This window comes from Nannocystis bainbridge (assembly GCF_028368995.1).
GTDB lineage: Bacteria > Myxococcota_A > Polyangia > Nannocystales > Nannocystaceae > Nannocystis > Nannocystis bainbridge.
Map to the genome: position 1 here is coordinate 1383092 of NZ_JAQNDL010000002.1, position 57671 is coordinate 1440762.

The 57671-nt window shown below is 71.0% G+C and carries 47 protein-coding genes and 2 tRNA genes (2 of these 49 running past the window's edge); 31 read left to right on the plus strand and 18 right to left on the minus strand.

Features of this window, described 5'->3' with window-relative positions; genetic code table 11:
* Positions 1-1174, minus strand: partial view of a DUF4175 family protein gene (locus POL25_RS23060; protein ID WP_272088299.1) — the 5' end (the start) only. It extends 1841 nt beyond the left edge of the window; 1174 of the gene's 3015 nt are visible here — the first part of the coding sequence; the start codon lies at positions 1172-1174; the stop codon falls past the left edge of the window.
* A 203-nt stretch (positions 1175-1377) separates the two neighbouring features.
* Here POL25_RS23060 and POL25_RS23065 point away from each other — a divergent pair, with 203 nt between their 5' ends.
* From POL25_RS23065 to POL25_RS23105, 9 genes are all read left to right on the plus strand, one after another.
* Positions 1378-2043, plus strand: coding sequence for an RNA polymerase sigma factor (locus POL25_RS23065; protein WP_272088300.1), 666 nt, complete (start codon positions 1378-1380; stop codon positions 2041-2043).
* On the plus strand, positions 2040-2684 hold the full coding sequence (locus POL25_RS23070) for an anti-sigma factor family protein (RefSeq protein ID WP_272088301.1): 645 nt from the start codon (positions 2040-2042) through the stop codon (positions 2682-2684). The genes POL25_RS23065 and POL25_RS23070 overlap by 4 nt, the downstream gene beginning before the upstream one ends.
* Positions 2684-3190 (plus strand): hypothetical protein, encoded by a 507-nt coding sequence (locus POL25_RS23075; protein ID WP_272088302.1) that lies wholly within the window; start codon positions 2684-2686, stop codon positions 3188-3190. Before POL25_RS23070 ends, POL25_RS23075 begins: the two co-directional genes overlap by 1 nt.
* Positions 3191-3329: 139 nt before the next feature.
* Positions 3330-5726, plus strand: coding sequence for a biosynthetic peptidoglycan transglycosylase (locus tag POL25_RS23080; RefSeq protein ID WP_272088303.1), 2397 nt, complete (start codon positions 3330-3332; stop codon positions 5724-5726).
* Positions 5727-5761: 35 nt separating this feature from the next.
* Positions 5762-7204 (plus strand): hypothetical protein, encoded by a 1443-nt coding sequence (locus tag POL25_RS23085; protein ID WP_272088304.1) that lies wholly within the window; start codon positions 5762-5764, stop codon positions 7202-7204.
* A 238-nt stretch (positions 7205-7442) separates the two neighbouring features.
* Complete coding sequence (locus POL25_RS23090) at positions 7443-9866, plus strand: penicillin-binding protein 1A (protein ID WP_272088306.1); 2424 nt, start codon at positions 7443-7445, stop codon at positions 9864-9866.
* A 24-nt stretch (positions 9867-9890) separates the two neighbouring features.
* Complete coding sequence (locus POL25_RS23095) at positions 9891-10517, plus strand: hypothetical protein (protein WP_272088307.1); 627 nt, start codon at positions 9891-9893, stop codon at positions 10515-10517.
* On the plus strand, positions 10514-11071 hold the full coding sequence (locus POL25_RS23100; RefSeq protein WP_272088308.1) for an NINE protein: 558 nt from the start codon (positions 10514-10516) through the stop codon (positions 11069-11071). Before POL25_RS23095 ends, POL25_RS23100 begins: the two co-directional genes overlap by 4 nt.
* A gap of 7 nt (positions 11072-11078) precedes the next feature.
* Positions 11079-11684 (plus strand): hypothetical protein, encoded by a 606-nt coding sequence (locus POL25_RS23105; protein ID WP_272088309.1) that lies wholly within the window; start codon positions 11079-11081, stop codon positions 11682-11684.
* Between the two features lie 16 nt (positions 11685-11700).
* On the opposite strand, the gene POL25_RS23110 is transcribed toward POL25_RS23105, so the two are convergent.
* Entirely contained in the window at positions 11701-12501 is an 801-nt protein-coding gene (locus POL25_RS23110; RefSeq protein WP_272088311.1) for a hypothetical protein, read from the minus strand.
* Positions 12502-12844: 343 nt separating this feature from the next.
* Between POL25_RS23110 and POL25_RS23115 the strand changes: the two genes are divergently transcribed.
* From POL25_RS23115 to POL25_RS23125, 3 genes are all read left to right on the plus strand, one after another.
* Complete coding sequence (locus POL25_RS23115) at positions 12845-13537, plus strand: OmpA family protein (RefSeq protein WP_272088312.1); 693 nt, start codon at positions 12845-12847, stop codon at positions 13535-13537.
* 36 nt (positions 13538-13573) lie between these two features.
* The gene (locus tag POL25_RS23120) at positions 13574-13993 is read left to right on the plus strand and encodes a hypothetical protein (protein ID WP_272088313.1); all 420 of its coding nucleotides are present in this window, start codon (positions 13574-13576) and stop codon (positions 13991-13993) included.
* Positions 13994-14281: 288 nt separating this feature from the next.
* On the plus strand, positions 14282-14794 hold the full coding sequence (locus tag POL25_RS23125) for a DUF2505 domain-containing protein (protein WP_272088314.1): 513 nt from the start codon (positions 14282-14284) through the stop codon (positions 14792-14794).
* Positions 14795-14896: 102 nt separating this feature from the next.
* Here POL25_RS23125 and POL25_RS23130 read toward each other — a convergent pair whose 3' ends face one another.
* From POL25_RS23130 to POL25_RS44480, 5 genes are all read right to left on the minus strand, one after another.
* Positions 14897-16081 (minus strand): cystathionine gamma-synthase, encoded by a 1185-nt coding sequence (locus POL25_RS23130; protein ID WP_272088315.1) that lies wholly within the window; start codon positions 16079-16081, stop codon positions 14897-14899.
* 19 nt (positions 16082-16100) lie between these two features.
* Positions 16101-17507 (minus strand): pyridoxal-phosphate dependent enzyme, encoded by a 1407-nt coding sequence (locus POL25_RS23135; protein WP_272088316.1) that lies wholly within the window; start codon positions 17505-17507, stop codon positions 16101-16103.
* A gap of 93 nt (positions 17508-17600) precedes the next feature.
* Positions 17601-18278, minus strand: coding sequence for a hypothetical protein (locus tag POL25_RS23140; protein ID WP_272088317.1), 678 nt, complete (start codon positions 18276-18278; stop codon positions 17601-17603).
* Between the two features lie 179 nt (positions 18279-18457).
* Entirely contained in the window at positions 18458-20593 is a 2136-nt protein-coding gene (locus POL25_RS23145; protein WP_272088318.1) for an NAD(P)-binding protein, read from the minus strand.
* Between the two features lie 58 nt (positions 20594-20651).
* Positions 20652-21023, minus strand: coding sequence for a hypothetical protein (locus tag POL25_RS44480; RefSeq protein WP_272088319.1), 372 nt, complete (start codon positions 21021-21023; stop codon positions 20652-20654).
* A 51-nt stretch (positions 21024-21074) separates the two neighbouring features.
* Here POL25_RS44480 and POL25_RS44485 point away from each other — a divergent pair, with 51 nt between their 5' ends.
* The 6 genes from POL25_RS44485 (at position 21075) to POL25_RS23180 (ending at position 25459) form a co-directional block, all read left to right on the plus strand.
* Complete coding sequence (locus tag POL25_RS44485; RefSeq protein WP_272088320.1) at positions 21075-21716, plus strand: RNA methyltransferase; 642 nt, start codon at positions 21075-21077, stop codon at positions 21714-21716.
* A gap of 321 nt (positions 21717-22037) precedes the next feature.
* Positions 22038-22790: a hypothetical protein gene (locus POL25_RS23160; protein ID WP_272088321.1), complete on the plus strand. Its 753-nt coding sequence runs from the start codon at positions 22038-22040 to the stop codon at positions 22788-22790.
* Between the two features lie 408 nt (positions 22791-23198).
* Entirely contained in the window at positions 23199-23999 is an 801-nt protein-coding gene (locus POL25_RS23165; protein WP_272088322.1) for a hypothetical protein, read from the plus strand.
* A gap of 99 nt (positions 24000-24098) precedes the next feature.
* A tRNA-Glu gene (locus POL25_RS23170) sits at positions 24099-24171 on the plus strand.
* Positions 24172-24214: 43 nt separating this feature from the next.
* Positions 24215-24287 (plus strand) — tRNA-Lys (locus POL25_RS23175).
* Positions 24288-24463: 176 nt separating this feature from the next.
* The gene (locus POL25_RS23180; protein ID WP_272088323.1) at positions 24464-25459 is read left to right on the plus strand and encodes a hypothetical protein; all 996 of its coding nucleotides are present in this window, start codon (positions 24464-24466) and stop codon (positions 25457-25459) included.
* 22 nt (positions 25460-25481) lie between these two features.
* On the opposite strand, the gene POL25_RS23185 is transcribed toward POL25_RS23180, so the two are convergent.
* Positions 25482-26465, minus strand: coding sequence for a M28 family peptidase (locus tag POL25_RS23185; protein WP_272088324.1), 984 nt, complete (start codon positions 26463-26465; stop codon positions 25482-25484).
* A gap of 308 nt (positions 26466-26773) precedes the next feature.
* On the minus strand, positions 26774-27907 hold the full coding sequence (locus POL25_RS23190; RefSeq protein WP_272088325.1) for a hypothetical protein: 1134 nt from the start codon (positions 27905-27907) through the stop codon (positions 26774-26776).
* A gap of 83 nt (positions 27908-27990) precedes the next feature.
* Here POL25_RS23190 and POL25_RS23195 point away from each other — a divergent pair, with 83 nt between their 5' ends.
* On the plus strand, positions 27991-28449 hold the full coding sequence (locus POL25_RS23195; protein ID WP_272088326.1) for a QcrA and Rieske domain-containing protein: 459 nt from the start codon (positions 27991-27993) through the stop codon (positions 28447-28449).
* A 252-nt stretch (positions 28450-28701) separates the two neighbouring features.
* Here POL25_RS23195 and POL25_RS23200 read toward each other — a convergent pair whose 3' ends face one another.
* The 3 genes from POL25_RS23200 to POL25_RS23210 all read right to left on the minus strand — a co-directional run bounded on the left by POL25_RS23200 (position 28702) and on the right by POL25_RS23210 (position 33908).
* The gene (locus POL25_RS23200; protein ID WP_272088327.1) at positions 28702-30813 is read right to left on the minus strand and encodes a M13 family metallopeptidase; all 2112 of its coding nucleotides are present in this window, start codon (positions 30811-30813) and stop codon (positions 28702-28704) included.
* Between the two features lie 368 nt (positions 30814-31181).
* The gene (locus POL25_RS23205) at positions 31182-32483 is read right to left on the minus strand and encodes a Glu/Leu/Phe/Val dehydrogenase dimerization domain-containing protein (RefSeq protein ID WP_272088328.1); all 1302 of its coding nucleotides are present in this window, start codon (positions 32481-32483) and stop codon (positions 31182-31184) included.
* Between the two features lie 216 nt (positions 32484-32699).
* Positions 32700-33908, minus strand: a complete 1209-nt coding sequence (locus tag POL25_RS23210; protein ID WP_272088329.1) for an LIC_10091 family protein — start codon at positions 33906-33908, stop codon at positions 32700-32702.
* Positions 33909-34152: 244 nt separating this feature from the next.
* On the opposite strand from POL25_RS23210, the gene POL25_RS23215 reads away from it, so the two are divergent.
* From POL25_RS23215 to POL25_RS23235, 5 genes are all read left to right on the plus strand, one after another.
* Positions 34153-34914, plus strand: a complete 762-nt coding sequence (locus tag POL25_RS23215) for an ABC transporter ATP-binding protein (RefSeq protein ID WP_272088330.1) — start codon at positions 34153-34155, stop codon at positions 34912-34914.
* A 2-nt stretch (positions 34915-34916) separates the two neighbouring features.
* A complete protein-coding gene (locus POL25_RS23220; protein WP_272088331.1) occupies positions 34917-35783 on the plus strand; it encodes an ABC transporter permease in 867 nt (288 codons plus the stop codon).
* A complete protein-coding gene (locus POL25_RS23225) occupies positions 35783-37735 on the plus strand; it encodes a GldG family protein (protein ID WP_272088786.1) in 1953 nt (650 codons plus the stop codon). Before POL25_RS23220 ends, POL25_RS23225 begins: the two co-directional genes overlap by 1 nt.
* A complete protein-coding gene (locus tag POL25_RS23230; RefSeq protein ID WP_272088332.1) occupies positions 37732-39057 on the plus strand; it encodes a DUF4340 domain-containing protein in 1326 nt (441 codons plus the stop codon). The genes POL25_RS23225 and POL25_RS23230 overlap by 4 nt, the downstream gene beginning before the upstream one ends.
* A 188-nt stretch (positions 39058-39245) precedes the next feature.
* Positions 39246-41393: an APC family permease gene (locus POL25_RS23235; protein WP_272088333.1), complete on the plus strand. Its 2148-nt coding sequence runs from the start codon at positions 39246-39248 to the stop codon at positions 41391-41393.
* Positions 41394-41475: 82 nt separating this feature from the next.
* On the opposite strand, the gene POL25_RS23240 is transcribed toward POL25_RS23235, so the two are convergent.
* Positions 41476-42585 (minus strand): succinylglutamate desuccinylase/aspartoacylase family protein, encoded by a 1110-nt coding sequence (locus POL25_RS23240; RefSeq protein WP_272088334.1) that lies wholly within the window; start codon positions 42583-42585, stop codon positions 41476-41478.
* A gap of 17 nt (positions 42586-42602) precedes the next feature.
* Positions 42603-45128 carry a VIT domain-containing protein gene (locus tag POL25_RS23245; RefSeq protein WP_272088335.1) on the minus strand — a complete coding sequence of 842 codons (2526 nt, stop codon included), beginning with the start codon at positions 45126-45128 and terminating at the stop codon, positions 42603-42605.
* Between the two features lie 109 nt (positions 45129-45237).
* Here POL25_RS23245 and POL25_RS23250 point away from each other — a divergent pair, with 109 nt between their 5' ends.
* Together POL25_RS23250 and POL25_RS23255 are read left to right on the plus strand one after the other, a co-directional pair.
* Entirely contained in the window at positions 45238-46131 is an 894-nt protein-coding gene (locus POL25_RS23250; RefSeq protein ID WP_272088336.1) for a hypothetical protein, read from the plus strand.
* 50 nt (positions 46132-46181) lie between these two features.
* On the plus strand, positions 46182-47513 hold the full coding sequence (locus POL25_RS23255; RefSeq protein ID WP_272088337.1) for an AgmX/PglI C-terminal domain-containing protein: 1332 nt from the start codon (positions 46182-46184) through the stop codon (positions 47511-47513).
* Positions 47514-47522: 9 nt separating this feature from the next.
* Here the strand turns inward: POL25_RS23255 and POL25_RS23260 are convergent, their stop codons facing one another.
* The 4 genes from POL25_RS23260 to POL25_RS23275 form a co-directional block, all read right to left on the minus strand.
* Positions 47523-47741: a hypothetical protein gene (locus POL25_RS23260; RefSeq protein WP_272088338.1), complete on the minus strand. Its 219-nt coding sequence runs from the start codon at positions 47739-47741 to the stop codon at positions 47523-47525.
* 46 nt (positions 47742-47787) lie between these two features.
* Complete coding sequence (locus POL25_RS23265) at positions 47788-49473, minus strand: hypothetical protein (protein WP_272088339.1); 1686 nt, start codon at positions 49471-49473, stop codon at positions 47788-47790.
* 62 nt (positions 49474-49535) lie between these two features.
* Complete coding sequence (locus POL25_RS23270) at positions 49536-50384, minus strand: HTTM domain-containing protein (protein WP_272088340.1); 849 nt, start codon at positions 50382-50384, stop codon at positions 49536-49538.
* On the minus strand, positions 50381-50917 hold the full coding sequence (locus POL25_RS23275) for a hypothetical protein (protein ID WP_272088341.1): 537 nt from the start codon (positions 50915-50917) through the stop codon (positions 50381-50383). Before POL25_RS23275 ends, POL25_RS23270 begins: the two co-directional genes overlap by 4 nt.
* Before the next feature lie 857 nt (positions 50918-51774).
* Here POL25_RS23275 and POL25_RS23280 point away from each other — a divergent pair.
* The 5 genes from POL25_RS23280 to POL25_RS23300 form a co-directional block, all read left to right on the plus strand.
* On the plus strand, positions 51775-53202 hold the full coding sequence (locus POL25_RS23280) for a choice-of-anchor L domain-containing protein (protein WP_272088342.1): 1428 nt from the start codon (positions 51775-51777) through the stop codon (positions 53200-53202).
* A 251-nt stretch (positions 53203-53453) separates the two neighbouring features.
* A complete protein-coding gene (locus POL25_RS23285) occupies positions 53454-54602 on the plus strand; it encodes a hypothetical protein (RefSeq protein ID WP_272088343.1) in 1149 nt (382 codons plus the stop codon).
* Positions 54603-54775: 173 nt separating this feature from the next.
* Positions 54776-56557, plus strand: coding sequence for a serine/threonine-protein kinase (locus tag POL25_RS23290; RefSeq protein ID WP_272088344.1), 1782 nt, complete (start codon positions 54776-54778; stop codon positions 56555-56557).
* Positions 56558-56670: 113 nt separating this feature from the next.
* Complete coding sequence (locus tag POL25_RS23295) at positions 56671-57405, plus strand: tetratricopeptide repeat protein (protein WP_272088345.1); 735 nt, start codon at positions 56671-56673, stop codon at positions 57403-57405.
* A 61-nt stretch (positions 57406-57466) separates the two neighbouring features.
* Positions 57467-57671, plus strand: partial view of an ABC transporter substrate-binding protein gene (locus tag POL25_RS23300; RefSeq protein ID WP_272088346.1) — the 5' end (the start) only. Its footprint extends 1586 nt past the window's final position; 205 of the gene's 1791 nt are visible here — the first part of the coding sequence; it begins with the start codon at positions 57467-57469; the stop codon falls past the right edge of the window.

Consider the following 57671-nt stretch of genomic DNA (forward strand, 5'->3'; position numbering starts at 1 on the left):
GTCGCCCGCGATCCTCGACCGGCAGCGAGGACAGGTCCCAGGCGTAGCGGTGCTGCCAGGTGCGGGCGCGGGCCGGCGGAGCGCCGGCATCGAGGCGCACGGGCTGTTTGTCGCCGCCCTCGAACACGAGCACCGCGCTGGCGATGCCGAAGTCGTCGCGGGCCTTGAAGCGCAGCTCGACGCTGTCGAGCTCGCTCGGGGCGCTCTGCGAGCGGGGCAGGGGCAAGAGCTCGATCTCCGGCGGCTCGTCGGCCTCGAGCTCGAGCGGAGCCGGGGCGGACCGGGCCGGCCCGTCGCCGTCCTCGGGCGTGACGACGATGTGCCAGCTGCCGGCGCCGCGCACGACGAAGCGGCCGCGCCACTTGCCGTCTGTCTCTCGGGACAGGTCGATGCGCTCGGGCGCGGGCGGCTCGGACAGCGGCCCCTGGTCGTAGCTGAGGATTACGTGCACGGCGCTGGCGGGCCGCCGCGTCTCGAGCTCGACCTCGGTCTCGGTGCCGGCGAGGGCCCGCACGGCGCCGCTGGGGTTGATGAGCTGACGCGGCACCCGGCCGCTGTACTCGGGGTAGCGCAGGGTGAGGCTGAGGGCGGACCAGACCGGCGCGGGCGGGGCCGGCGGGCGCCCGTCCTCGGCGGCTCGGATCAGCTCGAGCCCGCGCGCGAACTCGGGGTAACCCGCGAGCACGGCCGCGAGCAGGGCCAGCAGCGCGGTGGTGAGCGCAGGGACGCGGAGGTTGGCGGGCGGCGCCGCGAGGTCCGGCCGGGCTTCGCTGAGCGACCACTCGACCTGCCGCACGTAGGCCGTGGCGAGGTCCTGAGACCCGAGGTGACCGCCCGGCCCGGCGAGCAGGAGTTCGGTGGCCCCGAGGATCTCGCGGCGCAGCGAGCTGTCGGAGCGCAGAAAAGGTGACGCCTCGCGGGGTCGGCGCGTGAGCGCCCCGCGGAATTGGGCTATGGTAAGCGCCGTCCGATGGGGAGTCCCAGTCAGTGCGAGGATCCGACGCCACGCGCGTCCGAACAGGGCCAGCAGCGTGACGACGGCGCCGGCGAGCCAGCCGGCCGCGGCGAGATCGCCACGCAAGGTCCAGCCCGCGAGCCCGGCCGCGACCACGGCCAGAGCCAGCAAGAGGGCGACGCAGTGGAGCGCCGCCGCCGCGAGCTCCCGCCGTCGCACGACCCGGCGAACGGCTGCCAGAAACTCGAGCAGAGGCGGGGGACGGACGTTCATGAGGGCCGGCGGGGGCGTCGGTCGCTCTTCGGTATATCTCCCTTAAACCACTTCGTCACGGTCCGGATCCGCCAGGCGCTCCGGCAACTCCCCCGCGCGCAGGCCGCACTCTGAATAGTGCGGCCGCGCGCCCGTAGAAGGACGCTCACGTGGTTCCTCCAGAAGCCGACGACCAAGCCCTGGTCGAAGCGTGTCGCCACGGCGACCGGCAAGCCTTCCGCCTGCTGACGCAGCGCTACCAGCGCAAGGTCTACTCGATCGCCTACGGGTTCTTGCGCAACCCGGAAGACGCGCTCGACGTCGTGCAGGAGAGCTTCATCAAGGTCCACCGGTACCTCCACAACTTCGAGGGCAACTCGAGCTTTTATACGTGGCTGTACCGGATCGTGACCAACCTCTGCATCGATCACATCCGCAAGAACCGGCGCCACAAGGAGCTCGAGTTCGACGACGGGCTGCGCCACGACGACGACGGCGACACGGCGTTCGTGCCGCCGTCACCGCTCGGCGACCCCGCCAGCCTGGTGCAGCGGCGAGAGATCCTGGAGGCGGTGCAGGACGGGCTCCAGCACCTCAGTGACAAGCATCGCGCCGTGATCGTGATGCGCGAGCTCCAGGGCATGTCGTACGAAGAGATGGCGCGCACGATGGGCTGCTCGAAGGGCACGATCATGAGCCGGCTCTTCCACGCCCGGCGCAACATGCAGCGCCTCCTCACCGAACGGCTGGGCTACGTGCCGAGCGGACCGACCGGCGGGGCCGATGAAGATTCCGACGCTGAGCGCGTCCCAGCACCACAACCCATGCTGCCATGACCGAGCCGCATTTCGACCCGCAGCAACTCAACGCCTACCTCGACGGCGAGCTTTCAGCGCCGGAGCGCGCCGATGTCGAGCGGCTGCTCTCGGCCAACCCGCAGGCCAGCGCCTACCTCGCCGGGCTGCGCGCGCTCCAGGGGGCCGTGGTCGCCGGATTCGAGGCCGAGGCCGCCAAGGTGCCCGAGGCGCGGTTCGAACAGATCTGGGACGAGATCGAGCGCACCCTCGACCGGGATCTTCGTTTGCAGAAGGCGCCGGAGCCGCCGCCCTCGCTGTGGGCGCGACTGCGCGGCGCGTTGCGCCCGGTGTTCGTGCCGGTGGCGTCGGTCGCGGCGGTGGCCGCGGTGGTGGTGGTGTTGTGGAGCGGGCGCGGCGCCGTCGAGGCTCCGGCGGACACGGCGCCGATGGTCGCGTCGAAGCCGGTCGCCGAGCAACCTGTTCTTGCGGACAGCTCGAAGCCGGCGCCCGAGGAGAGCGCCGTCGTGTTGCCCGAGCCGAACGGCGGACCGGCGCACATTCAGCGGATCGATTGGGGCGTCAAGTCGGGACGCATCAGCGAGATCGAGGGCAAGCGCAACACGACCACGGTGATCTGGATCTCCGACGACGACCCTAGCAGCAGTGAGCGTTCCTTATGATGTACAAGTCGATCACGAAGCGGCTGTTGGCCACGACCGTCGTTGCCGTCCTGCTCCCCGGCGTCGCCGGGACCACGTACCTCCTGCCGGACGTGGCGCACGCCGAGGTCAAGACGGTCGCCTGCAAGATCACCGCGTTCCTGGCCCAGAAGGACGGCGACGGCACCATCCCCGCGGACCTCAAGTTCCTCGAGGAGCAGCTGCACGACGACTCGTTCGCGGCCTTCAAGGGCTTCCGCTTGCTCGAGACCAAGGCGCTGCGCCTTGGCGTCGACAAGCCCGGCCTCGCGGCGCTCAAGTCGGGCTTTCAGCTCAAGCTCAGCCTGCTCGGCGAGGTCAACAACAAGCTCAAGCTGCACGCCAACCTGCTGGCGCCCGGCCGCGACGCGCCGCTCGTCGACACCGACTACGCGATCGACGACAACGGCCTGCTGCTGGTCGGCGGCGTGCGCCACCTCGAGGGCAAGATCTTCTTCGCCCTCCAGTGTGGCAAGCAGCCGAGCTGACGCGACCGACGCCGCGTGACCGCGCGAGTCCGCCTCCATCGCGGGGCGTCACCGCGCTCCGCGGCGTCCGCTCGTTTGCTCGGAGCGCGGGCGGGCGGTACTCTGAGCCGCCTTTTCGCCGCCCCCGGCGCGTTCGGCCATGACCACCCCTGAGCCCACGAAGAGCCCGAGGCCCCGCTGGCGCCGCGTCGCCCTGATCGGCGGCTCGCTCGGCGTGTTGCTCCTCGGCGGGCTCGCGGTCGCGGTCGCCACGTTCCCGCGATGGGGCGACGAGTGGGTGCAGGAGCAGGCGCACGCACGCCTGCAGAGGATCGCCGGGGTCCCGGTCACGATCGCCAGGCTCGACCTCGTCGATTTCGACAGCGTGGTCGTCGAGGGCGTGGAGCTGAAGTTCGGGCCCGAGGCGTCGCTAGTGATCGACCGCATCGAAGTCGGCCTCGAGCGCGACAAGCTGTGGTCCGGGCAGATCGTCGTCGACCGCGTGAAGGCCTTCGGCGGGCGCCTCACGGGCGACGGCGGCACGCTCCGCGAGTACGCCCGGGACCTGCGCGCGCGCCTGTCGCAGCGCCGCGAGGACGGCGAGGGTCGGGTCAAGCTGGTGCCGCCGAAGGCCAGCCTGGAGCGGCTGCAGATCGATCTGCAGGACGAGTTCGGCGGCCGCTCGCTGACGCTGCGCGGGGTGGCGGCGATCGAGGCGCGGCTGGCCGAGCGGACAGCTTCGCTGGAGCTCGCCGGGGTCGAGGCCGCGGTCGACGAGCGGACGCTGCGAGCGGTCGCGCTGACGACCAGGCTCGATCTGTCGCAAGGGACAGCCGGTGCGTTCCCGCTGACCTTGACGGTCGATCGCGCGGCCACGGCGATCACCCCGCAGATCGCGGTGGCGGAGATCCGCGGCACTGTGACGCTGGCCGACGCGTCGGTCAGCCGGGTGGCGCTCGACCTCGCGGGCGGCTTCTCCGACGAGGTGACGGGGGACGAGGAGCACGACGCCGCGGCCCCGCTGTGGGCGCTCGAGGGCGACGTGGCCCGCGATCTCTCCGACGGCACCATCAATCTCGACATGGAGGCGTTCAAGCTCGGGCGCGTCCCCGACGTGCTCGCGCGCCTGCCCGTGATCGAGTCGGAGTCGGCGACGGTCGGCGGCGATCTCAAGGTGGCGTTCGCCGAGGGCAAGGCCAACGTCGTCGGCGACCTCGAGATCGCGGGGCTCAACGTCGACCACCCGTTGCTCGCGCGGCAGCCGGTCCGTGGCCTGGGGTTCTCGCTCGGCCTCAAGGCCGACGTGGACCCGCGTGAGCGCGTGGTGAAGATCGAGCAGGCGACGCTGCAGCGCGGTCCGGTGAAGCTGACGCTGGCCGGCGAGTTCGTGCACGCCGACGATCCGGCCGCGCGCCACTACCGGGCCGATTTGACGATGCCGAAGGTCCGCTGCCAGGAGTTCCTCGGCGCGATCCCGGCCGAGCTCATCCCGAGTCTGCAGGGCTTCGAGCTCAAGGGTGACTTCGAGTTCGAGATCAACGCCGATGTCGACTTCCGCGATCTCGAGGCGCTGGTGCTGACGGCCAAGCTCAAGCCGGAGACGTGCAAGCCGGTCAAGGTCCCGCCGCTGGTGTCGGCGACGCGGCTCAACGGGCCGCTGGTGCACCGCGTGGCGATGCGCGACGGCACCGAGCGCTCGGTCGACGTCAGTGAGGGCTCGACCGACTACACGCCGCTCGACCAGATCTCGCCGTACGTGCTGGCGGCGGTGACGACGACCGAAGACGGCGGGTTCTGGAGGCACAAGGGCTTCATCACCTCGCAGTTCCGGGCCGCGCTGCGCAGCAACCTCGAGGCCGGGCGGGTCCGCCTCGGGGCGTCGACGATCACCATGCAGATGGTCAAGAACGTGCTGCTCAGCCACGAGCGCACGCTCTCGCGCAAGATGCAGGAGGTGTTCCTGACCTGGTACGTCGAGCAATCGCTGACGAAGAACCGGATCATGGAGCTCTACCTCAACGTGATCGAGTTCGGGCCCGGGGTGTACGGCATCACCCGCGCGGCCTCGCACTACTTCGCCAAGGCGCCGCTCGATCTGACGCCGCCCGAGGCGGCCTACCTGGCGTTGATGCTCCCGAGCCCGGTGCGTCGCCACGTCCACTACTGCGAGGGCGCCCCTTCGCCGGCGTTTCAGGCCAAGCTCAAGCGGCTGCTGGCGATCATGCACGGGCGCGGGCGCCTCGACCCCGAGACGTTCGAGCAGTGGAAGGACGAGGGGGTGACGTTCGACGCGACCGAGCTGACGAGCAAGCGCGAGTGCATGGCCGAGGTCGACCGCCTGCTGGCGGCGTCGGCACAGCAGCGCTCGCTGACGGGGTTGCTCGACGACGGTCAGGACATCGTCGACCTGTCGCTCGACGCCGAGCCGCTGGCCGATGCGACCGGCGGCAAGCCGAAGCCGCGCGGCCCGCGGGCGGGCTTCGAGGAGGCCACGCTCGAGGTCATCGGCGGCCTGGACGAGGGCGAGCCCGCGCGCCCGGTGAGACGACAGCCATGATCCGTCGCGCTCTCGGTCTCGCTGTCTTTGTGGGCATGTCCCTTGGGACATCTCGTGCGTCGGCCCAGGAAGTGCTGATCGAGGCCGACGCCAGCCCGCGTCCGCCCGAGTACCAGGTGCGCAAGGTCCACGGCGACATCCGCTTCGGCGCGGGCTTCGGGTTCGTCGCCGAGGACCCGATCTTCAGCGCGGAGCCGTCGTTCGGCCTCGATCTCCGCGACATCGCGCCGGTGCAGCTCCGGCTCGGTGCGCCGGTCCGCCTCCGCATGTACGACCGCGACCCGGAGCAGGGGCCGGTGGTTCGCAACACCGAGTGGGACGAGGCGGGCGACTACCTGGCGATCCTGCAGCAGCTGCAGTACAGCGGCGACTATGTGTTCGGCCGCGAGGGCCGGGTGCTCGTCGATCTGCGCGTCGGCGACCTCCAGCGCGTGCAGGTCGGCCACGGCAGCATGGTCCGCGGCTACGCCAACAGCCTCGACCTCGATCGGCGTCGCAGCGGGCTCGACCTCGACGCGCGTATCGAGGGTCTCCTGCTCGGGCACGCCGCGGGCGCCGAGATCGCGTTCGTGGCCGGTGACCTCGCGGCGCAGCAGATCTTCGGCACACGCATCGCGGCCGACTGGGCTGGCGCGGCGCTCGGCTTCTCGGTGTTCGGCGATCCGTACGCTCCGCGCACTCTGGTGCCGTGGGACGGCCGCGGCGACGCCCTGACGGTCGACAACAAGAATCGCTTGCAGACCGACGGATCGCTCGGGGCGATGGCGATGGGCCTCGACCTCAGCTACCGCTGGACCGATCGCTGGCGGTTCCTCGTCACGCCGTACATCGATCTCAACCTCATGCCCGGGCTCGGCAAGGGCATGCACCTCGGGATCGACACCGAGTTCATCCTCGGTCGTCGCCGGCGGGCGCGGCTCGGCGTGGTCGCCGAGCTGACCGTCGGCGATCGCGGCTACGATCCGACCTACTTCGACGTCTTCTATACGATGCAGCGCATGCAGGCGCAGTTCGTCGCGTACCCCGGCGACCTGCCGCCGGACTTCGCGACCACCGCGCTGCCGAAGTACAGCTTCGTGCTTCAGAACGACCTGAGCGGCGTCGGCGGGTACGGCGGGATCCGCTTCGCGCACGACGACGGCGCCTTCTTCGAGACCGGTTATCGCTACCGGCCGGGCCCGCTCGGGCACACCTGGGAGACCCGGCTCGGCATCGATCTCGAGGTGGTGCAGCTGTCGCTGCTGCACGCGCACCGGGGCAAGCTCGGGTTCGACATCATCGATCCCGCGGGCACTCTGGCGCGCTTCGACCTCAACGTCCCGGTGCTGCGCTGGCTCGACGTGTTCGCCCAGGCGGGCTTCCAGTATCAGGTCCGTCGCGCGCCCGGAGAGTCGGCCGCGGCGCGTCAGCCTGCCGGCGGGTTCGTCGGCGGCGGCGGGCTCATGCTGCTCGGGGTCGCGGGCAAGTTCGGCTGGTGATCATGACATGTCCCTTCGTGACTGACCCTTCAGACAGGTACTCGCCCACGCCCGGCGGGGGCGGCGAGCGTCAGGGGGTCGGCGGGCCTGACGCCGACGGCCGCACGAGGCCGCGGCGGCCGCGAAACCGCCAGGAGATTGACAGGGCGGCGCACGCCGTGATTGGAACCATGCCGAGCGCGATGATCGGAATCAGGCAGCACGGCCCAGGAGTAAAGAGCGGCGGGGGGTTCACGTCGTGAACGAAGCGCCGCGGACAGGTCGCTCGCGCCTGCGAAAGATCGGGCTGTGGTGCCTCGGCCTGGCGGGGACCGGCATGGTCCTCGGGGCAGGCACGGTGGCCGGTGTGTTCTGGTACTACGGTCGCGGGATCGAGGGCATCGATGTCGCCGCGATCCGCGACTATCGGCCGCCGCAGGTCACGCGGATCGTCGCGCGCGACGGCGTGGTCATCGGCGAGATCTTCAGCGAGCGGCGCACGCTGGTCGGCTACGAGGACATCCCGGCCCACGTCGAGAACGCCTTCCTCGCGGCCGAGGACGGCGATTTCTACAACCACGAGGGCATGGACTACGTCGGCATGGTGCGCGCCATGCTGAGCAACATCGAGGCCGGCGAGATCCGCCAGGGCGCTTCGACGATCACGCAGCAGGTGGTGAAGAACTTCCTGCTGTCGCCGGAGCGGACCTTCGAGCGCAAGATCCAGGAGATCCTGCTCGCGCGCCGGCTCGAGCGCGCGCTGAGCAAGCGCGAGATCCTCGAGCTGTACCTCAACGAGATTTACTTCGGCCACGGCCGCTACGGCATCGAGGAGGCCAGCCGCTTCTATTTCGGCAAGAGCGTCCGCGACATCAACGTCGGTCAGGCGGCGCTGCTGGCGTCGCTGCCGAAAGCGCCCGGCAAGTCGTCGCCGCTCAAGGATCCGCAGCGCTCGAAGGACCGCCAGATCTATGTGTTGCAGCAGATGGTGCGGCACGGGTGGGTCCAGCCGATCGAGGCCGACAAGTTCATTCAGGGTCCGCTCGAGCTGAGCCCGCAGACGCAGGACGCGGTGGTGGTCGCCGGGGCGCAGGAGTTCGTCGACGCGGCGCGCGAGCGGCTGGTGGCGATGTACGGGCAGGAGCGTCTCGATCGCCTCGGCGCGACGGTGACGACCACCGTCGATCTCAAGCTGCAAGCGCAGGCCCACGCGGGGCTGATGGAGGGGCTGGTCGCGCTCGATCGCCGCCAGGGCTACGGCCACAAGATCAAGCCGACGCCGGAGAAGCAGCAGGCGAAGGTGCTCGAGAAGGGCAAGGGGCCGCTGCAGGTCGGGGCGGTGCTGCCGGGGCTGATCCAGCCGCGTGAGGCGAGCACGCCGGCGGACTCGTTCGTGGTGTTGATCGGCGACCACCGCGTGCTGGTGAAGGTCCCCGAGGGCTCGCGCTACGACGATCCGAAGCTCTCGACCGACGAGCAGTTTCCGGCCTCCGGGGTGGCGATGGTGCGCATCGTGACGCTGCCGACCGCGGAGCAGCCGGCGCGCGGCGAGATCGGGTCGGGGCCGCAGGCGGCGGTGGTGGTCGCGGCGGTCGACACCGGCGAAGTGTTGGCGATGATCGGCGGCGAGGACTACCAGCGCGGCGATTTCAACCGCGCGTCGGCGGCCAAGCGCCAGCCGGGCTCGTCGTTCAAGCCGTTCGTGTACGGCGCGGCGTTGGCGAGCGAAAAGTACACCGCGGCGACGATCGTCAACGACTCGCCGGAGATCTACGAGAAGTGGCGGCCGACCAACTTCGAGGCCGACGAGTACCGCGGCGACATCCGCCTGCGCGTGGCGCTGACGCACTCGGTCAACACGATCGCTATCAAGCTGCTCGACGCGATCGGCTTCGAGGCGGTGCACACGTTCGCGCGGGCGGCGGGGATCCGCGGCGAGCTGGCGAGCAACCTCGCGCTCGCGCTCGGCGTCAGCGAGCTGACCCCGATCGACGTGCTGTCCGGCTACCTCACGCTCGCGCGCGGCGGCTCGCACCTCGAGCCGACGGTGATCCGTAAGATCGAGATCCCGGGCGAGGCGGCGTGGGTGCCCGAGCGCGCGCCGCAGCAGGCGCTGCGCGACGACATCGTGTTCGTCCTGACGTCGATGATGACGAGCGTGGTCGAGGAGGGTACGGCCAAGGCCGCGCGCGCGCTGGGGCGGCCGTCGGCCGGCAAGACGGGGACCTCGGCCGAGCACCGCGACGCGTGGTACGCGGGTTACACGCCGCGCCACGTCGCGGTCGCGTGGGTCGGCTTCGACGTGCCGAAGAAGATCGGCAAGGGCGAGACCGGCGGCAAGGCGGCGCTGCCGATCTGGATCACGGCGATGAAGGCCGCCGAGGCCGACCAGCCGCCGCTGCCGTTCGTGCCGCCGGCGTCGGTGCAGGTGCGCACGATCGACCGCCGTACGGGTCTGCTCGCGCCCGCCGACGCCAAGTCCGAGGACGTGCTCGAGGAGTTCTTCATCGCCGGCACCGAGCCGATCGAGACCGCGGAGCCCGCGGCCCTGCCGACCGGCGACGTGGTCCTCGATCTGTACGGGGACGGCGACGAGCACGCCGACGCCGCGCCCCCCGCCGAGGCGCCGGCGCCCGAGGAGCCCAAGAACGGGCTCCCCAGCGTGCATGACGACCCAGGTTGATGGCTTGATGCTACTGTAGGGAGCATGAGCGGGCAGAAGGTCGTCGACCTGGTCGTCGAGCACGGCCGGGTCCAGATCGTCCAGGCGGGGGTAGGGGTGGCGCCTCAGGTCGCGCCCGTGCCGCTGACGACCGCCCTGGCGACGCGCAGCGGCACCGGCGTGGCCGCCCCGTGGAGCGTGCTGCTCGGCAGCGGCGCGGCGTGCATGGCTCTCGGCGCGGTGACTCTCGGGCTGTTCCCGTTCTCGGTGCTCGGCCTCGTGTTGACCAACCTGTTGTTCTCGGCCGGGGCCGGGCTGGCCGTGCTGGCGTTCGCCAAGCGTGCGAGCTCGGCGGGCTCATTCGGTCCCGCGGCATCGCCCGCCCGCGTCGATCCGTCGCTGATCGCCGAGCGCAGCCGGCGCGTCCGGGCGATCCTGCGCGGCGTCGGGCCGATGACCTTCGAGCGCATCAAGAGTGAGCTCAAATGGACGCAGGTGGCGCTGGTGTCGACGCTGGTGCACATGAAAGAGCAGGGTGAGGTCGTCGAGGACCTCAGCCTCGACACCGGAGAGTGGGTGTACACCTTGGCAGACAACCATGATGCCGTGCTGGGATCTCCCACGCTGGCGGAGCGGCAGGCCCAAGTGGGCGAGGGGAAGGGGCAAGGATGAAGGACAAGAACATCGCGTCGATCCTGGCCTTCCCGCTGTTCGGCGGCTGGGGAGCGCACAAGTTCTACCTCGGGCAAGTCGGCGCGGGCATCGTCTACCTGGCGTTCGCGTGGACGCTGATCCCGGCGATCATCGCGTTCTTCGAGTTCATCATCCTGGCGCTGATGGACCGCGACGAGTTCAACCGGCGCTACAACGGCAACAACGCGCTGACCGGCGCGCCCGTGGTCGTCAACATGCTGCCGCCGGGGCCGGCCTACTACCCGCCGAGCCACTCGCACTACCCGCACGGCTACCCGCAGCCCGGACATCCGCAGGCGGGCTACCCGTACCCGGCGAACATCTACCCGGGCGTGTATCCGCCCGGGACCCAGCCGCCGGGGCAGATGTCCGCAGGGACAGGTCCTTCGGGACAGGAGACGCCGGCGCGCAGCGCCGCGGCCGTCGACGAGTTGATCGCCCGCATCGAGAAGCTCAACGAGCTGCGCGTCGCGGGGCTGCTCACCGACGAGGAGTTCGCGCAGCAGAAGGCCCGCGTGCTGCAGCACATGTGACGGGCCCGTGCTCGGCGTCGTCGTCTACTGCGTGTTCGTGCTGATGATCGGGGTGTCGCTGCGACGCCCGATCGGTTCGCTGGTCGAGGCCCGGCGCCAGCGCGCCAACCTCGAGCGCGAGCTGCGGGCGCTGGCCGAGGCGCCGGAGCTGCCGAGGGTCCCGAGCGCCCACCTCTCGCCCGGGCTGGCCCGCCTGTTCGACGAGACCCGAATGCTGCGCACGGTCCTGGAGGAGCCGCTGCAGGCGGTGCGCGCGTGGCAGGCCGCCGATCGCAACCCGTGGCTGGCGCGGGTCGACGTCGGCGACGGCTCGGACCTCGATCGGCTGGAGGAGGTCGACGTGGCGCTGGTCAACGCCCGCCGCGGCGTGTGGGACTGGCTGGGGATGGTCGATGGGCTGTCCGAGGCCGACCAGGAGACGCTGATGTGGCTCGGGCTGTCGGTGGTGCCGGTCCGCGGCGCCCTCGAAGGCCGCGACGCGTTCCGCCGCACGAGCGCGGTCGCCCGCAAGGAGTCGGCGCGGATCGAGCAAGTGGTGATGCACGTGCGCGCGGGCCTCGACCGCTTCGAGGGCGGGCTGTCGCGGGCGACCCGGGCCGGGCTGTACCGCTGAGCCTCGGCCGGCGCGATCAGCCGCCCGAGTAGTGAAGGGCGAACTGCAGGAACTGCGACGGCGGGAGATCGCCGCGGAACGAGCCGACGAGGACCTGGTAGCCGAGGCCGAGGCCGACGCCGTGGAACAGCTTGCGCGAGCGGTCGGGGCTGAGCAAAAGGCCCAGGTTGAGCTGGGCGCGCGGGCCGTGGGGCAGCATCGCGGGCAGGCGCTCGACGCCGCCTTCGAGCAGGCGCTCGCGCGTGGGGGCGAAGAAGAAGTCGTAGCCGACGCGGAAGTCGAGGTAACCGCGCTGCAGGAAGCCGAGCCGGCCGAGCGTCAGCGTCGGACCGCCGCCGAGCAGGCCGGTCATCTGGCTGCGTCCGGTGGGGCCGAAGTCGATCGTGCCGCCCTCGCCGCGCAGGGTCAGCGCGTAGCCGATGAAGTTGAAGCTCTGGCCGAGGTCGACCTGGGCACCACCTGTCCTTCCGGACAGGCTGGTGTTGCCGAAGCTGCTGCCGATGCTGTACTGGGCGCGGGCGAGGATGTGGAACCGGCCCGGGTTGTGCTTGGGGCGGAACATCTCGCGGTACACGGCCGCGACCGCGGCGTCCTCGGCGGCCGCCGCCTCGGCCTCGGTCAGCACCGGCTTGCCGGGCCGCTTCGCCGGGTGCTGATTGACCGACGGCCCGAGCAGCGACTCGGCCAGGCCCGGACCCTGAGTCGCCCCGGGGTCGGCGGAGACGTCCGGTTGCGCGACTGGCGCCGGAACGGGATCGGCTGGGGAGGCGTCTGTCGTGGGTTGGGGCGAAGTCGCGCCAACGTCCGCTGGCGGCACCGGGACTCCCTCGGTCGGTGCGGGAGTTGCGGGGCCCGGTTCGACGGCGACGGGGGCTGGCGCCGTCGTTCCTGAAACCGTGTTCGTGGGCCGCTGGACAGGCGCCACGGCAGGGGCAGCCCCGACGGAGGCCGGGAGGGCGATGACGAGGAAAGCGAGGCCGAACGAGGGGGGCCTCCGGAGCGCGCGCATGCGACAAGGCTACTCGGGGCTCAGGAGCGGGGCGAGTCATTTCGTTGCACCCGCCGTGACATGTGTTCAAAATGCCCCCGCGAAGACGCCCGGACGGCCTAAAAGCCCGGATTGGGCGGTTCTTTCGCTACCCATCGATCGGGAGACCCTCATGATTTTCGCTCACAACCCCCATCGCGGGAACTTCCGCCCAGTCTCTTCGGGCCTGAAGTTCGCGCTCGTCGCCTCGTTCGCGTTCACGGCGACCGCCCAGCTCGCGGCCTGTGGCCCGACGATCTTCGAAGACGCGTCCGCCCTGTCCGTTGTCGGTGATCCGCCGCCGCCGCCCCCCAAGCCGAAGGTCGTGCAGGAGAAGCCGAAGCGCGTCGTGGTGGAGGAGAACCGGATCAAGATCAACGAGAAGATCGAGTTCGACTTCAACAAGGCGACCATCCGCCCCGAGTCGGACGGCCTGATGACCGAGATCATCTCCGTCATCAAGGAGAACCCCCACATCAAGAAGATCGCGATCGAGGGGCACACCTCGAGCGAGGGCAGCGACAGCTACAACCTCAAGCTGTCGGACAAGCGCGCCAAGGCCGTGATGGAGTACTTCGTCAAGAAGGGCGGGCTCCCCAAGGAGATGTTCTCCGCCAAGGGCTTCGGCGAGAAGAAGCCGCTGTCCGACGAATCGACGGAGGAGGGCAAGGAGAACAACCGTCGCGTGGAGTTCAACATCGTCGAGCAGGACGTGACCCGCAAGCGCGTGGCGATCGACCCCGAGTCGGGTGAGAAGACGGTCATCGATGAGAAGACCAAGACCGAGGACGCAGGCCCGCCGCCGCCGCCCGCGCCCGCCAAGTGAGTCACACCGCGAGTTTGCGAAGTTAAGGAGTCCGTGATGCCCAAGAGCACGATGTTGAGCCTTCTGTTCGTCGCTGCGTCCGCGGTCCTGCCGGGATGCAGCTGCGTCGCCCGTGACGCCGAGACGTACAAGAACGACACCCGCAGCCTCCTCGAGACCCGTAACAAGGCGATCAAGGACTGCTACGACGTGGCCCTCACCACCGACCCGAAGGTCGACGGCGAGGTCGTGGTCAACTTCACGGTCGAGAAGAAGACCGGGAAGATCATCAATGTGGCCGCCGACAAGGAGCGCACCAAGGCGCCCGGCTCGCTGAGCCGGTGCATCGTCGATGCGGTCGACGGGCTGATCCTCGACCCGGTCGACCAGCGCGACGGCCAGGCGACCTTCAGCTGGAAGTTCCGCGCCAACGAGCCCGCGGCGCCGGTCGAAGAAGAGGCCACGCCGAACAGCTAATCGCGCCCGGGCGGCCACGCGCCGTCAGGAGCACGGTTGGAGAGCGTCCCCGCCGCGCAGGCCTCGCCTGTGCGGTCGGCGGACGCTCGTTGCGTTGATGGAGCCCGGGTGCGAACGGGTATGCCGGGGCTCGCTGGCGGAGGATACGTTTCCGACGCGCCGTGTTTATCCCTGGGCACGTCGCGGCGGGTCGGCGAGGGCGGCGAGTCCGACGACGTAGCGAGGAGCTGCGTCACGGAGGGCAGGTGGCGTTGTCGGGGTGGTGGTCCGCGGCCTACACTCGCGGCCGTGCGGCACACCATCGAGCACGTGTTCGACTGTTCTCCCGAGCGCCTGTGGGAGGTGTTCTTCTTCGACGAGGACTACGCCCGCGGGCTCTACGAGCGCCTGCGGCTCGCGGTGGTCCGGCGCGACCTGCAGCGCGAGGGCGAAGGACCGACCCTGATCGTGCGCCGCAAGCTGCAGCTGGCGGCCGACCGCGAGCTGCCGGGGGCGCTCAAGCGGCTGTTCCAGGGCACGTCGACCGTGACCGAGACCGGCGAGTTCAACGCGGCGCTGCGCCGCTACAGCGTGACGATCCAGGTCCCGGTGATCGGTAACCTGGTCGACTACGGCGGCGAGTACACCTGGGACACGACGCCCGGCGGCCAGCTGCGCCGCGTGTGGCGGGGTCACTGCGATGCGCGGATCCCCCTCGTCGGCGGCAAGCTCGAGGCGTACCTGCTCGGGGAGATCGAGAAGAGCATGGCCGAGAACTTCGCCTTCACCCGCGACTACTTGAAGGCGCACCCGGCGAGCTGAGCGAGCTGTCCCGAGGGACAGCCGGCTGATGACGCCGACAAAAGCGAACGGCTCGTCGGAGGACCGACGAGCCGTGCGCGCAGAGCCGGTCGCTCGCGGCGTTCAGACGGTCGCGAGGGCGGTGTCGAGGTCGGTGATCAGGTCGTCGACGTGTTCGACGCCGACGCTGATGCGGACGAAGCCGTCAGCGATGCCGAGGCGGTCGCGGGTGTCCTTCGGGACAGACGCGTGGGTCATGATCGCGGGGTGCTCGATCAGGCTCTCGACGCCGCCGAGGCTCTCCGCGAGGGTGAACACGCGGACGGTCTGGAGGAAGCGGCGGGCGGCCTCGAGGTCGCCTTTGAGGTAGATCGAGATCATGCCGCCGAAGCCGCGCATCTGCTGGCGCGCGAGGGCGTGCTGCGGGTGACTCTCGAGGCCGGGGTAGATGACGCGCTCGACCTTCGGGTGGCGCTCGAGGTGGGCGGCGACGGTGGCGGCGTTGCTGGCGTGCCGCTCCATGCGCAGCGCGAGGGTCTTGAGGCCGCGCAGGGTGAGGAAGCAGTCGTGCGGGCTGGGGACCGCGCCGACGGCGTTCTGCAAGAAGGCGAGGCGGTCGTAGAGGCCGGCGTCGCGGCAGACGACGGCGCCGCCGACGGTGTCCGAGTGGCCGCCGATGTACTTGGTGGTGCTGTGGACGACGATGTCGGCGCCGAGCTCGAGCGGGCGCTGGAAGGCCGGCGAGAGGAAGGTGTTGTCGACCGCGAGCAGCACGCCCTTGGCCCGGCAGATCGCCGCGATCGCGGCGACGTCGCCGAGCTTGAGCATCGGGTTGGTCGGGGTCTCGAGCCACGCCAGCTTCGTCTGCGGGGTGATCGCGGCGGCGAAGGTGTTGGGGTCGGTCGGGTCGGCGTAGCTGAAGCGCAGGCCCTGGCGCTGCAGGACCTTGTCGAACAGGCGGAAGGTGCCGCCGTACATGTCGTCGCCGGCGACCACGTGGTCGCCGGCGCTGAGCAGCTGCAGGACGGTGTTGGTGGCCGCCAGGCCGGAGGCGAACGCGAGGCCGTAGTGGCCGCCCTCGAGCGACGCGATCGCGCGCTCGAGCGCGTAGCGGGTCGGGTTGTGAGTGCGGCTGTACTCGAAGCCGCTGTGCTCGCCGGGGCTGCGCTGGGCGTAGGTCGAGGTCTGGAAGATGGGAGGCATCACCGCGCCGGTGACGGGCTCGGGGTGCTGGCCGCCGTGGATGGCCAGGGTCTCGAAGCGGGCGCCGGCGGGCACGTGATCGGAGGCGGGGTCGTAGACAGCCATGCGGAGATGTCCCTTGGGGCTACTGCTGCGAGGCGAGGTAGTCGATGAGGTCGATCTTGGTGAGGAGACCGAGCAGGCGGTCGCCCTCGGTGACCAGCACGACCTTGGCGTCGTTGAAGATGCTGCGCAGCAGCTGGATGCGGGTGTGCGGGGTGACGGTGGCGTAGTCGCTGTTGACGAGGTCGGCCAGCGGCTCGTCGAGGCGGCCCTCGCTGCGGACGAGGAAGTTGAGGAGATCGAGCTCGCTGACGATGCCGCAGTGGCGGCCGTGCTCGTCGAGGACCGGCAGCTGGCTGATGCTGTTCTCCTTGAGCGTCTGGATCGCCACGCGCACGGAGGTGTCGCGGGAGGCGGTGATCGTGCGCGCGGGCTTGCGCTTGAGGATGTGGGCGACGTAGCCGCTGGCCTCGTCCTCGTCGAGGAAGCCGTTCTGGCGCATCCAGTCGTCGTTGAAGATCTTGCTGAGGTACTTGGTGCTGCTGTCGGGCAGCAGGACCAGCAGACGCTTGGGCTGCTTGAGGGTGCGGGCGTACTTGATGGCGCCGAGCACCGCCGCGCCGCCCGAGCCGCCGACCGAGATGCCCTCGCGACGCACGAGGTCGCGCGTCATGATGAAGCACTCCTTGTCGTCGACCTGGACGATCTCGTCGAGGATGTTGAGGTTCATCGTCGACGGCAGGAAGTCCTCGCCGATGCCCTCCACGTAGTAGCTGAAGGGCTTGGTGAGGCGGCCGGTCTTGACGTACTCGTAGTAGAGCGAGCCGACCGGATCGACGCCGACGATCTTGATCGCCGGGTTCTTCTCCTTGAAGTAGCGGCCGCAGCCCGACAGCGTGCCGCCGGTGCCCATGCCCGAGACGAACACGTCGAACTCGCCGCCGGTCTGCTCCCACATCTCGGGTGCGGTGCTGAGGTAGTGCGCCTCGGGGTTGGCGGGGTTGTGGTACTGGTTGGCGTAGAACGCCCCCGGCGTCTCCTCGACGATCCGCCGCGAGACCGAGTAGTAGCTGCGCGGGTCGGAGGGGTCGACCGCCGTGGGGCACAGCACGACCTTGGCGCCGTACGACTTGAGGTTGTCGATCTTCTCGCGCGACATCTTGTCGGGCATGACGAAGATGCACTTGTAGCCGCGCGTGGAGGCGATCATCGCCAGGCCGGCGCCGGTGTTGCCGCTGGTGGCCTCGATGATGGTGCCGCCGGGCTGCAACATGCCGCGCGTCTCGGCGTCGCGGATGATGTTGAGCGCCACGCGGTCCTTCATCGAACCAGCCGGATTCAACATCTCGAGCTTGACGTAGACCTCGGACGTGAGTCCCTCGGTGACGTGGTTGAGACGGACGATCGGTGTGTGGCCAATCGCGGCGGTGACGTCGGCCCGGGCGCCCTTCATCAGCGCCCGCTCGGGCCGGGACGTATTGTTGCTCATGAACCCTCCGCGGCGTCGTCGCGCGCGCGCGACGAAGATACGGGGGTTTGCGTCAGGTGGCGAGCGCAGGCGCGGCGGTGCGCGTGGCCTTGCTCACGGTGATGCGGCCGCGCGCTGTTTCCTCCGCTTGCCGACCTCGAAATACCAACCGAGGCTGAAGGTGACGATCGGGTACCAGCGCTTGAGGTCGAGGTTGAGGTGGATGAGGTGCGTCTTCATGCCGCCGACGCGCAGGCCGAAGTTGAGCGCGCCGCGGTCGAGCCGGCTGGTCAGCGAGAGCTCGAGCTGCAGCGCGTGGTTGCCCCACAGCGCCGGCTGGGCCAGCCCCAGGCGACCGTCGTCCTGGTTGGCCACGGTCGGGAACGGGAAGATGAAGCTCCAGCCGGCGGCGGCGCCGAACAGCTTGCCCTGATAGCCGGCGAACAGGCTCGGCTGCAAGATCGCCGGCATCGCGTTGCGCGAATTGCCGACGTTGTAGCCGATGCCGAGGCTCGGCCGAAACATGGCGTACTTCAAGAACTGCAGCTGATAGGCGACGTCGAGGAGCAGCGGCGCGAAGTGGAAGCGCTGGCACCGCATCGGGCTGTCGTCGCACGCCTGGCTGGCGCGCACCCAGTCGGCGACGATGGCGATCCGCAGGCGATGCCGCGCCGGCAGCTCGCGCTTGCGCGGATCGGTAAGACCCTCTTCGCCGACGCTGCGCGCGGGAGCGGCAGCCGCGACGGTCGGCAGCGCGAGCGCGAGCGCGACCAGGACGGAAAGACAGCGCACGGCCGTCAGGATCAACCGAGCGCGGCGAGGTGTAAAGGGTTCGACCGATCGCGGTCCGTGCCGGGGCACGGACGGTGCGCACGGGCGATCGGCGGCGCGTGGGCACGGATCGCCGGGATGGCGGCCAACCGGGGCCGCGGGCCGCGGGGGCCGGATTCGTGGGGGTGAGGCGTCGGGCGTCACTCGAGGTCGACGCCATCGCGCTCGCCGTGAATGACGATCGCTTCGCCGCTGAGCGCGCGGGCGGCCTGGAGCCCGGTGATGACGGCCCCCTCGGCGCAGGCGAGCTCGATGCCGCCGCCGACCCAGTCGCCGGCGAGCCAGAGGTTGCGAAAGCCGCTGTCGCCGGCGGCGAGGCGGTGCCGCGGATCGCCGGGGAGGGTGACGATCTGGCGGTCGCTGGCGTTTTGGGTCGACCAGCAGTGCTGGGCGGCGAGGCGGTGCTCGCCGGCGCGGCCCTGCGGATCGAGGAGCAGCTCCCAGTTGAACTCGTCGGCGCCGGCGAGCGTGGCCTCGGGCCACAGGGCGCGCGGATGGCTCTTGAGCCAGGTCTCGGCGATGTCGCGCACGGGCTCGCGGCTGCCGTCGGCGGCGCGATCGGGGCGCGGCCCGCTGAGCGACGCGATCGCGCCGGGCCAGTGCTCGCGCGGCCAACCTTCGTAGGGCGCGGCGGTCGAGAGGTTGAACCACCGCGGCAGTTCAGTGCCCGGCAGCTCGCCGGCGCCGGCGGGGGCGGGCGCGCCGAGGAGCTGGGCCCAGGTCGGCGAGAGCCACAGCTGCGCGCCCATGGCGGCGATCGAGTGGGTGCGATCGAGCAGCTCGCCCCAGCGCGGGTCACGAGCGGCGAGCTCGCGCGCGACGCCGCCGAGCGCGGGCGGCGGGATGGCGAGGATGATGTCGTCGAAGTCGACGCCGGCGCGCAGGGCGACCTCCTCGACCTCGGGCGACTCGGTGGCCTCGAAGTCGATGGCCTGGATCACGGGGTCGTCGCCGAGGACGATCTGCGAGTAGAGCGGGCGGCTCGGCCAGCACGGCAGGCCCTTGACCTTGAGGAGCGGCTCGTACTCTTCGACGCCCGGGGCGAGCTCGATCTGGCGGCCGACGATCGCGGCGGACACGGTCGCGCCGTCAGGCGCGGGGCACAGGCGCTTGAGCTTGTGGAAGAAGCGGAAGGCGACGCCGCGGTCGCGCAGGAGGCGGTAGAGCGGGGCGAACAGGACCTCGCCGAGGCCGGCGGCGGGGGTGTAGTAGAGGGCGCCGGAGAAGGCGAGGTAGCGGCGCAGGGCGGCCCGCAGCATGGCGCCGGCGGCGGCGACGGGGCGCGCGACGTCACCCGACTCATAGGACATGTGGTCGGCGTACAGGCCGACGACCACGCTGCTGGCCAGCGACGCCTCGGCGGCGCCGTGGCGGCGCAGCCAGTCGCGCAGGTCTTGATCGTCGATCGCGGAGAAGCCGGCGCGATCGAGGCCGTCGTGCAGGATCCCGCGGACGATGGCGAGCGCCAGGTCGACCATGGTGGTGAACTGCGGGTGACTGTCGCGCGCGCCGAGGCCGACGAGCGTGCGCAGGCTGTGCTCGCCGCAGTGGGTCAGCGGCTGGGCCCAGGCGCGGCGCTGACGCGAGGTCTGCGGCGCGTCCTCGTCGTGGGCGGCCGCGGCGGCGCGGCGGAGCAGGGCGTCGTAGTCGGGGCTCTGCGGGTCGAAGCCGTCGTAGGCGCGCACGCCCTGGCCGCTCGCGCGGCGCATCAGCGCCGGCCACAGCGCGCGCGATGAATCGGGCCAGCGCGGGACGATCGCGGACCAGGTGGCGAACTGCGGATGTAGGCGCGGGATGCAGTCGATGGCCCACAGCAACAAGGTCTGGGCGAAGTGCCACACGCTCGGCTGCGGCGCGCCGTCGCCGGGCAGGTTGTCGGCGCGCGGCAGGTGCATCTTCCACGGCGGCGCGCGGCTGGAGCGATCACCTGTCCCGAGGAGCAGGGTGTCGCACGGCTTGAAGGCCTCTTTGAAGGTGGCGAGCGGCGCGCCCGGAGCCCGTCGCGTCTCGGCGTAGACGCGGCGCGCCAGGGCGAAGGCGTTGTCGTACCAGCCGAACCACACGTGGTGACCGAGCGCCTCGCTGCGGGCGTGCGCGCGGAGGTTGCGGCCGCTGCGGGCCTTGCCGCCGAGGCGCCAGCCGATCTGGTAGACGGTGATGTCGTAGCGCTCGCGCCAGTCGGGCAGCTCGGTCAGCGCGAACACGGCGCTGAGCGAGCCGAGCCCGCCGCCGAACACGGCGAGCTTGCGGGGACGAGGCGGAGGACCGGCGGACATGGCTGCAGAGGTCGGCGATGGTAGCTCGGTTGCGCCCGGACGGATCCTCCCCGGATGTTCAGCCCCCGGCCGCTCGATGGGTCATGTCGATGAAGTTGTGGAGGAAGCCGCAGGTCGAGCAGGCGAGCGAATGCACCGGCGCGGAGTGGGTGAAGCCGCCGGTCGGCGAGGTGAACCGCAGGGTGCTCATGTGCAGCGGCAAGGGGGCGCGGGTGTCGTGGCCGGCGAAGATGGCGACCGGCAGCAGGGTGACGCCGCCGCACATGACGCAGGTCTTGTGGGCGCCGGAGCGGCGGCGCTCGCGGGTGTCGTCGGCCACGCCGCGGGCGCGCGCGTCGGCGTCGGCGAGCTCGCGCTGCAGTCGCTCGTTTTCTTGCTCGAGCGCGGCGAGCTGCAGGAGCAGCGCCTCACGATCGTCGCGGTAGGGCACGCGCGCGACACATTAGCAGGTCGCAAGCCAGGGCTGCTACCCTTGCGCCCGGTGACCCGCTTCATCGCCCGTCAATGCGAGCGCGCGAGCTGCCGCCTCCGCTTCCCGGTGGCCGAAGGCAGCTCGCTCGGCGAGTCGTGTCCGCACTGCGGCGGACCGACGGCCGTCGACCCCGAACCGTACGAGAGCCACGAGGCGCGCGCGCCGGCGCGAGCGAGCGGGCCGAAGGTGCACGCGCTGCTCGACAACGTCCGCAGCCTGAAGAACGTCGGCTCGATGTTCCGCACCGCCGACGGGGCCGGGGTCGAGCACATGCACCTGACCGGGTTCACGCCGACGCCCGATCACCCGGCGATGGCGAAGACCGCCCTCGGCGCGGAGAAGACCGTGCCGTGGACGCTCCATCGCGACGGCGCGGCGGCGGCGGCGTGGCTGTGCGACGCGGGCCATCGCTTGTGGGCGCTCGAGGGCGGACCGCGAGCGACGCCGTGGTTCGAGGCGCTGCGCGAACCCGGCGACGCGCCGATCGTGTTGGTGGTCGGCCACGAGGTGTCGGGGGTGGACCCGCGGATCCTGGCCCGCTGCGAGCGCGTGCTGGCGCTGCCGATGCTCGGGATCAAGGGCTCGCTCAACGTCGGCGTGGCGTTCGGCGTGGCGCTCTACAGCCTGCGCTTTGGGACAGGGACCGACTGATGTTCGCGCCGCGAGATCGTGCGCCAGCGCAATCTCGCGGGTGTGGGCGGTGCGGCGAACTGGCGTGATCGAAAGGCGGTGCTGCCGCCGCCGCCTGTGCGATCGGACAGGTGCGATCGGCCATGAGAGCCGGAAGGCCGCGCGTCCCGGGCAGGAGACGTTGCCGCCAGATGGGCGAGAATTCATGGCCGACGGGTCTTTCGCGGCGTGTGCGGATCCGCCACATCGAAGTCGTCGCTCGTGCGTGACCTACCGGGGACGAGGCGCCGGGGCTGGAGTTGTGTTACCGTGCCGGCCTCTCAGAGGAGAACCCGAAACGTGATGCTGCTTCGAACTCTGGCTGTTCCTGTCCTGGTGCTCGGTCTGGCGGTGGCTGGCTGTGGCAAGAAGACCCCCGACGGCACGACGCCCCCGGGCGAGACCGGCGCCGGCGGTGCGTCCGCCGGAGGTGGTGATTCCGGCGGCGGTGATGCGGGTGGTGGTGAGTCCGCTGGTGAGGCCGGCGGTGATGCGGGCGGCGGCGACTCCGACGTCTCGCAGAAGGTTTGCGACGCCGAAGTGGGCGACACGCCCAAGGCCGTGTTCGCCGACAACGTGATCCTGCGGCTCCCGAAGGGGATGGAGCTGGTCGAAGAGAACCCGTTCTTCGCCCGCATCTCCACCAAGGACACCGTGTCGACGTGCGACGGCGTGATCAGCTTCGGCGCGCTCGGCTACTTCCAGGCCGACGCGACCAAGACCGTCAAGCAGGTCCGCGACGAGACGATCCAGGCCGCGCGCGGCGTGCCGCCGAACGAGGTCACCTGGACCGAGGAGACCGAGAAGGGCCGCGATTACTCGGGCTCGTACTCGATCCCCGAGGACGCCAAGGGCAACCCGCCGATCAAGGGCTGGTTCGTGCTCAAGGAGAAGGCCGGCTTCACGTTCTGGTACGCGCTCGAGACGCATCCGAACGCCTGGAACGCGCTGGCCAAGACCTTCCAGGAGTCGGGCAACCGCCTCCGCATCGGGCCGAACATCGCGCCGGCGCCGGCCCCCACGCCAGCACCGTCTGGCAAGAAGAAGGGCAAGTGAGCTGAACGCGTCCCCTCGACGCGCTCCTCGCGGCTCCGGGCTTCGGCGCGGGGCCGCTTGCTTTTTGGCGGCACGCGCATGCGAGTGACGGGGCAGAGTGCTCTGCGGACGCAGGACGAGCGGCGGCCGGGAGTGACACGGGGAGCTGCGAGGTTTCGCGGGCGCGGCTGCGAGTGACGCGGGGAGGCGCGAGGCGGACGCAGCACCAGCGACCGCTGCGAGCGGCACCGGAGGCGCGAGCTTCTGCCGCCGCAGGACGTGCGAGGTCTGGGACTTGACGAGGTTGGTGGCGGGCTCGGCCGTCGTGGATCGAGGATCGTCGCCGTCGGGCGCGATTGACTTCGCGGGCGGCACGAGGTCTGATCGCGCCACGTCGGGCCGCGGGCCCGGCACGCCAAGGAGATCTCGATGTCGCGCGTCGCTCTGTCTCTCGCTCTCGCGCTCGCGTGGGCTCCGCTCGTCGGCTGTGCCGTGAGCGCCAGCGCCAGTTCTGGCTCGGGGACCATGTCCTCCGGGACAGGTCCTCAGGGCAAGCCGGCGCGGCGGGTCGACGAGGGCGGAGGCGAGGCCGGCGGGGGCGGGGCTGCACCGGCCGGGCCGCCGCCGTGTCAGCCGGCGCTGGCCGACGCTCCGACCGCGCTGTTCGGCACGCGAATCCTGGTGCGTTTGCCGAAGGGCGTCGAGCTGGCGGAGCAGAACCCGTTCTACGCCCAGGCGGTCGCGCCCGACCAGGCGACGAATTGCGGGCAGCCGGTGGCGTACGCGGCGGTCGGCTTCTTCGAGTATCCGAACGCGGCCCCGGCGGCAGTGCGCGACCAGGTGCTCGAGCTGCGGGGGATCGCCAAGGGCGCGGCGACGTGGGACGACGAGGGGACGCGCGGCAAGACGTACACCGGCGCGTACACGGTGCCGGCCGACGCGGCCACTGGCGCGCCGGCGGTGCGCGGGTGGTTCGTGCTGCGCGACGCCAACGACAAGTACGGTTACTTCGCGCTCTACGAGACCGACCCGGCCCACTGGGACGCGCTGAAGCCGGTGCTGGTGGCGAGCGGCAAGTCGCTGCTGGTGAAGCCGCGCATGGTCGCGTCGCCGGCCGAGGCGCAGGTGAGCGCCGCGCCGCCGCCGACGTCGGGCGGTCTCTCGGCCGAGCCGGCGGGCGCCAAGCCGGCGAAGCCCGCGAAGGACGCGAAGGCCGTGAAGGCCAAATAGCAGCGGCGGGGCTAACGCACGTCCTCGCCGTCACGAGGCGCTTGCGGGTCGCGTCACAGTCGAGTAAAAGCCGCAAGTCCCAGCCGCGCGTGGCGCTGTGACCCTGTCGTCCAGAGGCCTAGGACAGTGGCCTTTCACGCCACCAACACGGGTTCGAATCCCGTCAGGGTCGTCTCTCGCGCGCGGCTGGGCCCTTGAGCTCGCTCAAGGGTCCTGGGCCCGTAGCTCAGTCGGTAGAGCAACGGACTTTTAATCCGTGGGTCGTCGGTTCGATCCCGACCGGGCTCATTCGCTCCCGGCCCTCTCGGGCCGGAAGGCCCTCCGGGCCGAGGCCTGCGACGGTCTCGGCGCGGATGGTCTTGCGCGCGTTCAGGCCGGGCTCAGGCCGCGCAGACGCCCCGGAAACTGGCTGGCAGGGGATCTTCTGTTATGGTGGCGTCGGGCTCGCCCCCGGAGGTTTCGCCATGTGGATCGCACGCGGCCCGACTGTCGCCGTCAGCTTCGCCGTCGCCATGGGCCTGGGGGGGTCGCTGGCCGCGGCGGCCCCCGCCGATGCGCTGTCGACCTGCCTGAGCCGGTGCGACCGCGCGCGGCTGTCGGACACGAACCGCGCGACATGTCGCCTCGATTGCGAGCAGGACGCGGCGACGGATCCGGAGCTTATCCGCTCGCAGATCGCGGCGCAGTCGAAGACGGGCGCGAAGCCCTCGTCGGCGCCGGGCCCGACGACGCCGACGCCGCGGCCAGGGCCGACGATGACGCCGGCGCCGGCGCTCTCCGGCCGGGCGGCGTGCAAGGCGGAGTGCGCGGCCGACCGCACGCTTTCGGCCGACGACCGGGCGACGTGTCGGCTCGAGTGCGATCAGATCGCCGAACCTGCCGGGCCGTCCGCGCGGCCGACGCCGGTGACGAGCGGGACCACGGCGCTGCCGGCGAGCGGGCCGATCGCGGTGCCGACCGGGACGTACGCGCCGCCGAGCCTCGGCGTGGGATCGTCTAGCTTTTTGGCCATGTGCCTCGAGACATGTCGCAAGGGACCGGTCCCGTTGAGCGCGACCGACCAGGCGACCTGCCGCCTGACCTGCGAGAACTCGGCGAGCGTGGTCGACGTGGCGCTCGATGCGGTGCCGGCGGTGTGGTTCGCGGCCGCACCAGCGCCGACGGTGATGACGGCGCCGCGACCTTCCCCGGTGAAGGTGACGGCGACGCCGACCGGGACGCCGAGCCCGCCGCGACCCGTGTCGATGGGGACGGCCGCGGCAGGCTCGTGCGAGGCGGCGCGCTCGACCTGCGAGGGGGCGTGCTCGAAGGTGCAGGCGCAGTGCGAACGCGGGTGCGGCAAGCAGAAGGTCGAGACGGACCGCGAGACCTGCAAGCTCGACTGCGGCGAGAACCTCGGGCTGTGCTCGGCCGACTGCACCGGGGCACACGCGAGCTGCGTGAACGGCCGGAGCCGCTGAGGGAGGCGGCGAGCGCTGTGCCTCAGCTGCGGGGGCTGGGGAGCGGGCGGGCGGCGAGGTCGAGCAGGGCGAGGCGCAGGGTCTCGCCGACAGCACCGAGGCTGCGGGCGTCGAGCTTGTCGCGGGTGTCGGCGTGGGTGTGCCAGGCCGGGTAGTCGTAGTCGATGAGCAGGATCGAGGGCACGCCGGCCTCGTCGAGCGGGACGTGGTCATCGAGCAGCGGCACGGCCAGCGGGGCGGCGTCGAAGGCCGTGAAGCCGTGCGCCTGTCCGATCGACCAGATCCGGTCGATGAGGGCCGGGTGCTGGGCCAGGCTGGCGAGGTCGGGCTGGACCCGCAGATCGCGGTCGCCGACCATGTCGAGGACGACGCCGAACTCCGCGCGAGCGACCTGGGGGAAGCGACCCTGGAGGACCTCCGTGGCCAGCGCGCGCGAGCCGGCGAGGTACGGGCCGACGTCGGGGCGGCCGAGCTCCTCGCCGTCGAACAGGATGACGGTGACGCCGACGTCGGGCGGGAGCTGGCGGACGAGCAGGGGCACGAGCTCGAGCACGACGGCGAGGCCGCTGGTGCCGTCGTTGGCGCCGACGATCGGCTGCTCGCGGCGCGCGGGATCGGGGTCGGACTCGGCCCACGGGCGGGTGTCGAAGTGGGTGGCGAGGATGAACCGGCGTGGCGCGTCGGGGCGCACGTGGCCGAGCAGCGTGGTCATGGCGAAGCTGACGCCGGTCTGTGGATCGGCGCCGCGATGGTCGAGGCGATCGATCACCGTCGCGCCCGCCGTCTGCAGGTCCGCGGCGAGGGCCTCGATGGCTCCCGCGCGCCGCGCGTCGCCGAGAGCTCGCGGGTAGCGGTCGAGGAGGAGGTCGACGCGCGCGAGCGCGGCCGCGCCGGAGAACGGCTCGCCGGTGTCGCCGCTGGCGGCCAGGCCGGAGGCCGACGCGCCCGGAGGACGGCCGCAGGCCACGAGGAGGGCGGCGAGCGCGAGGACGCTGCGAGCGGGCATACCTGGCCCCTGGCATGCCCTGCGGCGGCGGCGGGTGCAAGCGGAAAAAACGCCGGTGGTGCGGACGCTGGGCGGCTGCGCGGGGTGGACCGGGGGCCTCAGTGCACGATTCTGTCTCATTAGACATGTCGTAAAGGACATGTCTTGTGAGTCATCGTGTGCCAGGGGTCGAGCGGGCCCTCATGGACATGTCATGGACTCGGGCCTCGCGCCGAGAGACATGCCCTTCAGGACATGTCCCATGGTGCATGCGCTACGCATCACCCCTGAAACATTCCCCGGACGAGCCGCGAGGCCACGGCTCGCGCTCAGGGCAGGCGTTCGAGCAGCTCGAGCGTGCGCGCGGCCTCGCGGGCGACCGAAGTGCGGGGGTCGCGGATGAACGCGGTGACGGCGGGGATGTCGGGGCGGCGGCCGAATTCGGAGAGGTTGGCGAGGGCGCCGACGAGGGCCGGGCGGGGCGACTCGGGGTCGGCGAGGCTGGCGAGGGCGCGTTCGCGGTAGTCGATGGGGCCGAACCCGGAGGCGAGCAGGATCCGCGCGTGGTGGCGGACCAGACCCATCGAATCGAAGGTCGCGCGGACGAGGCCCTCCCGATCGCCGGCGGCCGCGAAGCCGCGGACGCCGGCGACGCGGACGGCGGGGTTGCGGTCGGCGGCGAGCACCGGCGCCAGCTCCTGCAGCACGGTCGACGGGGTGACGGCGGGGTCGACGGCGAGCCGCGCGGCCCACAGCCGCAGCGGAGCGTCGCGGCGAGCGAGCGCGGCGGCGAGGATCTCCCGCAGCTCCGGCTGCCCGCGGTAGAGGTCGGCGAGGACGAGGCCGGCGGCGCGGACCAGCACGAGGTCGCGGTCGCGGAGGCTGTCCCAAAGGGCAGGTCTCGCGGCGAGGCTGCGGACCAGCTCGACTAGCGCCTTGCGTTGGCTGACGCCGGTGCGGACCCAGTCGCGCATGCGCTCGACGAGCGGCAGGCAGTGGACCACCAGCGCGGCGTGGCGGGCGGTCAGACGCGGCTGGAGGCCGGCCCAGGCGAGGCCGCCGATCGGGCCGACGTAGTCGTTGAGGCGGTTGATGAGGAACGCGGTGCTCTGGCGGTCGACGCGAGCGGCGAGGCGGCGCACGGCGGCCTCGCGCGCGTGGCCGTCGCGCACCAGGCTGGCGATGCCGAGCGCGCCGCTGGTGGTGCCGCAGCGCTCGAGGCGCTCGAGGTCGACGGGGCGGAGGTCGAGGAAGGCGAGGCCGAGGTCGCGGTGCAGGCCGGCGTCACGGAAGGCCCGGTCGAGCGCGGGCACGAGGGTGACCGAGCAGCTGGCGAGGATGGCTTCGATGTCGGCCGCGGCGGACCGCACGGTCGCCGGGCGGCGGTGGACCAGGTCGACGGCGCGGAGCAAGATCCGGGCGACCGGGGTGCGGCGTCGGAGCTCGCGCAGGTTCGCGGTCATGCGGTCATGCTGCCTCGACCGCGGGGGCGAGCTCCAGCGCGGGGCGAGTGGCTGATGTCGCGCATGCGGTGTATGCCTCGGCCATGAGAGCAGACGCAGATCCCAGGGCGAATCCGACGGTGTACACGCGGCGCGAGCTGCTCGGCGCGAGCGCGGGGGTGGTGAGCCTCGTGGTGATCGGCTGCGCGGGCAAGCTGCCGCCCGCGCACGAGGTCGCGCCCGCGGGCGGCGAGGTGACTATCGCGCTCGCGGACGCGCCCGAGCTGGCTCAGCCGGGCGGGGTGATGACGCTCGCGGTCGACGGGGTGAAGAAGCCGGTGCTGGTGGTCCGCGACGGCGACAGCTACGAGGCGCTGCTGCTCAAGTGCACGCACATGGGCTGCACCCCCGGCTGGAACGCGGGCGAGCGCAGCCTCGACTGCCCGTGCCACGGCTCGCGCTTCGACGCCCACGGCGCGGTGCTGAAGGGGCCGGCCAAGGCGCCGCTCGAGAAGTACGCGGTGACCTCGGACGGGTCGACGCTGCGCTTCCGCGTCGGCTAGGCGGGCCAGAGATGCGCGTGTCTCGAGGGACATGTGCGAAGGACCCTGTCCTTCTCTCCATGGCCCAACGGACATGCTCCAAGGAGCATGTCCGAAGAAGCTCATGGCCCTACGGACATGCCCTGAAAGACATGCGCGAATGTACATAGCCTAACGAACATGTGGCGAAGGCCATGCCCGAAGGAGCATGGCCCTCGCCACATGGCCTTGAAGACCTGCGCCTTCAGACAGGCGGCCGGCCGCGGGGCGGGCTCACCAGAGCTCGCAGGCGTCCTTGGCGCGCATGGCGGCGCCGGGCTGGCACTGGAACGTCTCCGAGAAGGCGGGGAAGTGGGCCAGGGGGACGTTGACGCGCTGCTTGGGGGGGCTGTGCGGGTCGACGGTGGCGCGCAGGCGCTGGCTCTCGGGGGTCTCGTGGGTGCACCAGCCCTGGGCGAAGCCGATGAAGAACAGCTGCTCGGAGGTGAGGCCCTGGATCAGCGGCTCTTCCGGCTTCTTGCTGGCGTGCAGCTTGTAGCCGGCGTACGCGGCCTTGATCCCGCCGAAGTCGGCGATGTTCTCGCCGAGGGTCAGCTTGCCGTTGAGCTTGACCGCGGGCAGCACCTCGATGCCGCCGTAGGTCGTCTCGATGCACTTGGCGCGGGTCTCGAACTTGGCGGCGACGCCCGGGTCCCACCACTCGCGGAGGACGCCGTCCTTGTCGAACTTGCGGCCCTGGTCGTCGAAGCCGTGGCTGAGCTCGTGGCCCATGACCATGCCGATGCCGCCGAAGTTCATCGCCATCGGGAACTCGGCGCTGAAGTACGGCGGCTGGAGGATGCCGGCCGGGAACACCATCTCGTTGGCGCTCGGGTTGTAGTAGGCGTTGACCAGCGCGGGCGGCATGTGCCACTCGCCCTTGTCGACCGGCTTGCCGACGCGGTCGAAGTCCCGCTGCAGCAGGAACTTGCGGATCGCCTGGCCGTTGCCGGCGTGGGTGCGCTGCAGCTTGAGCTTGCCGTAGTCGCGCCAGGCGTCGGGGTAGCCGATCTTGTTGTGCAGCGCCTGGGCCTTCTCGATCGCGCGCGTGCGGGTGGCGTCGTCCATCCACGCCAGCGCGGGCAGGCCGGCGGCGAACGCCTCCTCGATGGCGGCGATCATCTCGAGGGCGATGTCCTTGCTGGCGCCGGCGAACCGCTCCTTGACGAAGGCCTGACCGACGAGCTCGCCGAGGCCCATGTTGGCCCAGCCGACGCACCGCTCCCACCGCGGCGACAGCTCCTTGGCGCCGGTCAGCGCCGAGGTGAACTGGAAGTCGGCGGCGACGATGTCCTTGCTGAGGGCGGCCGCGCTGACGCGGAGGATGTGCCAGCGCAGGTAGGCCTGCAGGGTGGCGGGGTCGGTGCCGCGCAGCAGGGCGCCGAGCTTCTCGAAGTAGCCGGGCACGGTGACGTTGAGGTCGGTGCCGAGCTTGGCGTAGCCGAACGACTTGAAGAAGCCGGCCCAGTTGAGCTCGGGGTCGAGCTTGGCCAGACCCTCGACGCCGAGCAGGTTGTAGGTCTTGTCGGGGTCGCGCATCTGATCGCGCGGGGTCTGCAGCTCGGCCAGCGCGGTCTCGAAGCCGACGATCTTGGCGGCGAGGTCGGCGGCGACCTCGGGGGCGTCGCCGAGGAAGCCGAGCATGCGCCCGACGTGGGCCTGGTAGGCGGCGAGCAGCGACTTCGAGCGCTCGTCGGTCTTGAGGTAGAAATCGCGGTCGGGCAGGCCGGTGCCGCCCTGATCGACGAAGGCGACGTAGACCTCGGGGCGCTTGGGATCGGGCTCGACGAACAGGTCGAACAGCGGGCCGTGACCGCCGAACAGGTCGAGGTCGAGGCCGCCGACGACGGTCATCATGGTGTTGGCGTCCTTGACGGTCTTGACGCGCGCGAGCAGGGGCTTGAGCGGGGCGATGCCGGCCTTGTCGATCGCGGGCTCGTCCATGCAGGCGGCGTAGAAGGAGCCGAGCTTGGTCTCGATCGGGTCCTTGGACTTGCCGGCGGCGGAGCGCTCGAGGATCGCGCGCAGGACCTCGTTGTTGCGGTCGGTGACCTCGCCGAAGCCGCGGCCGTAGCGGGGCTTGTCGGCCGGCGGGGGGGTCTTCCGCAGCCAGCCGCCGCAGGCGTACTGGTAGAAGTCGGTGCAGGGGTCGACGTTGGTGTCGAGCGCCGCGAGCACGCCGGCGCCGACCGGCTCGCGGGCGACGAGGTTGGCCCGCTGCACCGGAGAGGGCGCCGGCGTGGCGGCGGTCTCGGGCTGGGCCGCGGGCGGCTGCGTTGAGGCAGGTTTTTCGCAGGCGAGGGCGAGCAGGGCCAGGGCGCAGTACGCGGGCGTCAGGCGTGACATCGGGCGGGACGATGCCACAGCGCGCTCAGGCGCCGCGGGTTTCACGAAGTTAGACAACTCACCGCGGCGGCCGCGGCCGCTGGGGCCGGGCGACACCGGCGGCGGCGCTCGGCCGCGATCGAGCACAAAAGGACAGCGCGGGTCCCTCGGCGCGCAGAGGCTGGCGAACGACATGGGACGGGCGCGGCGCCGGACGCAAACGGGAGGCAACGGGGGCGTGCTGGACCTGCCGCCGAGGGCAAGTCCATTCGCGCATGTCGTGATGGACATGGTCTTTTGGACATGTCAATAGGGACATGTCTGTTCGGCCATGTCCTCAGGGACATGGCGTTACGGACAGGTCAGACACGCCTGACCTTCGGGACAGGTCAGCCGGCCCAGCCGTCCTCGACCAGGCCGGCGACGATGGCCCGCGCGCGGTGGCCCCAGATCGGGTGCGGCTCGGTGGCGAGGGCGTCGGCGAGGCGGTTGGCGGCGGCGGCGGAGGTGATGTTCTCGCGCTCGGCCAGCTCGAGCGCGCGGCGGGTGACGACGTAGACGGCGTTGTCCCAGTCGCGTCCGTAGTGGCGCTCGATGGCGGCGTCGTGCGGGACCGAGCCGTACTGCTCGTTGGCGCAGTAGACGATGCCCATGCGGTTGCACAGGAAATCGGGCACGTAGACGATGTCGCGCGCGCGCAGGGCCTCGCCGTCGCGCACGTCGTCGAGGAGCTGGTTGTTGGCGGCGCCGCAGACGATGCGGGCCTGGATGGTCGGGATGGTGTCGGGGTTGAGCACGCCGCCGAGAGCGTTGGGCGCGAGGATGTCGCACGGCTCGGCGAGGATCCGGTTGTCGCCCGGCTCGGCCGCGACGACGGTGAGCGGGCTGCCGGCGAAGTCGCGCTCGAGCTGCTCGCGCCGCGCGGGCGAGAGCTCGCTGGCGAGGATCGAGCCGACGCCGCGCTGGAAGAGCTCGCCGATCATGGCGGCGCCGACGTTGCCGGTGCCCTGCATGACGATCTTCCGGCCGGCGAGGGGGCCGAGGCCGAGGTGGGCGAGGGCGCCCTCCATCGCGCAGACGACCCCCTTGGCGGTCGCGGGCGAGGGGTTGCCGGCGCCGCCGACGGCCGGCGGGGTGCAAGTGACGAAGCGGGTGCCGCGGTGGACGATGGCCATGTCGGCAGGCCCGGTGCCGGCGTCCTCGGCGGTGATGTAGCAGCCGCGCAGGCTGGCGACGAAGCCGGCGTACTCGGTGTAGACGCGCTCGCGGAAGCCGACGTCCTGGTACGGATGGTCGACGTGGCGGGCGATGAGGCCCTTGCCGCCGCCCCACCACAGACCGGCGAGGGCGCTCTTGCGGGTCATGCCATGCGACAGGCGCAGGCCGTCGCTGAGGAAGCCGGCGAGGTCGCGGTACGGCCAGTAACGCAGGCCGCCCTGGCCCTGGCCGCGGGTGGTGTTGTGGACAAAGGCGCCGAACAAGGCGCCAGTGGTGGCGCCGACCTCGAGGAAGACGCCCTCGTGACGGTGGTAGTCGCGGGTGTCGCCGAGGAGGTGGCTCGCGATCTCGGCCAGCTCGGGGTGCGAGCCGCGGACGACGCCGTTCTCGTGGACGAAGTAGGCGCGGCGAAGGCCTAACGAGGTGAGGTGCGCGGCGAATGCTTCGGGGCTGAGGTCGACGAGGCGCGTCATGTCTGCGTCGACTTTAGCCGCCGCGTCGCAGGCGGCGAGGGCCGCGGGGCCGTGAGGGCTCGCACCGACGCCAGGCGCGCGCCTGCGCCAGGTGAAGACGGGGCACGTCGAAGTGAGGGTCGCCGCCGCGAAAACGCGGTGGCGGGTGCCTGCAGACCAGGGGGCCGGACGGCGAGGGACGGGCGCGGGGAGGGCGATGCGCGAAGCGCTGCGCGGTCAGCCGGCGGCGCGCGGGGCGAGGCCGATGAGGCTCAGGCCCTTGACGCCGGTGTCCTTGTTGAGGGTGCCGTCGAGTTCGGCGAAGCGCAGCATCGGGTTGCGCGAGCGGTTCTTGCGGTCGCCGAGGCGGGCGCGGTAGTCGGTCAGCGGCTGGATCTGGTAGGCCCACAGCTGATCGGCGTGGATCCACTTCTTGCTGTAGATCGTGCGCAGGACCAGCGACTGCTCGTCGCCGATCAGCGCCTCGACGTTGGCGACGAACTGCCGGTTGTAATCGAAGTACTCCTCGGCGTTGCTGAAGTAGACGAGCCGCACCGGCAGACCGAACTGCTTGGCGGCGGCGCCGACCGACTGCAGCGAGTTGGGGCCGGTGAGGTCGCCGGCCATCATGCGCACGCGATCGGCGAGGAACATGCCGCGGATGTACTGATACATCTCGGGGTTCGACATCCACGAGGTCGGCTGCTCGCCCTGGTGGCGCCGGTAGACGCGCTCGAGGTGGACGTAGACGGTCTCGCGCGCGGCCCGGTAGAGCCGGACGATGCGCTTGCGGTCGGCCTCGGGCAGGTCGGCGTAGGTGGTCTCGAGGATCTTGACGCTGTCGTCGACGGCGCCGGCGGACCAGCGATCGAACAAGATCTTGGCATCGGGCGAGGCCTCGATGAGGGCCTCGTAACAGCGGTGGAGGTCGACGACGCTCTGATCGATGTCGAGCAGGAACATCAGCTCGCTGCCGGCCGCGGCCGCGAGGGTGTAGTTCTGATCGGAGCCGACGCCGACGTAGACGCCGCCCTTGCCGGCGACGTACGGGAAGAACACGTCGTGGCGGACCTCGTTGCTCTTCATGTAGTGGATCGGCGTGGCGATGAGGCTGTCCTCGGGGCCAGCCAACATCGCCGCCCGCTGATCGGCGGTCAGCGGGGCGGTGCCACCAGCGCCCGCAGGCGCGCCGGGCGGGGGATCCGCCGCAGGTGCGGCGGGCTCCGGCGCGGGCGTGCGCGGCGGCGGTGCGGGCGTCGGCTCGGGCGCGGGGCTGGTGCCGGCCGACAACGATTGATGGGCGCTGGCCGACGGCGCCGCTTCGGTCGGGGGGCGGCCGCCGCACGCGATCGTGAGCACGAGGCCGAGGCCGCACGCGAACGGGGTCCAGCGCTGAAATCCGCGGGAGAGGCGAGGCAAACTGCGTGGGCGCGGCGGGACCGGCATCGGCGAGAGCCTATGCCACAAGCCCGGCATGATTGGGAGATTGGTGCTTGTCAGGTCGGGGCGGAAGGAATACACATGCGGGCGCGCAGGTAGGTCCTGCGCCGCCGCACGTGCCGCGGATCCGCGGATTGTCCCGGGTCCACACGTGGAGCCACCGCGGAGCACCGCGGAGCCCGCTCTGCAGACCGGCCGTCGCGTGCGACCCGAGCGGCCGCGCGCGGCCGCCCCCGCGAGAGCAGCACGCATGACCACGCACGAATCGAACTCCAGTCGCAGCGTGACCATCCGCGCCGAGAACCTGTCGAAGATCTACGGCGACTTCGCGGCCCTGCACAGCGTCACCTTCGAGGTACGCAAGGGCACCGTCGCCGCGTTCCTCGGCCCGAACGGCGCCGGCAAGTCGACGACGATGAAGATCCTGACGGGTTACCTCGCGCCGTCGTCCGGCAGCGCGAGGGTCCTCGGCTTCGATCCCACGCACCCCGACCAGCGCATCGAGATGGCGCGGCGGCTCGGCTACCTGCCCGAGAACGGCCCGCTCTACGGCGACATGACGCCGCGCGAGACGCTCGAGTTCGTCGGCCGGGTCCGCGGGCTCGGCGGCGGCCTCAAGTCGGCGATCGAGCGCGTGACCGGGCAGTGTGCCATCCGCGAGGTGTTCGACAAGCCGGTCGGCAAGCTGTCGAAGGGCTTCCGTCAGCGCGTCGGCATGGCCCAGGCGCTGCTGCACGACCCCGAGGTGCTGATCCTCGACGAGCCGACCAGCGGCCTCGATCCGCTGCAGATCCGCGATGTCCGCGAGCTCATCCGCGAGCTCGGGCGGACCAAGACGATCCTGCTGTCGACGCACATCCTGCAAGAGGTCGAGGCGGTGGCCAGCGAGGTCATCGTGGTCGGCGAGGGCCGGCTGGTGTTCTCCGGCACGGTCGACGAGCTGCGGGCTGGTGGCACCGTCGAGGAGCGCTTCTACGCGCTGATGGACAAGCGGCGCAAGGAGGCCGCGTAGTCATGGCGAATTCGTCTTCCAAGGACGTGATCCTGGGGATCGCCGGCAAGGAGCTGCGCAGCTTCCTCGGCAACCCGACGGGCTACGTGTTCCTCACCCTGTTCATCGCCCTGTGCGCCGGCGCGGCGTTCTGGCCGCGCGAGTTCTTCGACCGCAACCTGGCGGACCTGGCGACGCTCAACCGGCAGATGCCGCTGATCCTGATGCTGTTCGTGCCGGCGATCACGATGACGCTGTGGGCCGACGAGCGGCGCGCGGGCACCGACGAGCTGCTGCTGACGCTGCCGGTGCGCGACACCGAGGTGGTGCTCGGCAAGTTCCTCGGCGCCGTCGGGGTGCTGTCGATCGGGCTGGTGTTCAGCCTCGCCAACGTCGGCGTGCTGGCCTACCTCGGCGAGCCCGACGTCGGCCTGATGTTCTCGACGTTCCTCGGCTACTGGCTGATGGGCACCCTGTTCGTGGCGGTCGGCATGATCGGCTCGCTGCTGACGACCAACGTCACGGTCGCGTTCGTGCTCGGGGTGCTGGCCTGCGCCGCGTTCGCGCTGGCACAGTCGGTGGCCATCGGCGGCGGCGTCATCGGCATCGCGCTGCTCGCGGGCCTGGCGTCGCTCGGCTGGCTGGTTTCGTTCGGCTCCGGCATCCACGCCGGCTACGCGGCGCTGGTCGGCGCGTTCATCGGCGTGGTGCTGTGGCTCGGCGACGTGGTGCCGGGCTTCACCGGCCTGTTCGGGGCCTTCGACGCGCCGTCGCACTTCGCCAGCTTCGGCGAGGGCGTCATCCGCCTCGGCGACGTCGTGTTCTTCATCGGCGGCACGGCCGTCGCGCTCTACCTGTGCGGTCTTCTGCTGTCTCGGAGGCACTGGTGATGCACCCGCGCGTCCATCGTTTCATCCGCTTCGCGTCGATCGCCGTCACGGCGGTCTCGCTGACCTACATGGCCCAGCGCGCCAACGTGCGCGCCGACGTCACCGCCGAGAAGCTCAACCAGGTCACCCCGGCCACCCGCGATCTCATCGACGCGGTCACGCCCGAGCGGCCGGTGGCGATCCACGCGTTCGTGTCGCGCGAGGTCCCGCGCGACTACGTGACGGTGCGCGCGCGCCTGCTGTCGGTGCTGCGCGAAATGGAGGCCCGCGGCACGGCCGGCCTGACGGTCCGCATCGTCGAGCCGTCGTCGTTCTCCGACGAGGCGGTCGAGGCCGAGGAGAAGTACGGCATCCGCCCGCAGGTGGTGGCCAACCGCGACGGCGACCGCGTGCAGGAGATGCAGGTGTTCCTCGGCGTGGCCGTGACGAGCGGGCCGCACGAGCAGACCATCCCGTTCATCGATCGCGGCATGTCGCCCGAGTACGAGCTGGTCCGGGCGCTGCGCACGGTCTCGCAGGAGAAGAAGAAGGTGGTCGGGGTGCTGCGCACCGACGCGACCATCATGGGCAACTTCGACCTGCAGGCGCGCAAGCAGCAGCCGGCCTGGCGCGTCATCGCCGAGCTGAAGAAGCAGTACGAGGTCCGCAGCCTCAACCCCGGCGCCGAGATCCCGAAGGACGTCGACGTCCTGCTGGTGCCGCAGATGAGCAGCATGACCGCGCCGCAGCTCGAGCACCTCAAGAAGTACGTCGACGAGGGCCGCCCGGCGCTGCTGACCGTCGACCCGATGCCGCTGTTCGACATGCGGCTGTCGCCGAGCGAGCCGATGCTGCCGCCCCCGGGCCAGAACCAGGGGATGATGTTCGGCATGCAGGACCAGGGCGGGGAGCCGAAGGGCGACTACCTCGGGTTCCTCGAGAAGCTCGGCGTGACGTGGGAGTCGGACAAGATCGTGTTCGACAGCGACAACCCGCACCCGCGGTTCGCCGGCAGCCCGCCGCAGGTGGTGTTCGTGACCGAGCGGCCCGACGGCACCAAGCCGTTCAATGGCCAGGATCCGGTGGTCTCCGGCATCAACGAGGTCGTGGTCCTGTTCGGCGGCGCGATCAAGCCGGCGGCCGGGTTCGAGGCCCAGTTCGTGCCGCTGCTGCAGACGGGCACGCGCGGCGGCTTCAACAAGTTCGAGGAGATGACCGAGCGGCACATGCTGTTCGGGCTCCAGGGGCCGATCCTGCCGCGTCAGCGCAAGATCTCGGGCGTCAACGAGGTCATCGCGGCCCACGTCACCGGCGGCGAGAGCTCGGGCGAGGGCAAGGGCAAGAACGTGATCGTGGTCGCCGACCTCGACATCTTCGGCGACCAGTTCTTCGTGCTCAACGAGCGCGGCGGCGACCTCGACGGCGACGGCATCGACGACCTGCGGTTCGACAACGTCACGTTCCTGCTCAACGCGATCGACTCGCTGACCGGCGACGCCGGCCTCGTCGAGCTGCGCGGGCGCAAGGCGCAGTACCGCCGCATGACGAAGATGGACGCGCTGACGAAGGAGGCCGACGACAAGCGCAACGCCGAGATCGAGGCCGCCAACGCCAAGGCCGAGATCGAGCTCAAGGGCGCCCAGGAGGCCCTCGACGCCGCGGTCAAGAAGATCCAGGACGACGCCTCCCTCGACGAGACGACCAAGGCCGTCCTGCTCAAGAGCCGCGAGGAGGCCGAGAACCGGCGCCTGGCGGCCAAGCGCGAGACGATCGAGCGCGACAAGGCGCGCGCGCTCAAGGCCACCGAGAACGAGCGCGACAAGGCGGTCGAGTCGGTGCGCGCGAAGGTCCGCCTGATCGCCAGCACGACGCCGCTGCTGCTCCCGATCCTGCTCGGCTTCGGCGTCTGGATGCGCAAGCGCGGCCGCGAGGCCGATTCGATCCCGAGCTCCCGCAAGCGAGGTGCCGCATGAACCGCACGACCATCCTGACCGCCGTCGTCGCGCTCGCCAGCCTCGGCGGCGCCCTGGCGATGCGCCCGGGACCTGCCCCGCAGGTCAGCTACGAAGACACCGGCCAGCCGCTGTTCCCGAGCTTCACCGATCCGTCGCAGGCCGCGAGCCTCGAGGTGATCGGCTGGGACGAGACGGGGGCCCGCAACACGTCGTTCAAGGTCGAGCTCAAGGACGGTCGCTGGACCATCCCGAGTCACAACGACTACCCGGCCGACGGCACCGAGCGCATGGGCAAGGCGGCGGCGTCCTTCATCGACGTGAAGAAGGACATCTACCGCGGCGACCGGCCCGAGGATCAGTCGAGCTTCGGCCTCGACGATCCGACCGACGCCAACGCCAAGGAGCGCGGGCAGCGGATCACGATCAAGGACGCGTCCGGCACGGTGCTTTCCGACGTCATCGTCGGCAAGAAGGTCGAGGACAAGGAGGGCTACCGCTACGTCCGCCTGCCCGACCAGAAGCGCGTGTACGCGGTCAAGATCGACGTCGACATCTCGACCAACTTCACCGACTGGATCGAGAAGGACCTGCTGCTGATCGAGCAGGACCAGGTCGTGTCGTTCATGAGCGACACGTACAAGGTCGACGAGAGCCAGGGCAAGGTCACCGGCAGCGACCCGCTGCTGGTCAAGAAGGACGCGGCCGATCCGGAGGGCTCGTGGCTGCTGGGCGAGGGCTCGACGGCGATCGCCGGCAAGGAGCTCGACCCGTTCAAGGTCAAGCAGGCGATCAGCGGCCTCGACCGCCTGCAGATCGTCGGCGTGCGCCCGCGGCCGGAGATGCTGACGTTGCAGGCGCTGCAGTCGAAGGGCTTCTTCGTCACGCGCGACGGCTCGCGCCTCTACGGCAACGAGGGCGAGGTCAAGGCCATCTGCGACGACGGCGTGGTCTACAGCCTCTACTTCGGCGAGGTGACGTACGACTCGGGCCTGGCGCTGACGGCCGGGCAGGAGGGCGCGGAGGCAGCGGCGCCCAAGCCCGAGGACGAGGCGGCGGCCAAGAAGGACGCCAACCGCTACATGTTCGTCGACGTGTTCTACGACCCGACGCTCGACGCCCAGGCGACCGCGGGGGCGAACCCCGACGACGCGCCGGGGGCGAAGCGGGCCAAGCAGCTGTCGGCGCGCTTCGGCAAGTGGTTCTATGTGATCTCCGACGCGAGCTTCAAACAGATCCGCAAGCCCAAGGTCGAGTTCTTCAAGGACGCGCCGGCCGGCAGCGGCGCGGCGCCGGCGAGCCCCGCGGCGCCGGCGAAAAAGCCGGCAGCGCCGAACAAGTAGTCCGCCCCGAGTCGGCGGAACGCGAGTTCGCGGCCGAAGAAAACGGCCGCAAGCGGCCTCAGACAGCCCGGCGGCGCCTGCCCCCGGGCTGTGTGCATTTGCGCGCCGGGCGCCCGGGCCGGCGCAGTGAGGTGGTCTGGATCGGTTGTCATCGCCGGCCGGCGCGGGCATAAGTCGCATGGCGACGCATGGGTAGCGAAGCTGAAGAGGAGCCCTCCAGACCTCGCCTCTCCTGGCGCGAGGGCTTCTATCTCGTCGGTCCGCAGCCGCTCAGCACGCCTTACTTCGTGTCGGGCTTCCTGCTGGCGGCGGGCGTCGGCTACGCGACGCCGGTGGTGCAGGTCGGCCTCTACGTGCTGCTGCTGCTGCTCGCGCCGCTGTACATCGAGGCGGTGCTGCTGACGCTGTCGAACGGCGGCACGTACATGATGACCCGCTACGCGCTCGGCCACCTCGGCAAGCTGGCCGTGGCGGCGTCGGCGTTCGTCGGCGTGATCATCTCGATCTCGTACGCGGTGTCGACCCTGGCGTGTCTGCTGGCCTACGGGGCCCACATCACGGCGCTCAGCCAGGTGGTCCTCGGGACAGGTACGATCGGCGTGGTCGGGCTGTCGGCGCTGCCGGCGATCGGCTTCGGGATCTGGGTCACGCCGGGAGAGTGGCGCTACGTGGCGCTGCGTCAGAGCCTCATCGCCTTCGCCGCGCTGCTGTTCTCCGCGGTGGTGCCGGATCCGATCGTCGCCACCTTCGCGCCGATCGGGCTGCTCCTGCGCCTCAACAACCTCGGGCTCAAGCCGAGCGTGCGGGTGTCGAAGGCGATCTTCCTCGTCAACCTGATCATCATCGGCGCGACGATCGTGGCCGGCTACGTGTGCCTGGCGCTGCAGGGGTTCGACGCGACGGCGGTGTGGTCGGGCTACGGCCAGGCGGCGCCGGCGGTGCCGCTCGACGCGACGTTCGACATCGGCATCATCCCCGGGCTGGCGATGCTTTCGGCGCCGATCCTGCTGGCGGGGGTCGGCAACGGGGTGCTGAGCGCGACCGGGGTCGAGACGGTGATGAACATCCCGGAGGAGCTCGAGAACCCGCAGCGCGACGTGCCGAAGATCTACTGGGCGATGCTGCTGACGCTGCTGGTCGTCGGCGGGTCGCTGGCGCTGCAGGTGTTTTTGCTGCTGCCGCCCGAGGTGCTGTTATCGCGCAGCGGCGACCTGGTCGGCGCGCTGGGCTACCACGTCGGCTTCTCGCTGACGGGGGTGTCGGGCGTCGGTGGGGCGTGGCAGGCGGCGCTGGTGGCGAGCGCGGCGCTGATGCTGATCGGGGCGGTCAACGCCGGGTTCGCCGGGTCGCGCGGGCTGTGGCTGGCGATGACGCGCGACAACCTGCTGCCGCGCGCGCTCATCACTCCCAACTGGCGCGGGGCGCTGGCGCGGCTGCACTGGCTGCTGCTGGCCGGCGCGGCGCTGCTCGGCTCGCAGTCGGACTGGAACCCGCTGTCGCTCGATCGCTGGCACAAGGCGATGTTCGGCCTGGTGATGTTCTCGGGGATGGCGGCGTTCATCCTCCTGCGCAAGTTCAAGGGCGAGGAGCGGCGGGTCTACACCGCGCCGTGGAACATCTCGGTGCTCGGCACGCGCGTGCCGGTGGCGGCGTTCCTCGGGGTGTCGGCGCTGAGCTACGCGCTGCTGAGCCTGTGGGCCGCCAGCAGCTCGCACCTCGAGGAGCTGCGCACGCTGGTGTGGGTGGTGCTGGTGCTGGTCGGGTCGGTGGTGCTGGTCTATAACCACCGGCCGCTGATCCGCGGCGGCTACCGCTACGTCCGCCGGGTGCTCGAGACGGTCGAGTCGACGGTGATCGACCCGCAGCAGCGCACGGTGGTGGTCGCCGTCGGCGGGGTCCGGGTCGGCCGCCTGGTGTCCAAGGCGATCGATCTGGCGCACCAGCAGAGCCGCACGACCGGGATCCCGTACCGCCAGGTGGTCGTGTTCCACATGACCAAGGGCGTGCGCAGCGAGTTCGTCTACCGCATCACCCAGGACTCGATCCGCCCCGAGGGCATCGAGGGCGGCACGGTCCGGATCTTCACGGAGCTGACCGAGATCGCGCCGAAGGACCTCGACCTGTACCTGGCCCTGGTGCCGCACAAGCAGACGCCCGCGCACAAGAGCGTGCTACACGCGGCGTTCGACGCGCTGGTCCGCTTCCACGAGGCCCACAGCTTCAAGGGCCACATGACGATGATCGGGACCTACGGGGTGCGGCCGGCCGACATCGAGGAGCTGCAGACGCGGCTCAAAGACACGACGCTGGTGCCGGTGCCGCTGTTCGACGACTGAGTCGGATGGTCGTTCGGACATGCCCGAGAGGGCATGTTCGAAGGGGCATGTCCGCACGGACATGCCCGCAAGGACACGCCGATCAGCGGGCGTTGGCGGCGTCGAAGAGCGGGTCGAGCTCGACGGGCGGGCCGGTGTCGGGGACGGCCATGTGGACCACGGCCTCGCCCTCGTAGCAGAGGACGCCGTGGGGCAGGGCGAGGATCCAGCCGTCATCCTCGGCCCGCACGTCGCCGCCGGCGGGCAGCGGGCGCCCGTGGATGTCGCTCAGGGTGGCGAGGCGGTCGCCGACGCGCACGAGGTCGCCGGGCTCGACGTGGTAGTGGACGATGCCGGTGGCGCGGGCGCGGGGCACGAGCGCGCGCATGGCCGGGAACGCGACCCGCGGGATCGGGATGCCGACGAGCGGCTCGATCGCGCCAGGCAACATGCCGGCGCCGCGCAGGACGTTGAGGCAGGCGCCGATGCCGGCCTGACGCGCGGCAGGATCGACGGCGCCGGTGAGGCCGAGCTCGACGGTGATCGCAGGGATGCCCGCCTGCAGCAGGGCGGTGCCGCTGACTGAACGATGAAGCCGCGCCTGCAGGTAGCGGTCGCTCGGAATCTCGCCGACGACCGGCAGGCCGCTCCAGGCGCACAGGGCGTCGAGCCGCTCGGCGAGCTCGCGCGCGGCCGGCAGCTCCTCGGGGCGGCGGTAGAGGACGCGATCGCGGATGATGAAGCAGCAGGCGCGCAGGCCGTAGCAGTGCAGGTCGACCAGGAAATCGGCGTGGCGCACCTCGGCGAACAGGCGCGCGTAGCCGGCCTCGAGCACGGCCGGGTGATCGCTGCCCTGGCCGGGCTCGGGCGGGAAGTCGGGGAACAGGCGGTTGGGGTCGCGCCGGTCGAGGTAGGAGACGCGCTGGCGAGCGTGCAGGCCGGCGGGGTTGAGGCTGGGGACGGCGACGAGGGTGCCGCGCAGCTTGTCGGCGAGGTCGAGCTCGAGCAGGCCGTGCACGACGGACAGGCCGGTGACCTCGTCGCCGTGGATGTTGGCGGTGATCCACACGGTCGGTCCGGGCTCGCGGCCCTGGACGAGGACGATGGGGAGCCGCTCGAGGTGGCCAGTCGGCAAAGTGGCGAGCTCGAACCAACCGTGCGCGAGCTCGCCAGGGACGGCGACGACGTCGCCGAGCGCGAAGGGGGCCGTCATGCGGATAAGAGTGTGCCTCAGCCGGGCTCGAGCACGAAGGGATAGCGCACAGTGACGACGCCGCCGGAGTTGCCGGGGAACCGCCAGCCCCGGGCGGCGGCGGCGATGCAGGGCGCGACGGTGTTGACGGCGAGGGTGTCCTCGGCCACATCGGCGCGGCTGACCACGCCGTTCTTCTCGATCTGGAGGTCGAGGGCGACGCGCCCGCGGAGGTTGGGGTCGCGCTGGAGGCCGCTTTCGTAGCAGGCGCGCACCTCGTTGATGTGGGCGCGGACGACCCGGCGGATGAGGTCCTGATCGAGCGAGCCCTGCACTTCGGGCTTGGCCTGGCGCACAGTGGGCACCCGCGTGCCCCGTCCGCCGAAGCCTGCGCCGGCGCCGCGACCGTAGCCGCTGCCGCTGCCGCTGCCGCCCTGGCCGGAGCTGCCGCTGGCGCGACGGTACTTCTCGCCGCTGTTGTGACCGTACCCGATGCCACCGCCACCGCCGCCGCCGCCCTGACCGATGAGACCGGTGGAGCCGAGGCCGAGGCTGCCCTCGTCACTGGGGCTCATGTCGAGGCCGAAAGGTGATTCAACGGGGATCTGCACGGTCCGCAGGGTGCCGTCGGGCTGCCTCTCGCGGCGCTCGTCGACGGCCACGAAGGCGGTGTAGTCGGTCAAGATCCGGTGCTTCACGGCGAGCGAGACGACGGCCTCCCACCGGGGGCCGAACAGCGGGCCGGGGACCTGGTTGAAGGGGTAATTGCTGAGGTCGTCGATGCGCTTCCTCGCCCACATGCTGGCGAGGCCGTCGTGCTCGTGGACGCGGGCGTCGGCGAGGCGGACCGGGAGCTCGATGTCGGCGCCGCCGAGCTTGCCGCGGATCTTGACGTTGCCGGCGAGGGCGCCGGTATAGCGGCCGTGGAGGACCAGCGGCTGGCCGGCGAACAGGTCGGGCAGCTGCGCGGGGGCGACGTCGGCGACGGCGAGGCCGCCCCAGTCGATCGAGATGTCCGTGAGGACAGGTCGATCGATGCTCTCGTAGAACTCGTCGACCACGGCCGCGGGGGCCTCGCCGGGGCCGACGACGGTGGCGGACCCGTGACCGACGCGGCCGAGGCCGTCGACGAGGAAGCGGTTGACGCTGCTGCCGACGCCGAGCGCGAACACCCGGGCGTCGCGCCGCGCGGCCTCGAGGGCGGTAAAAATGTCGACCTCGTTGCCGATGTAGCCGTCGGTCATGAACAGCACCATGCGCAGGCGCTCGGGATCCTTGGGGGCGTCGAGCGCGGCGGCGACGCCGGTGAGCATCTCGGTGCTACCGCCGACGTTGCGCGCGTTGGCCAGGAAGTCGAGCGCGCGCTGGCGGTTGTCCTCGGTGTTGGCGACGCTGGCTGGCTCAAAGGACAGGGCGCTGCTGGCGAAGGTGATGAGGTTGAAGGTGTCGTCCTTGCGCATGCCGGCGAGGGCGCGCTCGATCGCGGCCTTGGCGGTGTCGAGCGGGGCCCCGCGCATCGATCCGGACACGTCGACGACGAACACGAGCTCGCGCGGGCGCGAGCTGCCGGCGTCGAAGCCCTGCGGCGGCTGAAGGGTGAGGGCGAAGTAGCCTTCGTTGTCACCTGTCTTTTGGGCCATGAGCTCGGCGCGCGGCTGGGGGCCGGCGAGCCGCCAGCTCAGCTCGAAGTCGCGGTCGGCCCGCGCCGGTCCGCGCGCGAGGGCGACGGAGACGCCCTGCGGGCGCTGGGTGACGGCGACGGCGTGCAGCTTGGAGGCGACGTCGGCGACCGGCAGGGTGGTGTCGATGTCGACGGCGATCTCGACGGGCACGCAGGAGTCGACGCCGGCGGGCAGCACGGGCGGGGTGATGCGCGAGGCGTCGGCGACAGCGCCGGGCGGACTGTAGCGCGGACCGACGACGGTCGGCAGCGCGAGCGAGTAACGACCGGCGCGCTGGCGCAGCGGCTGCACGAGGTGGATCTCGACCTCGATGGTCTCGCCGGGGCCGATGTTGGTGACGGCCTGGGTGAAGAGGTTGGGCCGCTCCTGGGTGAGCAGCGCGGCGGTGCGACCGGCTTTGCGGGCCTGATCGAAGGTGCGCTGGGCCTCGGCGTAGCGCTTGAGCAGGCCGTGGATCGAGCGCGAGCCGATGCGGATCCAGTAGTCGTCGATGGCGGCGTCGTCAGGCAGCGGGAAGCTGTAGATGGCCTCGAGACGCTCGCTCCGCGGGTTGACGAAGGTCTGGGTGACGGTGGTCTCGGCGAGGGTGCCGACGACGACGGTGTCGTAGCGGATGGCCTGGAGCGGGAGACCGAGCCAGCGATCACCGGCGGCGACCATGAGCTGGCCCTGGTCGGGCTCGGCGGCGGGATCGATCGCGGTGAGCTCGGTGGGCCGCGGGCCGCTGCAAGTGGAGGCTTCGGGGCCGCTGATGTGCACCGGGCCGGGGGCCTCGGCGAGGTCGTCGGGGGTGTCGAGCTCGGGGTCGTCGCCGTCAGCGACAGGGGTACAAGCGAGAGCGAGAAGCGACCAGAACGACGAGAGCGCGAGCGGACGGACCAAGGTGCACCTCCACGACATGCAGCGAGCCCGGAGACAGGGCGAGGTCGGGAAAGTTCCGGGCGCGGGTGACGACGGGCTCGCGTGCCCGAGTCGCGTATACTGAAGATCGGTGACGATGCCCGGCCCGATCGTTCGCAGCTCGCTCGCGCTCGTCGCGGCCCTGGTGATGGCTGGCTGCTTCCACGACTCGCCGCCGCAGCTGGGCTGCGCGACCGATGCGGACTGCACGACGACGTCCTCGAGCTCGACGACGACGGGCGCGTCGATGGATCCGACGACGACGACGGGCGAGCTGTCGCAGTCGCGGACGTTTCGCATCGACGCGCTGCGCCTCGTCGATCCGCACCTGTTCTCGGACCTGTGCTTCGACGTGACGGGGCTCGTCAACATGTTCGGGCTGTCGCAGCAGATCGGCGACGGCGAGCTGAACCTGATCCTCCACTTCGCGGACTTCGAGCCGGGGGCGCTGGCGGCGGTGCTGGGTGAGGCGATGTCGTGCGACCTGGCGGCGCAGACGTGCGTGCCCGACGACTCAGTGAGCCTGCAGCTGCCGGTCGAGCAGATCACGGAGGCGCCGTGCCTGGCGGTCGATCCTTCGGTGTTCGCGGTCAAGAACGCGGCGTCGCTGCACGCGCCGGAGCCGACGTGCTTCCGCACCACGGCGGTCGAGCTGGCGCTGCCGCTCGGCGCCGCCGATGCGCCGCTCAACATGTTGCAGACGCAGATCGCGTTCAACTTCGACGACGCGGCCGACCCGCAGGCGATCCTGCAAGGCGTGGTGTCGGGGTTCTTGCCGCGCGCTTCGGCGGAGGCGGTCGACATCGAGGTGTCAGGGTCGAGCTACAACCTGTGGGCGATGGTGAAGGGGCCGGAGGGCTGCGCCGCCAGCCACGCCGAATTGCTGCCCAGCGTGGATGCGCTCGCTGGGCCGGACGGGCCCATCGAGGGGGTGTGGCTGGCGTTCAATGCCACGGCCTCGCGCGTGGCGCTGGTGCCGCCATGAGGCGCGCGCACGGCCGGGAACTTCACGGGCGAGTCGAGGTCCAAGCGCCCGTGACCGATCGCGCCCGTCCGCTGGTGGTCGAGGTCGTGGCCCGACAGGGCCCGACGATCGTGGATGTGACAGTGGTGGGAGGCCGGGCCGGCGCGTATCGCATCGGCGAGGGCCCGCGGGCGCAGGCGACGGTGGCAGTGCCGGCCGCCGAGGCCGACGGGTGCTTCGCGCTGGTGGTGCTGCGCGGGGGCTCGCCGCTGCTGCGGGTGCCGGCAGGGGCGACGGGCGAGCTGCAGGCGGGCGCGGCGGAGGGGCGGCCGCTGGTCGCGGGCGAGGCGATCGAGCTGGTCGATGGGACATGTGCGATCGTGCATGTCGGGCCGCTGACGTTCGAGCTGCGCGCGGGGCCGGCCGAGCCGGCGGTGAAGTGGTCGCCGGTGATCGAGTGGCCGCTGTGGCTGGCGCAGGCGGCCTCGCTGGCGCTGTTCCTGACGCTGGCGCTGCTGATCCGGATCTGGGGGCCGACGGCCGAGGCGCCGCGCTGGGACGATCCGGAGCTGCAGGAGCGGCTGATCCGCTACACGGCCGCATTGCCGCCGCCGCCGCCGCCACCGGACGTGATCGGCGAGGTCGGGCGTGCGCGGCCGCGGGAGCCGATCGCGCGCGCGCCGCGACCGACGCCGAGCGAGCCGGCGACCAGTGAGTCACCCGACGCGCCGGCGGTGACCGGGTCTCGAGGACAGGACCCCGAGGACAGGTCCCGAGAGGCAGGTTTTCTCGGGCTGGCGGAGTTCGACCGGATCTTGCGCGAGTACACGGCGTCGCTCGATGTCTCGATCCGCAACTACGCGACGTCGCCGGAGACCGACTCGGCGTGGGCGGCGGCGACGCGCACGGTGCCGCGGGCGATCGCGGGGCTCGGGCTGGGCGAGACGCTGCGCGGCGGCGGGGGCGTGGCCGAGGCGGTGATCGACCTCGACCTCGGGGAGCTGTTCGCGGGCCTCGAGGCCCGGCGCAAGCGCGGGCCGCCGGGGACGGGGCGCAAGGAGGCGGCGTTCACGAAGGCGGCGGTGCCGGAGGTCCGCGAGACGCCGCGTCAGAGCGTCGAGTGGACGGCGGCGGTCGGCCAGGATCTGATCCGCGGGGTGATCCGGCGCCACACGCCCGAGGTCCGTAAATGCTTCCGCGAGGGGCCGGCGACCGGCAAGGTCGAGGTGGCGTTCACGATCGGCAGCGGCGGCAAGGTCCGCGCGGCGGCGATCGAGGCGAGCACGATCGACCACGCCGGGGTGCAGGACTGCATCACCACGGCGGTGAAGTCGTGGACGTTCCCGACCATCGTGGCAGCGGCCGGGGACGTCGCAGTGCGCTATCCGTTTTCGGTCGGCTGAGGCGCCGACTCACTTCTTGCCGAACAGGCCGCCGATGCCGGAGGTGATGCTGCCGACGTCGACGCCGCCGAGCGCGCCACCGGCCGAGCCGAGGGCCGCGTCGACCTGGCCGGCGAGCGGCGCGGGGAGCTTGGTCTTGAGGAAGTTGGCGACCGTCTCGATCGCGCTGCGGGCGTTGCTCTCGGAGATGCCGGTCTTGGACACGATCTGCTGGATGAGCTCTTCCATGGATGGGCCTCGGTGACGGCAGTATGCGAGCCGCCGCGCGGCGGCGTCAACCGGGTCCGAGGACGATCGGCGGCTCGATCAGGCCGGGGAGCGTGTCGGGGTGCGGATCGTCGGGGACGAGCTTCGGCTCGCCCGGATCGGCGCCGACCATGGTTCGCCAGCGCCGCGGTACCCGCCGCAGCGCGATCGGATAGAGGACGAGGGCGCCGTCGCGGCGGACGTGCAGGCGGACGAAATGTTTGAAGTCCTGGATCCGCAGCGACGAGAAGGCCTCGTTGCCGTGGCGGCGGAACAGGTTGACGGCGAGCAGCAGGTAGACACCGAAGATCAGCGAGCTGAACAGCCAGCCGAGGCCGAGCAGGATGACGAGGCCGATCCCGATCGCGGCGGCGCTGTCCCACGCGAGGCCGCAGGCGCCGGCGATCTGTCCTGCGAGCCAGGTGAGGGCGAGGACGGCGAAGGCGTGGGCGGCGGCGTGGACGAGGCCGGCGAGCCACCGCCGGTGGGCCCGGCGAGCGTCGGCGAACCACACCAGGGCGCCGGCGGTGGCGAGCAGCCACAGCGCGGCCCACGGTGAGCGCAAGAGGGCGGACGACATGTCCGAAAGGGCAGGTAGGAATTCGGCCGCCGGCGGGCCGTCGAGCGCGGCTCGCAGGTTCCAGCCGATGAGGAGGTAGAGGAGGCCGGTGACGGCGCCGAAGCTCGGGTTCTGCAGCGGGAAGGCGAGGTTGCGCCAGGCCAGGCGGCGCGAGGTCGCGGGATCGGGGAAGGCGCAGCGCAGGCCGTGGCCGCCGGCGAGCGGGTCGTCGTGAAGGACGTGGGTGGGGTGGAGGAAGGCGCCGCCGCCTCCGGCGGTGATCTTCTGGACGCGGCCGTCGGCGGTGGCGTGGCGGCGGTAATGGTGGAGGTCGCCGGACAGGAACACACGGATCCGCGGGCCGAACAGCCGCTCGAGGAAGGCGAGGTTGCCGTCGCGGACGCGGCGCAGCCGGGCCTTGCGATCGCGCTGCTCGTGGGCGCGGACCCAGTGCGGCTCGGCGGTGCAGAGGATGATGCGGGCGCGCGGGCCCATGCGTTCGGCGAGGGCGCGGAAGTAATCGACCTGGTGGGCGTCGATGTCGGAGCCGAGCTGGACGTCGACGCCGACGAGCCACCAGTCGTGCGGCAGGCGGGCGGCGAAGTAGCTGGCGCGCTGATGGATCTGCCAGCCGCAGAACCACCGCTTGTCGAGGAACAGCTTGGTGAAGGTGGCGAGGCTGTCGTACCAGTCGTGGTTGCCGGGCACGGCGAACAGCACGGGGTGCGGCGGGGCGCTGCGTTCGAAGGCGCACTCGTAGGGGAGGACCAGCCGCTGCTCGTAGGCGGTGCGGCTGGGGGTCGGGTAGACCTGATCGCCGCCGAACACGAGGACGCTGGCGCGCGGCAATTCGTAGGCGCGGCCGTGCGGGCCGTGGACGCGGAGGACCGGCCGCGTGGCCCAGTAGGCGACCGCGTAGGTCGGGTTCCAGCCGTCGCCCGAGTCGGCCACGAAGTCGAGCACGAGCTGGTCGCGGTGCGAGAAGTCAGTCAGCTCGTCCGGCGGCACCGGTCGCAGGAGCCGCCGATCGAGCTGGTCGCCGAGGGCCGTCGAGACCGCGACGCGCGCGGCCGTCTGCAGCAGCTGGACCGGCGCGTACCAGCGCACCATGTCCGCGGGGGCGTGGAGGTCGCGGGCGGTCGGGACGTCGGTCATGGCCGACCTCTCAGTATTGGAGAGGTCGCGCGGCGGTGCCAGGCGCGAGGCCGAGCTGTCCTTCAGGACAGTCGCGCCAGCAGCCGGCGCAACAGCGTGGGGCTGACGAACACGAGGTAGAGGCTGATCATCTGTAGGCTGAAATAAATCAGCTGGTACATGGTGACGGCGACCACGAGGTGGAGGCCGATGCCGAGCAGGAAGCCGAGCGGTCGCAGACGTCGTGGCAGGAGCAGCAGCGGCGCGAGCAGCTCGAAGCCGAGAGCGGCGTGTTGCAGAAGCGTCCACACGCCGGCGGGGAGGACGCGCAGCAGCCACGCGGCCGCCTCGGTGCAGTAGACGCCCTGGACCTGGACCCACAGCACGTCGTCGTAGGCGAGCCAGTCGCCCCGCAGCGCCTTGCACAGGCCGGAGGCGACGTAGTGGATCAGGAGCGAGACCTGGAGGACGCGGATCGGCCAGGCGGCGATCCTGGCCTCGGGGCCCTGTCCCGAAGGACCTGGCGCGAGGGCCAGGATCAGAAAGCCGAAGATGTAGAGGCGGTTGATCGTGAAGGCGCTGATCGGGTCGGCCAGCGAGACGTAGAGCAGGCCGGCGATGACGAGCCACGTGGCGGCGCGGCGGGCCCAGCCGAAGATGATGGCCAACATGGCGCCGAAGTAGACGGCGAAGAACGGGCCGAGCGTGGCGCGGGTGAGCAGCGGGACGTGCGGCGCGTAGTAAGCGTCGACGGCGGGCGTGGGGTGGTAGCCGACGGCAGTGAGCCACTCGCCGGCGTGCTGGGCCCAGGCGAAGGTGTAGAAGACCAGGGTGTAGGTGAAGGCCTGGCGGAAAGCGTCGAGCTGGATCGGGTCGACGGGCTCGTACCAGAACCGCTGCCAGCCCTCGCGCGCGCGGGCGACGAGGCTCATCGCGGACGCTCCGGGTAGTCGTGGACGGACAGGATCCGCCGCTCGTGGCGAGGCACCTGGGCGAGCGGCGGCCGGCGCCAGGCGCCCTGGGCGACGTCGTCGGGGCGCGGGACGAAGCCGGTCCAGACGAAGCGCAGGCCGACGATCGGCGCCAATTCGGGGTGCCTCCCGCGATCGCTGGCGACGAGGTAGTCGGCGACCTCGCGCCGGCCGGCGTCGCGCTGGACGCCCCAGGCGACGAGGAAGCGGTGCATCCGCGTGCGATGACCGAACGGCTCCATGGCGAAATCGAGGGTCTCGTCGAGCTGCTCCCACTCGGGGCGACCGGACCGGCGAACTTCGACGAAGTAGATGTTCCAGACCGTGGGCCGGTTGGGGAACAGACAGGCGATGTCGTGCCAGTCGTGCAGCAGCGCCGGCTCACCGGGCAGCTTGGCCCGCCACAGACCGTGGTAGGCGGTCGGCCCGATCCACAGGAGGATGAAGGCGGCGACGCACAGGCGATCGCGGAGGCGGGGACGGAGAGCGGTCATGCGCGCCGGAGGCCCTGGCCACCTCGTCTTGCCACGCCGGTCCGCACCTTGTCGAGCCCCGCGTGGCCGCAGCAACCTCGTCGAGCGGCGCTGGCGGGCCTGGTGCACGCGTCAGCCGAGCCGAGGGCGTGTTACCGTGAGCGATGGACGCGGCCTGCTCGCCCTGGCGCAGCAGCGGTCGGCGAGAGACGGGTGGCGACGTTGATCGAGTAGCAACGGACCTCGGTGTCGTGGGCGGGGCTGATCGAGCAGCGCGCAGCGAAGTGCTCGAGTCGCTACGCATGAAGGGCGGCGAGGCGGTCGCGCTGTCGCTTGCGCCGTTCGGGGCACCGGTGTCTCCCGTCGCTCTCCGGAACTGTCCCTGTCAACACGCTCGACGTGCGATTTGCTGGAGGCAATCCGGGTCGCGCTGCGAAGCTTGCGAGCACGACATGAAAAATCGCGGTCGAACGCCAACTGCGAACGCCTGAGGCTGGTGCGGCCGGGCCGCGCGCCGGGGTGCTGTTGAACCGCAGTCACGGCTCGCTCGAGCGGGCTGCTGCCGCGATCGGTCGTGGGTCGACATCCTCGCGTTCACTGGCTTTCACGCGTGGCGCGAGGGGATCACGAACGCCGACGAGCAGGCGCTTTTCGGCTCGCATCTGGAGCGAGTGGTCGGCGAATCGTTGCCTGCGGACGAGTGCAGACAGATGTCCTTTCGGACATATCGCTGCACGGTGCATGTCCACATGACGACGAATCCACGTCGCGGCTCGCGTGTGGAAACGCGCTAGCCGTGGCGCGCGGGTCTCTGATAGAAGCGAAGACGACCCCTCAAGGTCCTGACTTTTCTCTCGCGTAAGGATCCGATGATGACGATGAACAGTGATTGGCGTGTGACGGGACTCGGCCTCCTGGCCCTGCTCGGCGCGGCTTGCGGCGACAGTGTCGACAGCGGCATCACCGCTTCCGCCGGCAACACCTCGACCTCGGGCGATTCGACCGACGGCACGGCCACGACCTCGCCGGGCTCGAATTCCAACAGCGAAACCAACAACCCGACGTCGACCACCGCCGGCTCCGAGTCCAACTCCGACTCCGAGGGCGAGACCACCAGCGTCTCGACGACGGACGAGACGACCGAAGGCGGCACGAGCACGACGGATCCTGGCACGACGACGGACCCCGGCACCACGACCGATCCGGGCACCACGACGAGCACGACCGACCCCGTCGACACCACCACGACCACCGACACCACCGGCGTCGAGAGCACCACCACCGGCAACGAGACCGGCGGCGACGAGTGCCCGCTGGCGCAGATGCACCTGCCGTGCGACGCCGACTCCAACGAGGCCCTGCACGCGCTCGGCCTCAACTGCACCTCGCTCGGCGGGCAGTGGACCAACAACCAGAACGCGGTCACGGTCGCCAACGCGACCTTCCAGGCCGCGCCGGCGCAGGGCAACTTCCGCTCGTGGCAGGTCGCCAAGTCGTACGGCACCTATATCGACCCGAACACCAACGCGCCGTTCTGGGGTTCGCGCGAGGGCGACAAGGTCCTGCTCATCAGCTCGGGCCTGCTGCCGCAGCCGAACGGGCAGGGCGCGGTGATCGTGCAGGACGGCGACGTGTACAACGACGTCGCGATCGGCGGCCAGTGGGACTCGAACTCGATGCCCCCGCCGATGACCGCGGTCAACGGCAGCCCCGACCCGATGGGCTTCACCAACTGTGACGGCACCAACGACTGCTCGAACACCATCTCGGCGCAGTGGGCCCTCGGCGGCGGCAACGCCGAGGACAAGATGTGGTTCGGCTTCGAGGTGACCGCCCCGGCGATCGCCAGCGGCCAGATCGCCGACGCCAACGGCTACACCTTCGACTTCGCCTACTTCTCGGCCGAGTTCCCCGAGTACGTCGGCACCCAGTACAACGACATCTTCGTCGTCTGGCAGTCGTCGGAGGACTACACCGGCAACGTCACCTTCATCAACGGGCAGCCGCTCACGGTGACCGCGCTGTGGCCGATCGATTTCCAGGGCGAGTGCGACTTCTTCGACCCGAATTGTTCCGGGTCCGATCCGCACCTGCAGGGCACCGGCCACATCAACGACGGCGGCGCGACCGGCTGGTACAAGGCGACCGGCGGCGTGAAGCCGGGCGAGACTTTCTCGCTGACCTTCGCCATCTTCGACATGGGCGACTCGGACTTCGACACCACCGCGCTCCTCGACAACTGGTCGTGGGACTGCGAGGGTTGCGTGCCCAACGAGGTCGACGACTGCGGGGTCGCGCCGCAGTGAGGCGTGGCGGCGGCCGGTGAACGCGGCCGCGACACTCCACGCTCGACGTGAAGCACGGACCCCGGGACTCCCGGGGTTCGTCGCGATGGGTGGCCTCGCCGACCGCGTCGCGCTCGCAGAACAGCGTGAACATCAGGTGGGGTCGCGGTCGGGACCGCGGGATCGCGCCACGTCGGCCGTAGCGGCGGCTCGCGGGCGCGCGCGAAGTCCGCTTTACGTCCTGAGGGTCTCTCGCGTACCGTGCGGGCCGCATGCGTCGCCTCGCGGTCGTCCTCCTCCTGTCGTGCTCTTCTCTCGTCGCCTGTGCTCAGTTCGGCGCGCTGTTCGGCGCCAAGCCGCAGCAGCAGCCCGAGACTCAGGAGCAAGCGGCGGCGCGCGAGCGGGCCGCCGCGGCCGAGCAGCAGAAGGAGGAGCAGCGGCAGCAGGAGGCGGCGGCCGAGGCCGAGCGGAAGGAGCAGGCGCTGCTCGCCGAGCTCGACGCGGCGCGCGCCGGGGCGTCCTCCGGGACCGCGGACCCGGCCGCCGCGATCGCGTTCGTCGACAAGGTCCGCGCGCTCGATGGTTCGCAAGCGGCCGCCAGCGGCAAGGTCGACCTCGCGGTGCTGTCGCGCGAGGCGGCCGGCTACGTCGATGCGGCCATGCAGAAGGCGCCGAGCTTCGAGCTGCTGCGCGCGCTCGACTCGCTGCGCGGACCGGAGGCCGACGCTGCGTTCGTGCGCGCGTGTCCGGTCCTGCGGCCGAAGGTCCCGGCGCAGGCCGTGATCGGCTTCACCGGTGACTGTCTCAAGCGCGCCGGCGGCGAGGCCGCTCGCCTGAAGTGGTCCGGCGTGCAGAAGGATCTGGTCGCCTATCGCAAACACGAAGAGGCCGAGCTCCGGCGCGCGCGCGAGGAGGAGGCCCGGCGCGCCGAGGAGGAGGCCGCGCGGGCCAAGGAAGAGGCGGCCCAGGCGTCGCGCGGCGAGAGCTACGTCGCGGCCGCCGTGTTCGCCGCCGGGCGCTGCAACTTCGGCAACTGCGCCAAGGACGGCTGGACCGTGAACACGCCCGAGGGCGACGTGAAGGTCCGCTGCAACTTCGGCAACTGCCTCAAGGAAGGTTGGGTCGCCGACTTTCCTGGTGGCAAGAGCGCCCGCACGACCTGCAGCTTCGGCGACTGCTTCAAGGACGGCTGGCGCACCGACCTGCCCGACGGCCAGAGCGCGAGCACCCGCTGCAGCTTCAACAATTGCCCCAAGGACGGCTGGAGCACCGACATCCCCGGCCTCGGGACCGCGACCACGCGCTGCAACTTTCAAGACTGTCTCAAGGACGGCTGGACCACCGACCTGCCGCGCGGCGGTCAGGTCCGCTGTCGCTGCAACTTTCAGGACTGTCTGAGCAATGGCGCCACTTGTGATTAGTTCGGCCGCGGGGCCTTGCCTGCCTGTCATCCAGGTGTCTTCGGCGCGGACTGCGCGGGGCGCGAATCTGGAGACGTCCGCCGATCGGAACTGTGACGCGACAGCGAGGGGTCGCGCGGATATAGTGAGTCCGGATAGCTGCGGCGCCGCTCCAGCGCCGTGACAAGCGCTTTATGACGACCCGGCGACAGCCTCGCGCCAACCGAGAACCGGTCGATCCTCTCATCGGGGCGACCATCGCCGGCAAGTACCACATCACCCGATTGCTCGCGCGGGGCGGCATGGGTCTCGTCTACCTGGCGCGGCAGATGTCGCTCGAGGGCGGCGAGAGGGACGTCGTCGTCAAGGTGCTCGCGCCCAACTGGATCGACAACGCCGAGGCCGTCGGCCGCTTCGAGCGCGAGGGCCAGCGGCTCGGCGAGCTGCAGCACGCCAACATCGTCACGCTGCACGACTGCGGCCACGAGAACGGCGTCGCTTATCTGGTGATGGAGTACCTCGCGGGCGAGCTGCTGAGCGACTACCTCGCGCGCAAGGGTCGGCTGACGGTCGAGGAGTTCGTGCCGATCGCCGCCCAGATCTTGAAGGGCATCGGCTACGCCCACTCGCGCGGGCTCATGCACCGCGACCTCAAGCCGAGCAACATCATGTTGATGGTCCGCAAGGGCCGCGCCAACTACGTCAAGATCCTCGACTTCGGCATGGCCAAGTTGGTCGAGGGCGAGCGCGAGGTGACGGCCGAGCAGATCGTCGGCACCGCCAACTACATCTCGCCGGAGCAGATCCGCGGCGAGACGCTCGACGTGCGGGTCGACGTCTACGCGCTCGGGATCCTGTTCTACTCCATGCTCGCGGGGCGCTTGCCGTTCGAGGGCGAGGGCAACGCGGCGCTGCTCTACAAGCACGTGCATCAGGCCCCGCCGCTGCTGGGCGACGTCCTGCCGCCGAACCACGGCGTGCCCGACGATCTGATCGCCATGGTCCACCGCTGCCTGGCCAAGCAGGTCGACGAGCGGCCGGCCGACGCCAACGAGATGGTCGAGGCGATCATCGATTCGTGCCCGGCTTCGATGTTCCACCTGCCCGTCGCCGAGGGCGTGGCCGCGACTTCGCACGCGACCGGCAGCATGGTCGCCACGCCGACCTCCGACCTGCTGCGCACCGCGCCGTATCGGACCCGCGGCACCGGCCGCATGCGGCCGGTGGTGATGCCGACGATCCCGCCGTCGCAGGCGAGCGGCGGCTTCTCCACCACGATGATCGCGCCGGAGCCCGACCGGGGCACGCGCACCTGGGCGCTGATCGGCGGCGCGGTCCTGGCGGTGCTGCTCGGCGGCATCGCCACGGCGGCGCTGTGGAACGGCGGCGGCAGCACGACCCCGGCGGTCGGCACCGGCGTGACCGACGAGAAGCGCCTGGCCGCCCAGCTCGATCAGGTCGAGCGCGAGATCCTCGGCGGCGAGTTCGACAAGGCCCGCCGCCACCTCGACGGCATGGCCCGCGACCTCGAGCCGTACCCGGTGCTCAGGCGGCGGGCGGAGACGAGCCTGACCCGGATCGCGGTCGCCAGCACGCTCGGGCTGGCGCATCGGCTCGAGAAGGAGGGCAACCTCCCGGCGGCCATCAGCGCCTATCGCGACATCCTCGCCATCGAGGCCAGCCACGCCGAGGCCAAGGCCTCGATCGCCCGCCTCACCGTCGCCGTCGATCCGCCGGCGCCCGAGCCCGAGGCCGAGCCGAGCGGGCAACCCAGGCCCGGCGCCGGCAAGGCCCGCCCGGGCGCGGTGAAGCCTGGCGGTCGTCCGGAGCCCGCGGGCACGCCGGCGCCCGTCGAACCGGCGCCCGAGCCCGCGGGGGCGAAACAGCCCGCGCCGGCGCCGGCCAAGGATCCGTTCTTGCCGGTCGCGAAGAAGGACGACGGCGGTATCTTCCTACCTGTCGGAGGCAACAAGTGATGCGAGGTCGCGCGCGAGACCGTAGAGGTTCGCAACGTGGGGTCGCCGCGGCGCTGGCGGCGTCGCTGGTCTTCGGGGTCGCCCCCGGAACTCAGGGACAGGTCCTTGCGGCCATGTCCTTTGCGACAGGTCCCAGCGAGCAGGCGGCGAACCAGCCGTCGGCCGCCGACCTGAGCGCGCAGGCGATCGAGCGCTTCCAGGCCCGCGACTACGACGCGGCGGTGCGCCTGTTCGAGGAGGCGTACGCGATCGACCGGGTGCCGAACTACCTGTTCAACATCGGCCGCGTGTACGAGGAGAAGGGCGACATCCGCTCGGCGGTCGACTACTACCAGCGCTTCGTCAAGGAGCCGGGGGTCGAGATCGAGGCGCGCGACCTGGCGCTGCAGCGGCTGCGGGTGCTCAAGGGCATCCTGCAGGAGACCGACCCGGCCGCCAAACCGGCGCCGGTGGCGGCGACGCCGGAGCCGGTGGTCGAGGGCCCGAAGCCCGCGCCCGAGCCGCCCCGGCCGGCCCCGCCCGACCCGAAGTGGCGGACCATGAAGCTCACCGGCGCCGGCCTGCTCGGGGCCGGCGGCGGGGCGCTGATCGTCGGCGCGGTCCTCGGCGGGCTGACGCTGAGCAAGCAGAACCAGCTCGACACCACCCACGACTGGGCGGCTCGCCAGGACCTCGTGCAGGGCGGGCAGCGCCTGGCCGTCGCCACCGACGTGCTCCTCATCGGCGGCGCCGTGGTCGCGCTGACGGGGGCGATCCTGCTGGGCGTCGGCGTCAGCAAGGGCAAGTCGAAAAACGTGGCCGAGCGCCGCGTCCTGCCCACCGGCACCGGCCTGGTCGCCCGCTTCTGAGTACTCGCTTCGCTTGTCCTGGAGGTCGCCCGTGTTCACCGCGCCGTTATCGCTTCGCTCGTTGTCGCTGGGGCTCGCCGGGCTCTCGTGCGGCCTGGTCTTTGGGGCATGTACGGCGCTGACCGAGTTCGCCGACTGCAAGCTCGACGAGGACTGCGCCGGCGCGGGCAACGGCTACGTGTGCGGCGCGGGCAACAAGTGCGTGCCGGGCGAGAGCGGGACCACCACCGGCGATCCGGGCCCCGGCCCGACGACGTCGCTGCCCA

What these genes read in the sequence shown, in the direction of transcription:
- POL25_RS23070 (WP_272088301.1), top strand. Translation starts at nt 2,040, where the DNA reads ATGACCGAGCCGCATTTCGACCCGCAGCAACTCAACGCCTACCTCGAC.
- POL25_RS23075 (WP_272088302.1), top strand. Translation starts at nt 2,684, where the DNA reads ATGTACAAGTCGATCACGAAGCGGCTGTTGGCCACGACCGTCGTTGCC.
- POL25_RS23080 (WP_272088303.1), top strand. Translation starts at nt 3,330, where the DNA reads ATGACCACCCCTGAGCCCACGAAGAGCCCGAGGCCCCGCTGGCGCCGC.
- POL25_RS23085 (WP_272088304.1), top strand. Translation starts at nt 5,762, where the DNA reads ATGTCCCTTGGGACATCTCGTGCGTCGGCCCAGGAAGTGCTGATCGAG.
- POL25_RS23095 (WP_272088307.1), top strand. Translation starts at nt 9,891, where the DNA reads ATGAGCGGGCAGAAGGTCGTCGACCTGGTCGTCGAGCACGGCCGGGTC.
- POL25_RS23100 (WP_272088308.1), top strand. Translation starts at nt 10,514, where the DNA reads ATGAAGGACAAGAACATCGCGTCGATCCTGGCCTTCCCGCTGTTCGGC.
- POL25_RS23115 (WP_272088312.1), top strand. Translation starts at nt 12,845, where the DNA reads ATGATTTTCGCTCACAACCCCCATCGCGGGAACTTCCGCCCAGTCTCT.
- POL25_RS23120 (WP_272088313.1), top strand. Translation starts at nt 13,574, where the DNA reads ATGCCCAAGAGCACGATGTTGAGCCTTCTGTTCGTCGCTGCGTCCGCG.
- POL25_RS23130 (WP_272088315.1), bottom strand. Translation starts at nt 16,081, where the DNA reads ATGGCTGTCTACGACCCCGCCTCCGATCACGTGCCCGCCGGCGCCCGC.
- POL25_RS23135 (WP_272088316.1), bottom strand. Translation starts at nt 17,507, where the DNA reads ATGAGCAACAATACGTCCCGGCCCGAGCGGGCGCTGATGAAGGGCGCC.
- POL25_RS23145 (WP_272088318.1), bottom strand. Translation starts at nt 20,593, where the DNA reads ATGTCCGCCGGTCCTCCGCCTCGTCCCCGCAAGCTCGCCGTGTTCGGC.
- POL25_RS23160 (WP_272088321.1), top strand. Translation starts at nt 22,038, where the DNA reads ATGCTGCTTCGAACTCTGGCTGTTCCTGTCCTGGTGCTCGGTCTGGCG.
- POL25_RS23165 (WP_272088322.1), top strand. Translation starts at nt 23,199, where the DNA reads ATGTCGCGCGTCGCTCTGTCTCTCGCTCTCGCGCTCGCGTGGGCTCCG.
- POL25_RS23180 (WP_272088323.1), top strand. Translation starts at nt 24,464, where the DNA reads ATGTGGATCGCACGCGGCCCGACTGTCGCCGTCAGCTTCGCCGTCGCC.
- POL25_RS23185 (WP_272088324.1), bottom strand. Translation starts at nt 26,465, where the DNA reads ATGCCCGCTCGCAGCGTCCTCGCGCTCGCCGCCCTCCTCGTGGCCTGC.
- POL25_RS23190 (WP_272088325.1), bottom strand. Translation starts at nt 27,907, where the DNA reads ATGACCGCGAACCTGCGCGAGCTCCGACGCCGCACCCCGGTCGCCCGG.
- POL25_RS23195 (WP_272088326.1), top strand. Translation starts at nt 27,991, where the DNA reads ATGAGAGCAGACGCAGATCCCAGGGCGAATCCGACGGTGTACACGCGG.
- POL25_RS23200 (WP_272088327.1), bottom strand. Translation starts at nt 30,813, where the DNA reads ATGTCACGCCTGACGCCCGCGTACTGCGCCCTGGCCCTGCTCGCCCTC.
- POL25_RS23205 (WP_272088328.1), bottom strand. Translation starts at nt 32,483, where the DNA reads ATGACGCGCCTCGTCGACCTCAGCCCCGAAGCATTCGCCGCGCACCTC.
- POL25_RS23210 (WP_272088329.1), bottom strand. Translation starts at nt 33,908, where the DNA reads ATGCCGGTCCCGCCGCGCCCACGCAGTTTGCCTCGCCTCTCCCGCGGA.
- POL25_RS23215 (WP_272088330.1), top strand. Translation starts at nt 34,153, where the DNA reads ATGACCACGCACGAATCGAACTCCAGTCGCAGCGTGACCATCCGCGCC.
- POL25_RS23220 (WP_272088331.1), top strand. Translation starts at nt 34,917, where the DNA reads ATGGCGAATTCGTCTTCCAAGGACGTGATCCTGGGGATCGCCGGCAAG.
- POL25_RS23225 (WP_272088786.1), top strand. Translation starts at nt 35,783, where the DNA reads ATGCACCCGCGCGTCCATCGTTTCATCCGCTTCGCGTCGATCGCCGTC.
- POL25_RS23230 (WP_272088332.1), top strand. Translation starts at nt 37,732, where the DNA reads ATGAACCGCACGACCATCCTGACCGCCGTCGTCGCGCTCGCCAGCCTC.
- POL25_RS23235 (WP_272088333.1), top strand. Translation starts at nt 39,246, where the DNA reads ATGGGTAGCGAAGCTGAAGAGGAGCCCTCCAGACCTCGCCTCTCCTGG.
- POL25_RS23240 (WP_272088334.1), bottom strand. Translation starts at nt 42,585, where the DNA reads ATGACGGCCCCCTTCGCGCTCGGCGACGTCGTCGCCGTCCCTGGCGAG.
- POL25_RS23260 (WP_272088338.1), bottom strand. Translation starts at nt 47,741, where the DNA reads ATGGAAGAGCTCATCCAGCAGATCGTGTCCAAGACCGGCATCTCCGAG.
- POL25_RS23265 (WP_272088339.1), bottom strand. Translation starts at nt 49,473, where the DNA reads ATGACCGACGTCCCGACCGCCCGCGACCTCCACGCCCCCGCGGACATG.
- POL25_RS23270 (WP_272088340.1), bottom strand. Translation starts at nt 50,384, where the DNA reads ATGAGCCTCGTCGCCCGCGCGCGCGAGGGCTGGCAGCGGTTCTGGTAC.
- POL25_RS23275 (WP_272088341.1), bottom strand. Translation starts at nt 50,917, where the DNA reads ATGACCGCTCTCCGTCCCCGCCTCCGCGATCGCCTGTGCGTCGCCGCC.
- POL25_RS23280 (WP_272088342.1), top strand. Translation starts at nt 51,775, where the DNA reads ATGAACAGTGATTGGCGTGTGACGGGACTCGGCCTCCTGGCCCTGCTC.
- POL25_RS23285 (WP_272088343.1), top strand. Translation starts at nt 53,454, where the DNA reads ATGCGTCGCCTCGCGGTCGTCCTCCTCCTGTCGTGCTCTTCTCTCGTC.
- POL25_RS23290 (WP_272088344.1), top strand. Translation starts at nt 54,776, where the DNA reads ATGACGACCCGGCGACAGCCTCGCGCCAACCGAGAACCGGTCGATCCT.
- POL25_RS23295 (WP_272088345.1), top strand. Translation starts at nt 56,671, where the DNA reads ATGTCCTTTGCGACAGGTCCCAGCGAGCAGGCGGCGAACCAGCCGTCG.